This is a genomic window from Candidatus Methylomicrobium oryzae, assembly GCF_016745425.1.
Lineage (GTDB): Bacteria > Pseudomonadota > Gammaproteobacteria > Methylococcales > Methylomonadaceae > Methylomicrobium > Methylomicrobium oryzae.
Genome location: NZ_JAERVK010000005.1, coordinates 115,343 through 173,013 on the forward strand (window position 1 = coordinate 115,343; position 57,671 = coordinate 173,013).

A 57,671-nucleotide genomic window follows, 5' to 3' on the forward strand; every position below is an offset into this window, starting at 1 on the left:
ACCGGGGGCCTTTGGCGGTGCAGCGGCCGTTTTATCCGGGCGACGGGGTCTGCCATGTTTATCTGCTGCATCCGCCCGGCGGCATGGTGGCGGGCGACCGCCTGGAAATCGAGGCCATGCTGGCGGAAGGTTCCGAAGCTTTGCTGACCACGCCGGCCGCGGGCAAATGTTACCGCAGCGAAGCGCGGATCGCCGAACAGTCGGTCAGGTTGACGGTCGGCAATCGCGCCGCGCTCGAATGGCTGCCGCAGGAAACGATCGTCTATCGCGGCGCGAGGCTCCGTTCCGAAATGCGGATCGAACTCGACGATGCGGCCCGCTTCATCGGCTGGGACATGCTGGTATTCGGGCGGCCTTCGGCCGGGGAAAGTTTTGACGACGGCTTCGTGGAGGCGGGGTGGCGGCTGTTCAAAGCGGGCCGGCCGATCCATACCGAACGCGTGCTGCTGGATGCGGAGGCTGTGCAGGCGAATTGGGGCCTGCAGGGCCGCTCGTCGTGCGGAACCCTGTTCGCAACGCCCGCCTCGCGCAAAACGCTGGACATCGTGCGCGAGTTGATCGGCGAGGCGCCGGGCCGCGGTGTGACGCTGATCGACGAGGTATTGGTCTGCCGGGCCGTCGAGGCGCGCGCGGACCGGCTGCGCGGCTTTTTTCAGGCGGTCTGGGCGGCGCTCAGGCCGGAGGTTTTGCAGCGCGCGGATGTACCGCCGCGCATTTGGGCATATTGAACGACAGGAATCAAGGATGCAATTGACACCCCGCGAAAAAGACAAACTGCTGCTGTTCACCGCCGCGCTCTTGGCGGAGCGGCGCAAGGCACGAGGATTGAAGCTGAACTATCCGGAAGCGGTCGCCTTTATTTCGGCCGCGATCCTGGAAGGCGCCCGCGACGGCCGCACGGTCGCCGAATTGATGGCGTACGGCCGTACCCTGCTGAATCCGGAAGACGTGATGGAAGGCGTTGCAGAGATGCTGCACGACGTGCAAGTCGAAGCGACCTTTCCGGACGGCACCAAGCTGGTGACGGTGCATAATCCGATTGCATAAGCCGGAGGCAGGATGGGTACGATTACATTAAAAATATTGAAGTCAAAAACGTAGGATGTGCTGAACGAAGTGAAGCGCATCGCATCGCACATTCGCGATTGATGGGCTTCCTTCGTCAGCCCATCCTACGAATATGACATTAAAAGAATTGGAGTCGATTATGATCCCAGGCGAAATCATCACCGTGCCCGGCGACATCGAATTGAACGCCGACCGCGAGGCGATCCTGATCGAAGTCGCGAACACCGGCGACCGGCCGATCCAGGTCGGTTCGCATTACCATTTTTACGAAACCAATCCGGCGCTGGACTTCGACCGCAGCCGCGCACGCGGCTGCCGGCTGGACATTGCGGCCGGCACCGCGGTGCGCTTCGAGCCGGGGCAGATCCGCGAGGTGCGCCTGATCCCGTTTGGGGGGCTCCGGCAAGTGTACGGTTTCCGCCAGCAAGTGATGGGCGATTTGGAGAGTCATAATGAATAAAATCGGCCGCAGAGCCTATGCCGAGATGTTCGGCCCCACCACCGGCGACCGGGTGCGCCTGGCCGACAGCGAACTCTTCATCGAAGTCGAAGCCGACCATACGCTCTACGGCGAAGAGGTCAAATTCGGCGGCGGCAAGGTGATCCGCGACGGCATGGGGCAGGGCCAAATTGCATCGGAAGGCGCGATGGACGTGGTGATTACGAATGCGCTGATCGTCGACCACTGGGGCATCGTCAAGGCCGACGTCGGCATCAAGCACGGGCGAATTGCGGGGATCGGCAAGGCCGGCAATCCGGACATCCAGGACCGGGTCGATATCGTGATCGGGCCGGGCACCGAGATCATCGCCGGGGAAGGCCAGATATTGACCGCGGGCGGGATCGACGCGCACATCCATTTCATCTGTCCGCAGCAGATCGAGGAAGCCTTGTATTCGGGCGTTACCACGATGATCGGCGGCGGCACCGGGCCTGCGACCGGGACGAACGCGACGACCTGCACGCCGGGGCCTTGGAATCTGAAACAGATGCTCAAGGCGCTGGATGCGTTTCCGATGAATTTCGGCCTGCTCGGCAAGGGCAATGCCAGCCTGCCGGCTGCGCTCGAAGAGCAGATCCGCGCCGGCGCGATGGGGCTGAAACTGCACGAAGACTGGGGCACCACGCCGGCCGCGATCGACTGCTGCCTGGGTGTCGCCGACCGCTTCGACGTGCAGGTGGCGATCCACACCGATACCCTGAACGAATCCGGCTTCGTCGAAGACACGATCGCGGCGTTCAAGGGCCGGACGATCCATACTTACCATACCGAAGGGGCGGGCGGCGGCCACGCGCCCGACATCATCAAGGCCTGCGGGCTGCCGAACGTCTTGCCGTCGTCGACCAATCCGACCCGGCCGTACACGGTCAACACGATCGACGAACACCTCGACATGCTGATGGTCTGCCATCATCTCGATCCGGGCATCCCCGAAGACGTGGCGTTCGCCGAATCGCGAATCCGCCGCGAGACGATCGCCGCCGAGGACATCCTGCACGACCTCGGCGCGTTCTCGATGATTTCGTCCGATTCGCAGGCGATGGGCCGGGTCGGCGAAGTGATCACGCGCACCTGGCAGACCGCGCACAAGATGAAGGTGCAGCGCGGTTCGCTGGCGGAAGACACCAGCAGCAACGACAATTTCCGGGTCAAGCGCTACATCGCCAAATACACGATCAACCCGGCGCTCAGCCACGGGATCGCGCATGAAGTCGGCTCGATCGAAAAAGGCAAGCTGGCCGACCTGGTGCTCTGGCAGCCGGCGTTTTTCGGGATCAAGCCGAGCCTGATCCTCAAAGGCGGCTTTATCGCCGCCGCGCCGATGGGCGATCCGAACGCCTCGATCCCGACGCCGCAGCCGGTGCATTACCGGCCGATGTTCGGCAGTTACGGCCGGGCGGCGGCCGGGAGCTCGATGTTGTTCCTCTCGCGGGCGTCGATCGACGACGGCCTCCCCGGGCAGTTGCGGCTCGAAAAAATGATCGGCGCGGTGCGCGGCACGCGCACGCTCGGCAAGAGCGACTTGATCCACAACCGCTACCAGCCGGTGATTGAAGTCGATCCGCAAACCTATGCGGTCATTGCGGACGGGCAATTGCTGACCTGCGAGCCGGCCGCGGTACTGCCTTTTGCCCAACGCTATTTCCTGTTCTGACCATGCTGAAACTGACCGAGCTTTCATCTTCCGAACAAGCCGACGACAGTCTGACGCTGCCGTTCGACATCCGCCAGAAAAGCCGCTGCGCGGCCCGGACCGACAACGGTGTCGAGGTCGGCGTGTTCGCGATTCGCGGCCAGTGCCTGCGGCCGGGCAGCGTGCTGACCGGCAGCGAAGGCTATCGGGTTTTGGTCAAGGCCGCGCCCGAGGCGCTGTCGGTCGTGCGCTGCGCCGATCCTCTGCTGTTCGCCAGAGCCTGCTACCATCTCGGCAATCGGCACGTGCCGCTGCAGATCATGGACGGCGAGCTGCGCTATCTCTCCGATCATGTGCTCGACGACATGCTCGAACGGCTCGGTTTGACCGTGGAGCATGGGCAGCTGCCTTTTGAGCCCGAAGCCGGGGCTTACCATTCGCATGGCCACTGATCTGCCGTTGCTGCGGCTGCTGCAGTTGGCGAGCCCCGGCTTGCCGGTCGGAATGTACAGTTACTCGCAGGGGCTCGAAAAAGCGGTGGACGACGGTCTGGTCATCGATGCCGCGTCGGCCGGCGCGTGGATCGGCGCGGTGCTGCAAAGAAGCGTGGCAAACGTCGATTTGCCGGTCCTGGCCCGGCTTTACGCCGCGTGGGAACGGAACGACGGCCGTGCCGCCGATGACTGGAGCAGCCTGCTGCTCAGCTGCCGGGAGTCTGCTGAATTACGTGCAGAAGACCGGCAGACCGGGCTCGCCTTGCAGCGTCTGCTGGCTGCGCTTGGTATCGGCGAAGAGATCAAGCCGCCAGGCGGCACGGTCACCTGGGCGGGGTTGTTCGCGCTGGCCGCGCTGCGGCTCGGCGTAGCCCAACGCGAGGCGCTGCTCGGCTATGCCTGGAGCTGGCTCGAAAATCAGGTCCTCTGTGCCGTCAAGCTGGTGCCTCTGGGTCAGGTGGCGGGGCAGCAATTGTTGCTGAATCTAGCGGAGGAAATCCCGTCTGCGGTCGACTGTGCCTTGCGGATCGAAGACGAGCGGATCGGCGGCGGTGTTTTCGGTCTGGCGTTGGCCAGCAGCCGTCATGAGATGCAGTATTCGCGCCTGTTCCGGTCGTAGCATACGCTGTACGTGTCGAAGTGGCGGATGAAGCGGTAGGGTACGCTGTGCGTACCTTGTTTCGGGCGGAGCCGAAGGGTTTTTAAATGGTACGCGCAGCGTACCCTACGAAGTGATTGGAGAAAAAATGAGCGGCAAACCTGTATTGAGAGTCGGCGTCGGCGGGCCGGTCGGCTCCGGCAAGACTGCGCTGGTCGATGCGCTGTGCAAAAGCATGCGCGACCGCTACGAAATCGGCGTGGTGACCAACGACATCTATACCCGCGAGGATCAGCAATTCCTGATCCGCAGCCAGGCGCTGCCGGAAGAGCGGATTCTGGGCGTCGAAACCGGCGGTTGCCCGCATACCGCGATCCGCGAGGACGCTTCGATGAATCTGGCCGCGGTCGACGAGCTTTGCGAGCGCTTCGGCAATCTCGATTTCGTGATGGTCGAAAGCGGCGGCGACAACCTCAGCGCGACGTTCAGCCCGGAGCTGGCCGACCTGACGATCTATGTAATCGATGTGTCGGCCGGCGACAAAATCCCGCGCAAAGGCGGGCCGGGCATTACCCGCTCCGATCTTCTGGTGATCAACAAAACCGATTTGGCTCCTTACGTGGGCGCTTCACTCGATGTCATGAATCAGGACGCGAAAAAAATGCGCGGCGAACGCCCGTTCGTGTTTACGAACCTGAAAAAAGGCGAGGGGCTTAAACTGGTCGAAGAATTCATTATCAAGGCCGGGATACTGTAAAGCGCGTATTCGCGGCTTAAAACCGATAGTCGGTATATTGTTCCGAATTGGGGCATTTGCCCGATTCCGCGGCAAAGACCTGTGTCATATCACACAGTTCGCGGCGCCGCCGGTCGGGAGGGATCGCAAAGACGCGGAATTTGTTTATTTTTGACGGTCTGGTCCGGTTATTGCTTTCAAAATCTGTCAGCATGGGTCCATCGGAAGGCGCCGCCGAGCGCTTTTTCCTGTTTTAACCGGACAGTGCGATTCCGTTTAACTTTTCGAGGCAAACCGGCATGACCGAATTGAACCGTTACCGTATCCGCGGCAAAACTTATTTTTTCACCCTGGCATTGCCCGAATGGCGCTCGGGCGCCGCGATGCACCGGATCCGCGCGCTCTGCCTCGAACTGGTGAAGATCAAGCGGAAATACCCGTTCAATCTCGATGCGCTGGTGATTCTGCCGAAATATGTGCAGGGCATCATGACGCTGCCGGGCGACGCGGAGGCGGCCAGCTTGCTGTGGCAGCAGGTCAATGATGAATTCGCCGAACTGGCCGGCCTTTTCGAAGGCCTGCAAGGCGACGAGGACGGCGATTTCGAACGCAAGCGCTGCTTCGGCTATATGCTGCGCGACGACCAGGATTTTGCCCGGCATCTGAATTTTTTGCATTACAATCCGGTCAACCAGGGCTTGGTCAAGGGCGTCGCCGACTGGCCCTATTCGACTTTTTTTCCCTATGTGCAGCAAGGCGTCTATCCGTTGTCCTGGCAAATGGACATGGCATAAAGCCGCGGCGCTTCAGCCTCATCCTGCATCCGCGCATCAAGCCAAGGAGTCGCCGGCTTGAACAGCCGAAGCCGCAATTGCCGTACCCGGCAAAACACGTTTCGAATCAATAGCGCGGGGACAGCCGGATTTTTCAAGCGGGCAGTTATCTTTTAAGGTTGCGCTTAGCTTTTTTCGCGTAACCGGGCGCCACATAGTGGTTGATTTTCTTGCTTTCGCCGACGGCCAGGCAGGCGCCGATCCGATCCTCCAAAACACGGTCGCTGACCGAAACGCGTTCATGCTGGCGCAGGTGTTCAAGCCAGGATTCCACCATAAAGCATTCGATGTAACGGTCGGCTTTGGCCGTATCCTGGAAAAGTTCCCAAAAGTACGCGCCGTCGCGTTTGCGGATTTTCTTCAATTGATGGGAAAGTTCATAAAATTCATCAAGCCTGCCGCCTGCAACCGTGTATTCGATCGTTACCAGCACGGGGCCTTTATCGTGTTCCGGGGTTTGGTCGACCATCGGCAACGGCCAATGCATGGAAGGCGTGAAATCGATATCGTCGTGATCGCCGATGCGGTATCGCCAGGTGAGGAGAATGCTTACGATCAAGCCGGCGGCGGCGGTCAGAAAACTCGTTTCGATGCCGTAGCGCTTGGCCAGAAAACCCCAAAGCAAACTGCCGCCCGCCATGCCGCCCATGAATACCATCATGAACACGGACAAGCCGCGCGCTCTCACCCAATCCGGCAGGCTGCCCTGAGCCGCCACCTGCAGGGACGACATCACGCAGATCCAGGCCGCGCCCGCCAGCCCCATGGCCGGCAGCAAGACGTAAAGATCGTCCTGGGTGGCAAGAATGGCCGAAGCGCCCCCGTAAGCCAGAGTCGCCAGGCGCACCAGATTGTCGGAACGGATGCGCTGCCGGATGCGCGGCAGCGCGATCGCAATCGTAATCGCGCCCAAGCCGATGCCGGCCATCAACAGGCCGTAGACGGAAGAGCTGGCATGCAGGCGCTGCTTGACCAAGATCGGCAAGAGCGCCCACAAGGCGCTGGCGAACGGAAAGAAGCCGACGCCCCGGATCAATATGGCAGGCAGCAAGCTGGAATAACGCGCGTACCGCAAGCCCGACCGCATCGCGCCCAAACAGCGTTCGGCGGGCAAACCGCTTTCGTTCGGGGTTCTTTTCCAGCAGGCGATGACGGCAATGACGCCGAGGAAGGATAGGGTATTGGCCAGGAATACGCTGGGCACGCCGTAGAGGGCGATCAAATAACCCGCAACCGCAGGCCCGATCGCGCGGGAAATATTGACGCCCAGGCCGTTTAACGTGATGGCGGCATGCAGTTCCTTTTGGGCGACCAGTTCCGGCGTGACGGCCGACCACGCCGGCATGCTCATCGCCGTACCGCAGCCCAGCAAGAAAGTGAACACCACCAAAACCCAGCCCGTCGTCAACCCGGACAGGGTACAGAACAATAAACCCGACGCACTGGCAAACATCCAGATTTGCGTCGCCAGCAAATAACGGCGGCGGTCCACGATATCGGCCAATGCGCCCGCCGGGATTGCCAGGAGCATGATCGGCAGCGAGGTGGCGGTCTGGACCAAAGCGACCATCACCGGAGAAGCCGTCGTCGAAGCCATCAGCCACGCAGCTCCCAAGTCGTTCATCCAGGTACCGGTATTCGAAACCAGTGTCGCCGACCAGACGGCTAAAAACAGCTTGTTAGCCAGCGGCTGCCAGATCGATTGGCGCGGGGGTGTTTTATTTTGCGGCACCGGAGTCTTTTCCTTCATCGGGGATTAAAATCGATAACTGGTCATCAGCATCAGAAAATCGACATCATTGGCTTTTACGGAACGCAGCGTTCCGCCCGTAAACAAATGAACGTAAGCGAAATTCAACTGAATGTTGCGGTTGACCTGCCAGCCCGCATCCAACGTTAGCTCGCTGCCGATATAGCGTTCACGGCTTTGCTCAGTGCCGTCCAGCGGTTGAAACGGATTGACGTAAAACGCATCGTGGACGCTGTAGCGCCAGAGAAAATCCCAGCCCAGACTCAGCTCAATGCCTTCCCCGGCTTCGAAACTGATATAAGGGTACACATTCATTAAATTCGCCGGCACGACCAACGCGTTTTCGGAAAAATAGGCCAGTTTGGGAAACAAGGGATTGAAGGTTTTCAGGGTACGATCATGGGGATTGTCGTCGCCGCTGATGATGTCCATTTTCAAACCCAGCCGCGGTTTGAGAGCCACATGCTTCCAGCGGTAACCCGTATCCGACGCCGCGGTCCATGCCGAAATCGCATCCTTGCCGAAACGGCCGAACTGGTAGGCGAATTCGAAATTGTAATCCCACCCTCCGGACTTGCGCCATAACCGGCTGCCGAGGGTATGTCGATGCTCGTCGGCAATGCCTTGGGTGTAAACCGCATCGGCCCGGTCCAGGCCAAGGTAGTAAAAATCCATGCTGGGGGCATACCGGGCCGCCGGCCGGTTAAATACGGAATAAAGCCCCCAGAAGCGCTGGCCGTCGTCATCCCGGTCGTCCAATACGCCCTGCCTTAATTCCAGCGGCGCGGAATAGAAGGCGTCCACCGTAAAACCGCCGCCCTTGAAGCCGGCGCGCACCGCATCGAAACTGCGGCGAATGTTCGGATTGTTGCGAACCGAAACCAGCCGTTCGGAGCCGAAACTCATTTCCTGCCTGCCGCCGCGGATCGTCAGCGTATGGCCTCCCAAAGGCCATTGCCATTCCGCGAAACCTTGTTGCAGATCGAAATGGTCTTCTTCGACCGGGGATTTTTCGTTGGCCTTGCCGAATGCGTAATGGCTGCCGAATTGGACAAAGGCACGAAAATGGCTGCCCAAATGTAAATCGCCATGCAGCAAAACCCGCTGAAGGAGATAATCGTCGTCCTCGAATTCCGCCAGGCCGAATTGATAACCGTGAAGGTTCTGGTAGCGTTCCCGCAACTCGCCGCCCAGGCTTAAATAAGCGTCCGGAAGAAACGGCAGAGCGATATATTTGATGTCATCCCCCAAACCGTGCCGCCGCTTGGGATCTTTCATCGCTTGGTAATTTTCTTCGTAGCGAAGGGTTTTAAAGGCAGCCGGCGCAGGCTCGGCGCCGGATTCCCCCCAGGCATTAAAGCCTATCGCCAGATTCAGTAAAAACAGTAAAATCCAATAAGCCATGGACATCAAAAAAACTTAGGATTTCGTCAAAAATAACTTCCCCCTTTGAAAAAGGGGGATCGAGGGGGATTTATTTGAAAAATCTCCCCTAACCCCTCGGTAACTGCTCCCTGCGTTACTCTATCTCCTGCATCCATGCAGTCGTCGGCAATTGCTCCATGCATTGCCCTACCTCCTGCATCCATGCAGTCGTCTTTTTCAAAGAGGGGAGTGAAGTATCTGCTTTTCGAAACCATCAACATTCCGGAAGTTATTTCCTACCAGATCCTTACGCCCAACAACTGCAACCCAACACGCCCCAGAAACTTTTCAAATCGGCCGCCGGAACACGGCTTTGAAAAGCCCGGGCATGGGCGTGTCCGTGGATGCCGCAAGCCGTGCCGCAGGCGCAGGCCTGTGCCATGGCGTTGGCGTGAGGTGCGGCTGCATGATAGCCGCCGTAACGGATCACCGGCGACCAGGACGGGGAAACCGGCAATGCGGGCGGGTCGAATTCCCTAAACTCCTCATCGCCGTAGACGATCTCGCCGCCCACCACGGTCATGACGGCTTTCAGGTTTTTCAGCTCATCGTCCGCGATCGTCATCATGTCTTCGGGCAAGACGGCAAAATCGGCATATTGCCCGGCGACGATCGCGCCTTTCTTGCCGTTTTCGGTGGAGAACCACGACGAACCCTCGGTGTATAACCTCAAAGCCTCTTCGCGCGGCAGGCGGTTGGCGGGCGGATAAAGAGTCAATCCGCCCACGGTCTTGCCCGTCGCCAGCCAATAAATGCCGATCCAGGGGTTATAGCTGGCGACGCGCGTGGCATCCGTCCCCATGCCGATCGGAATCCCGGTGGCCAGCATCCGCTGGATCGGCGGCGTGGCTTCGGCCGCCTTGGCGCCGTAGCGCGCGACGAAATCCTCGCCCTGGTAAGCCATGCGGTGCTGGATGGCGATGCCGCCGCCCAATGCCTTGATGCGGTCCAGGTTGCGCTGCGTGACGGTTTCGGCATGGTCGATGAACCAGTTTAAGCCGTCCAGGGGAAATTCGGCGTTGACCCGTTCGAACACGTCCAGGAAGCGGGAAATTGATTCATCATAGGTGCCGTGAATGCGAAACGGCCAACGGTTTTCCGCCAGATGCCGCACGACGCGGTAAAGCTCGTCTTCCAGGCTTGCCGCCAAATCGGGCCTGGGCTCCTTGAAATCTTCGAAATCGGCGGCGGAAAACACCAGCATTTCGCCCGCACCGTTATGGCGGTACATGGGGGAACCTTGGCCTGGTTTAAGCAGTTGGGTCCAGGTCCGGAAATCCTCCAGTTCCTTGCCCGGCCTTTGGGTGAACAGGTTGTAGGCGATGCGGATGGTCAGTTGCTTGTCTCGGGCAAGCTGTTCGATCACCTGATAGTCTTCGGGATAATTCTGGAAACCGCCGCCCGCATCGATCACCGACGTTACGCCCAGCCGGTTCAGTTCGCGCATGAAGTGCCGGCTGGAAATCAGTTGATCTTCCGGCGCCAGTTTTGGCCCCTTGGCCAAGGCGGCGTACAGAATCATCGCATTCGGACGCGCAATCAGCAAACCGGTCGGATGGCCGCTTCTATCGCGTTGAATTTCGCCGCCCGGCGGATCGGGGGTATTTTTATCGTAGCCGCAAGCCTGCAACGCGGCGCGGTTCAGCAGGGCGCGGTCGTACAAGTGCAGAATGAACACGGGCGTATCGGGCGCAATCGCGTTGATTTCTTCCAGGGTGGGCAGGCGCTTTTCCGCGAACTGGTGCTCGGTAAAGCCGCCGACTACCCGCACCCATTGCGGCGGCGGGGTGATCGCCACCTGCTGTTTCAGCATCTCCAAAGCGGTGGCGACATCCGGCACGCCGTCCCAGCGCAATTCCAGCAAATAACTCAAGCCGCCGCGGATAAGGTGCAGATGGCTGTCGATAAAACCCGGTATGGCCCGCTTGCCTTTGAGGTCAACGACGTGGGTGGAAGCGGCGGCCTGCTTCATGATCGCCGCATCGTCGCCGACGCTCAGGAACACGCCGTCCTTGACGGCGACGGCGCCGGCTTCGGGATTTTTGCGGTCCAGGGTGGTAAAGCGGCCGTTTCTGAAAATCTTGTCCGGCGTATTGACGGTATTCATCGTAAGATCCTCCTCAATCGGTTTTCGGCAGCTTGCGCTATTTATTCTTCGCTTCCTGCAGCCTGGAATAGCTGGTCATCAAGTTGCGGTAATTAGGCAAATGATTCGACAGCAAAGTCGCCAATCCTTCCATATCGTTGCGCCAGTCCCGCTGCAATTCGCAAGCGACCGCAAACCAGTTAACCAACTGCGCTCCGGCCTGCGACATGCGGTTCCACGCACTCTGCTGAGTGGTTAGATTAAACGTACCGGAAGCATCGGTAACGACAAACACGTCATAGCCTTCTTCCAAGGCCGATAAGGTGGGGAAAGCCACGCACACGTCGGTCACGACCCCGGCAATAATCAGTTGCCTGCGTCCGGTCGCTTTGACCGCTTTCACAAAGTCTTCGTTGTCCCAGGCATTGATCTGCCCGGGGCGATGGATGAAAGGCGCATCGGGGAAGCGTTCGAGTATTTCCGGCACGATCGGCCCGTTGGGGCCTTCGTCGAAGCTGGTCGTCAATATCGTCGGCAACCGAAAGAATTTGCCGATGTCGGCCAGTGCGATCACGCTGTTTTTGAATTCGCCGGGGCTGAAATCCTGCACCAGCGAAATCAGCCCGGACTGGTGGTCGACCAGCAGCAAGGCGGCATCGTCTTTGTTCAGTTTTTTGTATTTCGCATTCATAGTGATCTCCGTTAAAGAAATAACTCGCCACATGCCTAAGGATCCGGTAGGAAATAACTTTCCCGAATGTTGGGTGTTACGAAAAGCAGATGATTCACTCCCCTCTTTGAAAAAGAGGGGCTGGGGGGAGATTTATTAAACAAATCCCCCTCGATCCCCATTTTTCAAAGGGGGAGGCGCTTTTGACGAAGTCCCTCTTTTTCAAAGGGGGAAGTATTTTTTGACGAAATCCTAAAAAAGATGAGTCATGCGGGAATTGAAAGTTCATGGTTTGGCCCATGATTCCGAATGGGCCAAACCACTCAACGTGCGCTCGGCACGGAAACCATCGTTTTTACACCAACTGCCCATCCCGATAATCCGCAAGCGCCTGCTCGATTTCATCGCGCGTGTTCATCACGAAGGGGCCGTACTGGACGACCGGCTCGCGCAGGGGTTTGGCCGCGAGCATCAGGAAAGAGGCGCCTTCCTTCCCGGCATGTACCTCCACGCGATTCCCTTCGGAAAGCACCCCGGCGGCATGGGGTGCCAAGGGTAGCCTTTCGGTCGTTGGGCCGACTTCGGCCGAGCCTTCGTAAAGATAAACGAAGGCATTGTGATCCTCTGCAACCGGGTGGTCAAAATGGCCGTTTGCCGGGAGATGGACATCCAGAAACAAAGGTTCGGTACTCAATCCTTGGACCGGTCCCGCTACAACCCGGCCTTCCGCTTGTGCGCTGCCGGCAATGACTTTTACCCGGCTTCCGTCCTGAAGGGCGAGCAGGGGAATAGCCTCCGGTTGAATATCCCGGTAGGCGGCCGGCTTCATTTTTTCTCGGGCCGGCAAATTTACCCACAGCTGGAAGCCGCGCATGCGGCCGCTTTCCTGCTGCGGCATTTCGGAATGGATGATGCCGCGGCCGGCAGTCATCCACTGCACCGAACCGCTCTTCAAATCGCCCCGGTTGCCGAGATGGTCCCGGTGCAGCATGTGCCCTTCCAGCATGTAAGTCACCGTCTCGAAACCCCGGTGCGGGTGGTCGGGAAAGCCGGCGCTATAGTCATCGGCATTGGCCGATGAAAACTCGTCCAGCATCAGGAAGGGATCGAGGCGCGCCGACTGGGATTGCCCCAGGCTGCGCAGCAGCTTGACGCCGCCGCCGTCGGTGGCGGGCAGGGCGTTGATGGTTTTTTTCAATGTTCGCGTAGACATGGTATTCCTCACGGAAAGTTGGAATGGCTTTCTCAAACCGCCAGCATGGCGAGCCGTTGTTGAGCTTCGGCCAGTGCGGCCTCCTTGCTCGCCTCGCCCATGTTGAGCCCTTCGGCATACACGAATTCGACATCGGCGATGCCTAGAAAGCCCAGAAAATCGCGCACATAACCGGTTTGGCTGTCGAGTGGCGTGCCGGCGTACAGCCCGCCCCGAGTTGCGAAGACATAGGCTTTCTTGCCGGCCAACAGACCTTCGGGGCCGTTCGCGGTGTAACGAAACGTTACTCCGGCCCGGGCGATTTGATCGAAATAGGCCTTGAGCGTCGACGGAATGCCGAAGTTGTACATCGGCAGGCCGATTACCAGGATCTCGGCCTGTTTGATCTCATCGATCAGGGCATCCGACTCGGCCGCGAAAGCCTGTTGTTCCGGAGTCCGCGCTTCGGGCGCCGTAAAAAAGGCCGTTACCCGCTGTGCGTCCAGATGCGGCAAGGGCGTCTGCGCCAGATCGCGAAAGACCACTCGGGCATCCCGATGATGGCTGCGCCATGCGGCGACAAAGTGGTCGGCCAGTTGGCTGGACTGGCCGCCGGAAGAGAAAATGCTGGAGTTGATTTGGAGCAGGGTTTTCATGAGTTATTCCTCCTTTATCGAAAGTGGCTCCATTAAACAACCAATTAATTCGATAAAAAAGTATAATATATTGCTAATACTTATCTAATAATTGGATTAATTATGAAGGCTCCCCATATTACCCTCGAACACTGGCGATCGCTGATCGTGGTGGTGGACGCCGGCGGTTACGCGCAGGCCGCGGAAATCCTGAATAAAAGCCAATCGGCGGTGACTTATGCGGTGCAGAAAATCGAATCGCTGCTGGGCGTGAAAGCGTTCGAGATCCAGGGGCGCAAAGCCACCCTGACGCCAACCGGCCGGATGCTGTACCGGCGCGCGTTGGCGTTGGTCGAGGAGGCCCGCGATCTGGAGCAGGCGGCGCACACGCTGTCGGCTGGCTGGGAGGCGGAGATTCGCATCGCGGCGGAAATCCTTTTTCCTTGCCGGCTGCTGCTGGACTGTCTGGACCGCTTCGGCCGGGAGAGCCCGCGCACGCGGGTGGAGTTGATCGAATCGGTGCTCGGCGGCACCGCCGAGGCGCTATTCAAGGGGGAAGCCGACCTGGTCATTTCCCCGGAACAGCCGCCCGGCTTCCTGGGCGAACCCTTGATGCGGGTGCGACTGATCGCGGTCGCGCAGGCCGATCATCCCCTGCATCGCTATGGCCGGGCGCTGACCCAGCGCGACCTGCGCGCCTATCGGCATGTGGTGGTCCGGGATTCGGGCGGCAGGCGCGACCGGCGCGCGGTCTCTGTCGAAGTGGATCAGCGCTGGACGGTGAGCCAGATTGCCACGTCGATCCAGGCCGTGGCCATGGGTTTCGGCTTTGCCTGGCTCCCGGAAGCGCATATTCGCGAGGAATTAAAGGCAGGATTGCTCAAACCGCTGCCTTTGCGGGAAGGGGGAACGCGCGAGGTCCCCTTGTACCTGATCTTTGCCAATCCGGATTTTGCGGGCCCCGGTGTGCAGCGTCTGGCCGAGATCATCCGGGAGTCAGTGAAAACCTGCGGCACAGTAACAGATGGAGAGGGTCTGTCACAGGAAAAATGAGGGTGCAGCGAGTCGCGCTGGTTTTTCAAGGCTTCCCAAGCGACAATAGCTGTTGGAAAGGACATTGCCGGCCAATGACCGATAGCGGCTTGCCGAATACGTTCATTAATAGAGCTTCCGTATCAATAAGATGAGAATGAAAGACAAGTTAAATCAGAGTAATAGAGAAGGCCAGCAAAAAGAACATACTCCGATGATGCAGCAGTATGTGGATATTGATTTATAATGATTTTTAATTTGATAGTTAAATTTGTTACGCCAAATACTACACTAAGAACTCACTTTAATTGATGGCTATTTGAGATAATCCCGGCTTATGCTATGTTCCATAGGAGTGGGCAATCAACTCCGCCTCGACGGCTAGGAAACGATACCAGGATTCTTGAAAATATCGCATCGCGTCTTGACTAGAAACCGGTATATCGCCACGACCTAGCGAGTGCTTGATCGCAATTTCCCAGACATAGCCCTGCTGACCCAAACGGTCGTCTTGGGTAATGCAATTGAATCACGCGCCTTTTGCGGTAATTTTGGGCTATCCGTGATGGCTATAGTGCAACGTGAGTATCCAGTAGCAGATTCAAGATTGCCCCTCACCCATGAACAACTGCGCCACTTCGTCGTTGTGCGCATCGATGCTGTCCGGCACCACGAATAAGCCTTTTGCTATACCAATGCGTTTCCCAGAGGGTACCGTATCCATCGGAACCAGTTTGGCAGCCGGGCGGCCATTCCGGGCAATCACAATTTCACGCTCGCGTCCTTGCTCGATCGCCTCTACCAAGCGGGACAGAGACGACTTGGCTTGCAATATATTTACGATATGCATGGTATTTTCCGCAAAAAACAAAGCTTCGAGAAAAGGTGGGTTCGGCGCGCGGAACACTTTGCTGAATTCGAAAGGTAAGGGCATAGCGCGCGGAGCCCGCCTTTTTTACAGTAATTGCATTTTTTAAAATCCGCAGGCTTGCCCGCGCGCAGTATAAGTTAAAATCCGGAATTTTCTTCTCCCATAGGACGAGAATATCACCAATCTTTTTCGCGTTTGCGGATGGTTTGATAAATGGCTTCCATCGCATCGATGAAAGAATGGTCGTTTGACCAAAAGGCCGGAAAGTCACCGCCTTTTTTGATTAACAGCGCCGGAATGGATGCCGGTACGGCCGGCGGTAAGTTCTCCGGTAGACGTTTGCGGCCGTGCCAGAAGTCGCCGGGCGTCATGCGGGGTGCAAGCGGTTGTGTTGTTGCGCGCGTGAAATAGCTGTCAACGCTGTCAAAGCCGGCGTCTTGTTCCCCGATGGCCGCCGCCAAAGCCTGGCCCAACGGCGTTTTTTGCAATTGTTTTTGCAACTCGTCGCGTTCGAGGCCGCGCAATTCGAACAATAAGAACGGGTCGCGGTCCAATTGTGCCGCGAGGAAATAATACAGGCCGGCGATGTGCTTGCATGGGTTGGCGTAATCCGGGCAGGAGCAGTTGGTTTTCAGGTCTTTGTGGCTGTAAGGAAGCAAGCTCAGCTTCAGTGTCCGAAACACGTCTTCGATGTTATCCGGCACTTCGTTCAACAACAGGCGGGAAATAAACGCGGCGCGGCTGCCGAGAAAAGGTATCAGTTGCTGCCACTGAATCGCATCGATCGACTGGAAGGCGATACTCGTTTTGTAGAGAGGTTCCTTGTAGACACCGTAATAAGGATTAATGTTGCCCCGGATCGTCGCACTGACCATGCCGCCTTGCCGCTGCCAACTGCGAATGCGGTCGTTATTGGCATAGGCGCGCCCCCGCGCCAGCCTTGCCGAATCGGTGAAGGACTCCAGGGCCTGGATAAAGCGTTGTCCCCACCAGGTGCGTAACGTTCTCATGGTTTACTCCAATACCGCTGCTTGATTGAGGCGAATGAGCTGCTTGAACGCGGCGTTATCGAGTTGCGTCAGCCAGGACTCGTCGTTGCCGACGATGGCGCCGGCGATTTTCTTTTTGGCGTCGATCATTTGATCGATGCGTTCCTCGAGCGTGCCCAGGGTGATGAATTTATGCACGAAGACATTTTTCGTCTGGCCGATGCGGAACGCGCGGTCGGTGGCCTGGTCTTCCACCGCGGGATTCCACCAGCGGTCGAAATGGAACACATGATTGGCGCGCGTCAGCGTGATGCCGACGCCGCCAGCCTTCAGCGACAAAATAAACACCGCCGGCGGCGTTTCCGGGTTTTGAAATTCGGCGATCATTTTCTCGCGCGTATTCCGGGCCGTGCCGCCGTGCAGATAATAAGTCTGGCAATCGAGACGGCTGCGGCAATAGCGCTCGAGGCGCGCGCCGATTTCGGTAAACTGCGTGAAAATCAGCACACTTTCGCCTTCGGCCAGGGCGTCGGCGAGCATATCGCCGAGCCGTTCCAGCTTATGCGAGCGTTCGGCGGTGAAGGCGCTGTCATCCTGAAGAAACTGCGCCGGATGGTTGCAGATTTGCTTGAGTTTCATCAAGGTCGACAACATCAGGCCCTGCCGCTGAATGCCTTCGCTGGCTTCCAGTTGCTGTTCGACATCGCGGACCACGGCTTCGTACAACGAGGCTTGCTCTTTGCTGAGATTGCAGTATTGTTTGTTCTCGACTTTGTCCGGCAAGTCGCGGATGATTGCCGGATCGGTCTTGACCCGGCGCAAAATGAACGGCTCTACCAGACGCTTTAACATGGCGGATTTCAGGGGATCGTTGTCGCGCTGAATCGGGGCCTCAAAGGCTTTACGGAAAGCGGCTTGCTTGCCGAGGTATCCCGGATTCAGGTAATTGAAGATCGACCATAAATCCAGCAGGCGGTTTTCCACCGGCGTGCCGGTCAGCGCCCAGCGATAGTCCGCGTTCAGCTTGAAAATCGCCTTGGTTTGCTTGGCCTCGGGGTTTTTGATATTTTGTGCTTCGTCCAATACGATGCGCCGCCATTTCAGGGCTTGAAACAATTTCGCGTCGCGCAGCGCTAGTGGATAGGACACGATCACGACATCCACGGCTTGTGCCGCCGACACGAATTCCTCTTCATCCTTGCTGCGCTCGCTGCCGTGATGCAGCCGCGTTTTGAGTTGCGGCGCGAAGCGCTCGATTTCCTTGCGCCAATTGCCGAGCACCGAAGTCGGCGCGATCAGCAGCGCGGGACCGCGACTGGCTTCGCCCTGCGCCATGACCAATCGGGCGATCACCTGCAAGGTCTTCCCAAGGCCCATGTCGTCGGCCAAACAACCGGAAAGGCCGAGTTGTTCCAAAAACACCAGCCAAGCGACGCCGCGTTTTTGATATTCACGCAGTTCGGCGTTCAGGCCGGGAATGTCCTCGATTGGCTGTAAGTGCTGTTGATGACGCAACTTATCCAGCATGTCTGCCAATGCACTTTCCGGGTCGACTTCGAAGAGGTCCGTCTCATCCGCGGTGCGCTTAAGCCAGTCGCGCATGTCTAGGTTTTCTTCCGCCTCGCCCTGGCGCCGCCAAAACTCCAGCATGTCTTTCATGCGCTCACTGTCCAGCACGACCCACTGGCCGCGGAATTGCACGAGCGATGTTTTAGTCTCGACCAGTTGCATCCATTCCTCCGCGCCGACCTTTTCACCGCCCAGCGTCAGTTCGTAACGGTATTCGAGCAATTGATCGAGACTCAAAAGGCTTGGCGTTGCAGAGCGTGCCGCTTTTTTCGAGGTTGCCGCCGGACGAATGCGCAATTTGGCGCGCCGCCGGCCTTGCGGCGTCCACCAGGCCGGCACACTGACCCAAAAGCCGGCGTCTTCCAATACCCAGGCGGTTTCGTTTAAAAAAGCGAATGCTTCTTCCAGCGACAGATCGATGCCGGACGGCTCTGCCGTTTCCATGCCCTTCCACAACGCGGGATAAACACGCGCGGCCTGTCCCAAATCGATCAATAAACGCTGTTCAAAATCGCCCCCAAAATCCTTTTCCCAGTGCCGCCGGGCAGTGCCGGAAAGTTGCCAATAGTCGGCCAGCGGCCGTTGCAGCGAAGGGTCGCGGCGCGATATCACACGGAATTCCAGGCGCCAGGAGTCGGGCTGTTCTATTGAGGCTTCCTGCAGTTGAAGGCCCAATTGGAAGCCGGTTTCGCCGGCCGCGCCGGAAAGCTGTTTTCGCCAAGTGGCCCACTGCTTGCCGAGCGTCAGATCCCCGGCGGTCAACCAGGGTTCTTGACGAGTCGGCCGACAGGCCGGCAGCAGCCACGAATCGGCCAGTGGTTTCTCCAGGGCTTGCGTCAGGCGCGCACTCCCGGTGGCCTGCCGCAGCAACACGTCGGCACAATGGCGCAACACGGTGGCGGCTTCAAAATTCGGTGCGGCGGCCGGCGGCAGGCGTTTAGCCGCTTCCTCTATCAGGCATTCGTAGTGCGGAGATAAAAACTCCCAACCGGTATAAACCTCGTAAGGGTGTTTGCCGGTTTGCCAGGCACGGTAACGCAACGCCGGGATATAGTGGTCTTTGAGCAGGATGCCGCGAAGCGATTGGGTGAAATAATACCAAAACAAAAAATCACTGCCGGCTTTAAAGTCTTCCCCCTGGAAGATCAACCGGAAATGAATCTCGTTGATCAGGTTGATGGCGCGGTTATTGAAACAAAAACAGCTGATGGGCCAGGTCTCGATTTCCGCCTCATTCCAAACATACGCCTCGGCATCCAGAGAGGTCGATAATTCGGGACAGGGCAGGGGGCTGCCTTGGGACGACGGGAGTGGCACGGGATAGGTTACAAAATCGGACTCGCGTGATGTGACACCGAGGGACGATTTCAACCAGTCTCGCAAGCGCTCGGCATCCAGGTGGTTGGGGTGAGATCGGGTTTTACGTTTCTTGGATTGATTTGCGGCTTGTGCCGCGGATTCCACCCACAGATAAAAGTGGCCGGCTTGAATGAAAGCCTCGGTGGTTTCAGGGGCCCAAAAAAGATGGACAACGTGGGTCATGGGGATAAGATCGCTCCGTTATACGGGGTTACCTTGAAAAATAACGTGCGATAAAGGCAATAATAGCGTATTGGAATCCATCGGCGATTTTTGAAAACCGTGTTCTTCGTAAAAATGGACGGATTGTTCCGAAAGTGCATGAACCACAAAGGCTTTGACACCCACGATTTCGGACACTTGAAGGGTACGGAGTATGGCGTCACGCAAAAGCGCTTTACCAATCCCTTGGCCTTGCCAGTTTACATCAACGGCGAGTCGCCCCAACACCATGACGGGAATGGGATCTGGCATGTTACGACGAATGCCTCCAGGCGCTAGCTCACAGGCAATTGATCCGGTAGCGAGACAATAATAGGCAACGATTGTTCCGGCACGAGGTTGGTCAACACACACGACATAAGTTCGTGAAGCGCCACGACCCTCGTTACGCAGTGCACGATTTTTTAGCCAATGATCAAGACTGATTTCGCCGCAAGTAAACGCTGTAAAGTCATGTTCTGTTTTCAGCGGTGAGGGCAGGCTCCATTTTACTGAACTGGCCAAACTAATCTTCCCAAGGGCCTTTGCTTGACATCAGTTCGCGTAGTTTGGGATTGGCAGTCGGCGGTGTATCCAGCAAGGCTTGAAATTGCTTGAATCTTTCCGCATCCAAATGGAAAATTCGTTGATCAAGTAACAGTTCTTCGGCCTCGCGGCACGCTGTTTCCAGCATGAAATCCGATCGAGTTTTGCCAAGCATCTCGGCGGCCTGGTCGATCAAGTCGCGTTGCGTTCTTTTGGCCCTGATGTTGATATTAATGTCGCGGGGGCTATTCGCTTTGGTTGATGACGGCTGCATTGATGAGGCCTCCATGGATTTTAGTCGTAAGTGCTATTTTTATCCAGTTGTGATCACAATGTCAATACGGATTATCCATTAATATGGGATATTGCAACATGCAAATTTGCTAGCTCAGTGCTGTCCTAATCGGTTTTTAGTTAACTGAGACTACTCGGTTTTCTGGTTCGCAGTTGTCGACGAAGAGGTGGGCTTAACTGTATCCATTTAGATTGGCGCCAAAGCGATTCTTTCTTAGAAAAGCCCCCAAACGGTCGTTTTTCCGACATATAGAAATTAGGAACACAAGGTAGACTCGCCTCATCACTACAAATGATGCTCATCTACCATGTTGCTTACTAATTTACAGATCCACCATCAGTCATCGGCTCAACATCTCTCTGAATCCCACAAGAGTCGGAGTTTTTGCCAAAAGAATTATGCTCTTGTGCTGCTTATATTTTGTTTAGGGCTCATTAGTTTCGGCCCAAGTTGCCAAGCGCAAGAAAAGGCGGCTTTGCTAAAAAGCTATATCACTACGGCCAGTTCAAAAATTTCAAACCCTTCTCCTTCCAAGCTGCACACCACACTTTGGTGGCAAATCGCCGAACAGCATCAGCTGGATCCCTACATTCTATATGCCGTTGCACTGGTTGAATCGGCCAAAGGGACTCCTTCAAATCATGTGACTCCATGGCCCTGGGCTATTAACAAGTCCGGCAAATCCATTATCCCCGGTTCTCAACAGGAAGCACGAGCTATCTTAAATAAGACCCTTATCGAGGGTGGCCGGAATATCGATGTCGGACTGATGCAAGTCAACCTCTACTGGCATGGGCATCGGGTCGGCAAACCTGAGCAACTGTTGAATCCTGTTACGAACTTGCAAATCGGTGCTTTAGTCTTGGCCGAAGCCATCCAATCAGCACCCCATGATCTGGTTTTAGGGATAGGGCGCTATCACAGCTGGCAAAATACCGAAGCCGCAGTGAGCTATGGACGCAGGGTGCTAGCTGTGGCGAATCAAATCAGGGCAGTGCTCTGATCGAGACCTTTATGGATGAAAATATCTACAACCTGAATCTGGATTACTTGATTCTGGCTCATGAGTTAATCCAGTCCGGCCGTAAACAACAAGCCATGGTCCGTCTCGGCTTAACACCGGAAGCAGTGTCCATTTTGGCCAAGATGCCAATTGATCAATTGAAAGTGCTGGCGCGAAGCGATGTGCTCAGTTTTGTTCCCCGTTTTTCCGTCCATTCCTGGCGGACATTCTTGCGTAACGAACCCACGGTGAGCGAACCTTTTGAACAACGCGCCCTCCGTCTGAGAATGTTTTTAAGCAAACCAGGAGGCCAGTCATGATAGCTGAAGGCTTGTCCTATGAAGATCAGTTGCAAAACTACCAATTAGCCTATCAACTGCTCAAACGAAAACTCCGAACATCTTATGTCAGCCAATTGATTAAAAGCATCAGTTTGCCGGAAATCCGGGATATTCATCGCTCGATTCACCAAGGAGAGAGCCCGAGTTCGGGATTGCTTCCTGCTATCGAAGCCATTCCCCAAGTACGAGAGTCTATGCTGTACATCTCTCTGTTTGCATCCCTTTATCGAGGTGCCAGCCAGATCGATATAAGGGCTGAAATGGATGTGTCCGCCATCATATTTGCCTGGGACTTTTTTTGCGAAACCTTCCCTAACCATATTCGTGAGCGCAGGCCTTACGGTAAGGTGCGTCCCGCCAATTTCAGCGAAGCCTGGGTCATCGCCCAGGCGCTCAAAATAGGATTGGCAGCCTTGCATTATTGTAAAAGCTGTCATGGTGATTATATCGTTATCTACAACAGCAAGTTTCCGCCAACCTGCCAAGTTTGTGTCATAGATCAATTGAGAAAAAGGGAAAACACTCCTGGCTTGAGGTAACGGCGGAATTTAAGTTTTTGTAAAACTCTCGGTTTGATCGGGCAGATTCATCCATCACTTTGGATTGAACCTGACACTGACAGTCTTTGTTCGGCCCAGACAGTGCCAAAACGTCGACCTTGATATAATCAGGTTCAGATTGTTGATGGAGTCAGCCGATGAAGCGTTTCATTGAAGGCGAATGCCGTACACAAACCATCTTACTGCCGGAAAGTATCGATGACTCTATGAACGATACCCATCCCGTGCGCATCGTGGATGTCTTTGTCGAGCAACTCGATCTGGGCAAACTCGGATTTGAAGGCGTAGAGCCCGCCATCACCGGACGTCCCGCTTATCACCCTGCGGTCCTGCTCAAGCTTTACATCGACGGCTACCTGAACCGCATTCAGTCCAGCCGGCGCCTGGAAAAAGAAGCGCAACGCAACGTCGAACTGATGTGGCTCGTAGGCCGGTTGACACCTGACTTCAAGACCATCGCACGTTTCCGTCGGGACAACGGTAAAGCCATACGCAACGTCTGCCGGCAGTTTATCGTGCTATGCCAGCATCTGGGGCTTTTCTCCGAAGCGCTGATGGCCATTGACGGCAGCAAATTCAAGGCGGTCAATCATCGGGAACGGAACTTCACCCATGCCAAACTGCAGCGGCGCATGGAAGAGATTGAAGCCAGCATTCAGCGCTACCTGACGGCCCTCGATACCGCCGACCGGCAAGAGCCTACGATAGCGCAAGCCAAAACGGAGCGACTGCAAGACAAGATTGCCGTCCTCAAGGAACAGATGAAATCGCTCCAGGACACCGAAGTCCAGCTCCATCAGATACCCGACAGACAGATTTCCCTGACGGATCCCGATGCTCGCTCGATGAAGACGAGAGGCGCAGGCATGGGGGGTATAACGTGCAGACCGCCGTCGAGACGAAGCATCACTTGATCGTGGCCCATGAGGTGACCAATGTCGGCATTGACGGGGACCAGTTGACGTCGATGGCCAGGCAGGCCCGCACCGCCATGGGTATTCAGGAGCTGACGGTGATTGCCGATCGAGGTTATTTCAAGAACGAAGAATTTCTAAAATGCCATGAAGCCGGTATCACGGTTATTATTCCTCGAATCGACACCTCAGAGGCCACGGCGAATGGACGCTCAAGAAAGCTGATATTATTTACGATGCCGAGGCCAACGAGTACCGGTGGTGCCCGGCGGGCCAACGTCTGATTTGGCGCTTGAGTACGGTTGAGCGTGGCCTGAAACTCCATCGCTACTGGAGCTCTTATTGTCCAGTGCCCTATCAAAACCTGCTGCACGCCTAGCGGACAGCGACGGGTTACACGTTGGGAACATGAAGACCTACTGGAAGCCATGCAAAGGCGTCTGGACCTGGCGCCCGACAGCATGCGCATCCGGCGCCAGACGGTGGAACATCAATTTGGCACGATCAAAGCCTGGATGGGTTCAACGCATTTTCTGACCCGGACACTGAAAAATGTCAGCACGGAAATGAGCATGCAGGTGCTGGCCTACAATATGAAGCGAGTCATCAATATCCTGGGCACTCCAGCCTTGCTTGAGGCTATCAGGGCCTGAAACCCTGCTTGTATCCTTACCTTAGCGGCTTTTATCCGCCTAGTTAGGTGGTACTGAAACAATTTTCGGAAATGCCCCCATTTTAGGCATTAAACCAAAATCCTGATGACTTCCCCCTGATGACTTTATCTTGCCCGGTTTGACAAGAAGGTTGAAAATTTTTAGGCGTTTTGACACGGTCTGGGCCATCAAGAGACAGACACAGATTTCCATTAAATGGCTGGTTAGCCTTTGATTGTGTTGAAAAAGTCGGTTTTTGCGAAAATTAGGCCGATTTGACCAATAGTGTTATCTGTAACTCTTTGTTTTTAAGGTAAACAAATTTAGCAGAAAACTGCTTTCTATCCAAAATAGACTTTTTCAACACAATCCCTTTAAAATCGGTCATTCAGATACCGCCAGTAATTGGTAGCCAAGCACCCACAGCGGACGGTCATATCGTTTTTTCTAATGTTTTATTGTTTTGGTGACGATGTAAGCCGCATAAAACGTAGTGTGTGGATTTTGAACATTAGACAGAAAAGTTTATTTTGTATAGTCACTGTAAGGAATCGTAATGAAAAACACACCTTACTGACATTGAGCGGGTCGGATTCTTTTAAATTACAAGAAAAAAGCAAACTTTACTGTTAAAATTGCCAATAAAAAATACATATTTTTAGGCAAAATATCACTGCATTTTAAAATCCTATAATTAAAGAGATAATGCAAGGAAAAAACATGATCTTGCCTTTTTTATAGTCGCTCAGTGTCAGAAATTAATGTTAATATAGAAATTTTAGGAGATATACGGAAACTGTAAAAAATGACATTTCGTGATTTGATCCTTTCCTATAAAGGTAAAAAATTTAGGCTTGAGTTATTTGAAGGTAGAGCCATTCTCAGGTTTGGCATACCCCAACTCAGTCCATATGAAGAAATTGTAGAAAAAGGCGATGATTTTATAATCATAGATTCGTCAGGGTGCTCAGATCCTATACTAAAACGTAGACATATTATTCCTTTGATATATTCAGATAGAACACAATTAAATAAGGAGTTTTTGCTGTAAAGCTTGTTTTTGGCATCCTAGCGCAAGTTAATTAAACATGTGTTTTTAATGCAAACGGAGATAGAAGATGAAAATAAAAGTTCCTTGTTTTAAGTGCGGCAAAACTGGATATGATGGCAGTTGGCCAGGTGCTAAATATTGTTCATCGTGCGGTATTCATTTGTGTTCATCGTGTGGAAGTTCATACACTCGGTGCCCAAAATGCAAAGGCTCACTGAAATAATTCTTCGTTCTAACGCAGGGGCGCATGTCTTTTACATAAGTATAAAAAACATTGAACAATTAATGGCATGATATTTTTACGATGCAATTTATTTTATTGGATTATTCAGACTTTTACATAAAGATGAGCGCAGGAAGATGAGTAACAACAAGAACTAAAAAATCTTCTAAGCCCATAAAAACAAAAGCAGTCATATGTCATTAACAATAGCGAGGTTTATATGGAAGATATCGTGAGATTGCTGATCCCTTTAGCTTTGCTGTTTGCTGTTATTAGTTACGGTTTTAGTATAATCTTGGGTAGGGATGCCTATAATCAGATGGTCGGCACACTGGCTGCAGACGTAGTCCGTGCCTTGTTTTTGTTGCCATTTAGGCTACTAGGCTGGTTTTTACGACTAATTAAATTAATACCTTAAATTATAAGAGGATACCATAATGCTAAATCCTGAATTTGCAATAAACCCCGAATCACGGTGCCCATGCGTCCTACTTTTAGATACATCAGGATCGATGGAAGGTTCTCCAATCAACGAATTAAATCAGGGGCTTCAAGAGTTTGCTAAAAGCTTAAAAGACGATTCGTTAGCGTCACTCAGAGTTGAGGTAGCAGTGGTAACGTTTGATAGTAATGTTACGATTGTTCAGGACTTTATCACTGCCAGTAACTTTCAAGCGCCAATTCTAACCGCACAAGGCGGTACAGACATGGCAGGAGGAATAAACAAAGCACTCGATCTTATTGAATTACGCAAGAAAGAATACAGGGGAAATGTAACTTATTATCGGCCTTGGGTATTTATGATTACAGACGGAGCTCCCAACCCTGGATGGGAACCTTCAGCACAACGAATAAAGAATGAAGAAAAAAACAAACAGGTAACCTTTTTCGCTGTAGGTGTTGAGGGTGCTGATATGGGAAAACTTAAAGATATTATTGTGCGCCCTCCCTTTCAATTACGTGGACTAAATTTTCAAGGACTCTTCGTATGGCTTTCAAGTAGCTTAGCAAGAGTTTCTCAGTCGCGTGTGGGAGAGCAAGTTGGGCTACAAGCACCTGGCAGCGATATTCTTGTTTAACTCTAAAAAAAGTTTTAGCAATCTTTTTGACGACTCAGTCAATGCTTTGGATTGCTAAATTAAATTATCTGTAAACGGTTGTTTGATATGACAGAGCTAGATGATAAAAACGGAGACCTTTGGCGAATAGTGGCTGCATCGTGTTGTGGAGTGAGCCACGAAAAACTAGATATACCGTGCCAAGATGCGAATTGTTGGGAGGTTAATCCCTCAGGTGTCTTAGTGTTCGCTGTTGCTGATGGAGCCGGCTCAGCCTCTCTCGCTGAAATCGGATCGGCTATCGCTACGCGCACCTCGGTTGAAATTGTGCGTTCTGAGCTAGACAGAATATTCCCAACTGATGATAAAGATTATGAAATGATCCTTGAAAAAGGTCTTGTATCGGCGCAAATAGCGATAGAGACTGAAGCTAAAATCCGGAGTGTCAATATTCAGGACATGGCGACTACGTTAATCTTAGTTATTGCTCTGTCTAATGTCATTGCGGCGATACAGATTGGAGATGGTGCAGTAGTTGCTGGTGATCAGTTGAATAATATTATTCCGATTACCTCCCCTAAACTTGGCGAATACATTAACGAAACTACCTTCATTACATCAGCTGGCGCTATAGAAACAGCGCAGTTTTCAGTCTGGCGAGGCGAAGTTGCTTATCTCGCAGCGTTCTCTGATGGTCTTCAGATGTTAGCTTTGGAAATGCCAGAAGGAATTCCTCATAGTCCCTTTTTTTCTCCCATATTTAGTTTCTTATCCGAAATGGATGATGTCGTAACTGGACAAAAAGAACTAGAGACATTTTTAAGCTCTGCTAGGGTTAGGGAGCGAACGGATGATGATCTGACCTTGTTGCTTGCAAAGCTCACAAATTAGGTTTATGAAACTGAGATGTCGATTAAATAAAACATTCGTTATTCTGGGTTCTAAACTAGGAGGCGGAGGAGAAGCGAATGTTTATGAGTTAGTTAATCGCCATGAACCGTTAGTCGCTAAGATTTATCATAAGTTTCCTAATAAGGAGCTAGTAGACAAACTTTTGGCTATGCTTGTCACTCCGCCTGATGATCCAATGTCTGGCAAAGGACATGCATCTATTGCTTGGCCAGTAGATTTATTGGAAGATCCGGGAACCGGTCAAGTTATGGGTTTTCTCATGCCGCGAGTGAGAGATATGCATCGCATCGTCGATTTCTATAATCCGACACTTCGTCTTCAACAATGTCCGTTATTTGACTATGGTTACTTACATCACACTGCTAGAAATCTAGCGTCTGCTGTGCGCGCTCTGCACGCCCGTAGTTACGTAATTGGAGATGTGAATGAGTCTAATATTCTGGCATCAAAAACTACGTTAATAACACTTATAGATACAGACTCATTTCAGGTTCACGATCCAGGAAGTAGAACTCTTTACCGTTGCAGAGTTGGTACGCCAGAGTACACACCACCTGAGCTACAAGGAAAGTCATTCGCACAAATTGATCGATCTTTTGAACATGATTTTTTCGGCTTGGGAGTGGTGATATTCAGACTTCTAATGCAAGGAGTACATCCGTTTGTAGGTGTTTATATCGGTAATAACAGTGACCCTTCGACGACTACTGAGGCGCTCATAAAAGCAGGTCACTTTCCATATTCAACGGGCCGCTTCGTTCCTTATAAGCCTGGATTTAATGCACCATCTTTTGATGTTTTGCATCCGAGACTCCAGCAACTTTTTATAAGATGTTTCGAGGACGGTCACTCTACGCCTTCGATGCGCCCAGACGCTAAAGCTTGGCAGGATGCCTTGGAAGAAGCAGAACAATCTTTAATTACTTGTTCTCTTAATAAACAGCACAAGCATGGAAAACACTTAACCAAGTGTCCATGGTGTGAGCGTGCGCGGGCACTAAACGGACATGATCTTTTCCCGTCCGAACAAGTTGTAAAAGCAGGTCAGCACCTAAAGTCGGCTAATGTTAAACAAACACCGTTGAAACCTCCAGGGCAACCATTTGGAAATGTCCCCCATGTAATCCAACCAAATCCAGGTTACGCAAATCCCGTTAGACAACCCAGACTAGGGGGGCAATCACAATCAAAACCAATATATTGGCTACCAGTATTGCTATTATTAGTGTATTTCGTTTTTCATTTAGAAGTTGATCAGAAATCTAACCCCGTTGAATCTACAACAAAAGCGCAATCTCAGTATTTAACTAACAATCAGATAGATTTTTTTGATAGGAATTCAAATAAATCAGAAAGATCATATATATCAGTGACGCCGCAACCTCAACAATTGAAAACATTGTCAGAATCCGAAAAAAGGCAAGTTATTGCTGATAAAGTTCATCATAATCAGCAGTCTGGTCTGGTAGACGATATCATCACTAAAGAAACCATTGCATTATCTGGCAGCTTGACAAGCGTGGATGCAAAAACGGTGGGTTCTGGTGGCTTCTGGGGGTTCAGTTTTGAGGCGGTGGACGACAAGGCGCACTATGGTTTCGGATGCAATGACTACAATGAACTATATTTTCGTATTGATGGTAACGATGTGAATTGGACAACCGGTACTAAGGCGATGAGAACGCATCCGAATCGCGTCACATTGTATTTTCGTTCGCAGGATTGGGACTTTGTTCAAAGGTGCTCCAGAGGGTCTCGCTGCGATGGAAGCGCTTGCCCACTTGCGATAGTTGTTGAACCCTATACGAATGCACAAAACACTGTACCAAACTCTCCATTAGCTGATGTTTTTGGGAGCCGGAGCTTAAACGTTGAACCTAAAGTGGCGTCGAAGGGAGTTACACGTACCTCACCAACCATAGCTAAGAGAGAAGAGTGGAAACCTAAAACGAGTATTTTTGCGCCACCGTCCCGAGATGATCTATAAACTCGAGAAACCAATGTTATTAAACAAAAACGCTTTCTATATATTATTAATTATTACTATAGTTACATCTGGTTGTACTTGGAATATTCCTCTTGTGGTTGATCCAACTAAGGATATGTATCAATCTCAGCTTGGTAGAAAAAAAATGCCTATTAAGGTTGGTATGTACTTAAGTGATGACCTTAAACAATACGTTTACAAACAACAAAAAATGGGTATGACCTTTCAAATGCGAGCAGGAGAGTATTTGCCTCTAATCAGCATGAAAATGGCTTCTACCATGTTTGACGGTGTTATATTGGTTAACTCACTCCCACCATATAATGATAGCTATAGACCAGATGTTGAAGCGGTAATTAGACCAGAAATCCTTTTTTGCTATGGCAATGCCATAGGAACTTTTTCAGGGTATATAGAGGCAAAAGTGAAATTGCGCATTACTGCCTATGACTTAGATGGCAACACTGTATGGCAAGATGAAGCAACAGCGGAAAGTAGAAGTAATGATATGTTTTTCGCAAACAGTTATGAAGAAATAGGTACAGCAGGATATCAGGCTGGTTTTTCTGCCACTACTAATATTGTAAATAATTTCTATGCCAAGCCACCACAAGAGCTTTTTTCACTCCTTGAAATTAAAAAGGCAGAAAATTTAAGAAATCAGGGGACTTTGCCTGATTTTGAACTTTTTAAAGAACTCTATGAAAAGGGGCTGTTTCAATACGATAAAAAAAACTATCATCAGTCGTTATATTTATTCGAAAAGGCATCAATCATAGACCCTGATGAACCAGCGGCATTATTTCCTATGGGAGCAAGTTATATTCACATAGGTGAGAAGGATAGGGCTTTAAAAAAGTTTGAAGATGTCATTGCGAAGAAACCTTCCAAACAAGAAGTCAATGATTCTAAGAAATATATTCAATTGTTAAATGCCCCTTTAAAGATTGGTATTATTAGTGGTAATAAATCTAATAAGTCTACATTAAATGATGTGCTAATTCATGATGCCTTAATACATAGTGGGATGTATGAAATTATAGATATCGCTGAGTTAGTGCCGACAAATAACCTTATGACACCGCAATTCTTTGCTAGGTGTTATAAAAAAGGTGTCAAAATAATTATTTTGCACGATGTTGATAGTTTTTCTCAGAAAGCTCAATCAAGTAACTATAGCGGTGGAGACGTTGCAACAGATCATATTGTTAAAATTTCGGCAAAAATCTATTCAACAAAGAAAATGAATTTAAAAACTGAAGTACAGATAAACGAAAGAACAAGCACTATCCAAGGACAAACAGTGGAAGAGGAAATGAATACAAGACAACAGCTATTGCAAAATGGTGCTAAAAAACTGGTCTTGCAGTTATTAAAGAACGATATTTTGTAATCAAAAATAACTTTTGTTGTTTGTGTACTTTTAGTCGCTGATTGACATTAGGACTTTACTTTTTATGCTCATTGCTCATAGAAAAAGGTGCAGGGTAAGCCTTTACTTTTTCCATTTGATTTTTTTCCCAACGGCTACTTTTGGACGACGGATCTACTTGGCACCCAAGAATCGACTGTCCGCTTTGAGTGGGTCTGTTATTGCCATTTTCGGAAATCTGGCTTGACTGAGCGCTGAGGATCGAACTCTGCCTGACAATGTTAAATTTCAAGCCAATTTTTGAAGTCGCCAGTTCAAATCCAGAGTTTTACAGCTTTTTACAGGTATTGGCAACTGAGTTTAAACGATGTACCATAGGCAGCATTGAGTTCTATTGGAGGCCCATCATGCCCTCATTCTCATCTCATTCAAGCCATACCAGACTATCCCCCCGTCCTCAACCAGCTGACTCGGTAAAAGCTAACTTTGCCGGCCAGCATAGCACTGTTAATTGCCAGACATGTAACCGGACCATGGTACCTCGGGTGATCAGTTATTATGGCCAGCCGTTACGGTCCATTTGTCCTTTCTGTGGCACGACCTTCAGCAAGTTTCCTAGCGGGCTACAGCGATTGATGCACCGGTTTCAAACACGCCGCTTGTCGTTTACCCTTTTTAAAGGGATGACACTTCTCGCGTTATGCTTTGGCATGCTTTGGTGGGTCAGTGATTGGGCAAAGCTACCCGTAAACTTAAGTCTTTTCATGGTATTCGGAGCCATTGGTTTTGGTCTGTTGGCCTTGGCTGAACTGTTTGTGCAAGGCGTGGAACACCTCGCAGCCAGACTGTCTCACGAGAGCAATTATTATTGGGCGGCATTCGTCCTAATCATCATGGTCATCGCTCATCAACGCGATGATTTGATTCAGTATCTGTTGCTTTTTTCCATTCTCCTTTTGGTACGCTGGGTGATTGTAGGTACTGTAAGGGCCCTAAGTGGATGCAAGTCGCATTAAATTAGGGGTTAATCGCTCACCCGTCCGCGTGCCCGGTTGAAGTTATCAATCTGATCGATCAGATCGTTTCGATTCTGCCCAGCCGCACTGCGTAGCAACTTCGCGATGTTGTTGCCATCGATGTCGCCTTCTTCCTCAAGCAGTTTTTGTTTTGCCTGCCCTAAGCTGCCATTGTCTTCACCGCCGACGGCAATTCCGGCAAAAGCCTCGAACATGGCGGCGCGATAATAGGCTTGTTGGGTCGGAGTGAGTCTGTCGGCCACTTCATTGACTCGGTGATCGGCCCAGGTTTTCGATGCCTCGGAGAATCCAGGATACGATTGCGATGCGGCAAATTTAAGTGCCTCCCAATGATCTTCACCATTCGAAAGCGCCTCTTGAAAACTGCCGGTAAATTGTTTGATGGCCTTGCTTCCCACCGAACCAACGGCTTCAATATTTTTTGCAGTATTATAAACACTGCCACCCAACATATTGTAAGACCACTCCGCAGCAGATGGCGTATTGTTGGCAGCGGTTGCAATCGCGGTTCTGAAATGTTCGGCTTTGCGTTGCCTCATCTCGGCAACCCCCGCACTCGTCTGTTGATCCAAACGCTCGAGGTTCTGCTGATGATCGGCCGTAATCGATTTCTGGCCCGTCGCCATCCGGCCATGTGTCCCGTGGATCTGGCTCTGTGCCTGGTGGGTAGCGGCTTCAGCTTCGGGTCGAGGATCGGCAAGGTCTGCGTGCTCAACCCGCGTTTGGGCGGCCCCCATGACGGGGGCCTGGGGTTTCAGGTTCTCGTTTTTCCCTGGATTCCAGTCAGCCTCCGATGTTGGCGCATGAAACGCATCGCCCAGTAACTGGTAACCCGCGATTTCCGCGCTCCGCGACTGCTGACTATCCAGGGTTCGATAGCTGGGGGAGGAAAAACCGGTTAACAAGGACATGCCTGCCGCAGCATAGGCCTGATCGCTATTGGACAGCCAACCGGCCGCTTTCCATTGCGAAGCCAATCGTTGCGCATCACCGCGGAGGCCATACTGATCCAGCGTTTGATCCAGTCGTTCCATCAATGCACCGTCACTGGCCAGTCGCAAACCGGTCTCCGCAGCGCCAAAGCTGGCCAAGGCTCCGAAGCGTTGCCCGGCCGAGACCGTTCGTTGATAGGTTTCCGACGCGGAAACGGCATCGGTTGCACTGTGTTGTAGCGACGATAATGATTGATTTTGCAAGCCCATCGAGGCCACGTTACGGGTGCCGGATTGTGCGTCCAGGGCTAAACTTTTCGCAAGCCCGGCCTGATAACCCTGGCTGTCCGTCACCGTTTGCGCTATGTCCGCGGCGATCGAATCGGATTTGTCCTGGCCGACTTTAAAATCGTTCTGTAACCGCCCTGAAATGGCGGCGCCCAAGGCCTCTTCGGACAATTTGGTACCGGCATTCGCGCTGCCGGCCACCAATGCCGAGAAGTGATCCGCTGAAATGCCCGTATCGCTATGCTTCTTGGCAAACGATTCACCGTACTGCCGGTTATAGGCATCGGTATGGCTGGAACTGCTAACGATCTGCTGTCCCAGGGAATGGCTGTCAAACGCATCGCTGGTGATACTGTGGGTTTTTGAAGCCGTCGCAGACACATTGTGCATGAAGCTGCTCGTGGCTTGTTCGGATGCCTGGGAGGCGGACGCCACGGCCGCGTTCAGGTCTCGTCCGGCGGAAAAGGTCGGCAAGACTTTGTCGCTTCCGCTCATAGTGACCGCCGACAGGGGGCTGTACTGATGCAGGGGTTGTGCGTTCAATAGCGGCCCAGGACTGACTACATCCGGGGAGGCGATTTTCTCATTGACGTAATCTCCGCCGTCCATCCGTCCCAGAAAATGCGTGGCGGTCACTGCGCCGCGGTAAATCAGCATCAAGGTGATCGCCGGTGTCGAGGCCGCCAACATCCCGCCGATCGACAGCCATTGCTGTAATTCCATATCGAGCTGGTAAATGCCCATCATCGACGGCAGATTGTAGTTGGCTGAGGTCAACGCCGCCATTTTGCCGGCTGCCGACATATTGATGAACAAATTCACCACCGCAAGAATCGGCATCCATAACTGGATCCAGAGCAGCATGGAAAAGTAACCGATGTTCATCCGCAATCCCACGCTGCCGAATAGCACCACGAACGCCATGATCGGCGCAATCGCATAGCTCAGGCCTTCGATAAACGCCATCATCGGCCGGACAATCCGGGAAAACAAGGTCTGTTCCGCTGCCCACTGGGTATTGCGTTGCTGGATGGCCTGCTCGATCATTGAGGCTTTGGTCCAGTGCATCGCATCCTCATGTCGGCCGATGACGCCTTTTTCGAACATCGGCATAATCGCCGACATCAACATATAATCGGCCGCATTAATGACACCGGGGCCGGCCAGGGCATCAAAGGCCTCCTGAATTTTCGGCACGGTATCGCTCGCTGCGGCGACGCCCAAGGTTTGCTGCAACAGATTTTCCAGGGAGGTAGGGAAGGCGCCATTCGCGACCACGCCCAAATCCGTCCAGGCATCGGTACAGGTTTTGGTTTGCGGCTGGCCACCGACATAGATTTCGGTCATGTAAATGTCGGAGTCGAACCGAAGCGCATTGAGGGGATCGGCATCGCGTAAAATGGCATCGACCGATTTCAGATTCAAATCCACGCCGGTCAGGGTGCATTCCCGGACGTAATTGGCAAAGGAGGTTTCCATGTCGCTGCCGGCATTGGGAGCGTTGGCGGCGCCCAAGCCGACCCGGGAGAGCAGGTTCCTGCGAACCGCGGTCAGGGTTTGCAAACTATCGGCAAAACCATGGCCGGTCATCGAGGGCAGGGCAAAGGCCTGTTCGAACAGGCGAGTCGACCGATAACCCATATTCGACATCACGCTGCCGACGACGGCCGGTCCCAACGGTACATGATCGACCACGACCACACTGCCGGTATAGGCATCTTCAATCGCGACCTTGACGGAGGGCGCGTACAGCATCAGCCACAAGACATACGCCAAAAATAGGTCCTGATAGCGAACACCTCGACCATCCCATTGCAGTAAAGCTCGCAGCATGATGATGATTACGCCGATCAAGCCACCCACACCGGCGGCGGTGCGGTAATCCCCGGTGCCGGAAATCATCGCGACCGCATTCAACACGGCTTGCAGGTAGGCTGAATCGCCGACGGAGAAGATTTCGAACATAGAGACCTGATTGGAAAGGGCTGATGAACGGGAATGGCTAAGGATTCGGCCACGCCGGCGCGGAAGCCGGAAGCTGAGCCACACTGCCGTATTGGCGCGGTTTGACGGTATTCATCAGTTGCTGGTAAAACGCCATCAGGGTTTGCGGGTTACCATAACGACCGGCGATGGTGACATATTCGTCCTGGATCTGTTCGCGGGCGTCCTTCATGGCATCCATCAGCAGCTTGGCATAGGCATGATCGTTGATCTGGGCGGCCGCCTGCACCGCAGTCAGTAAATCGTTGACGATCAACTGCGCCAGTTCCAAGGCGATCACCGGCGCGGCTTCTTCGGCCCAGAGCTTGGCTATGCCGGCATCTTCACGGGCCAGATTGTGGATCATGCCGCCGATGGCATCCGGCACGGTCTGCATGAAAGCCTGTTCGGCGGCGGTGATTTGGCCCTGGTTGGTCGAGAATTTAACGATCAGGCCATTGCCGTTACTGGCCGAGCCCAGCAGGATCTCCATCACCCGTTGTTTGAGGCCGACCAGATTGACGCTTTGAACCACCGGTTTCAGGCACTGATCGGCGCCATGGCCATCCGAGCAGCTATACAATTTGACGGTTTGATAACTGTTGCCGGCATCGCTGCCGTAGATCAGGTCCTTGATGCGAAGAAGGGGCGGCGGCGCACTCACCGGCGTGTTTTCGCCCTTGCCGTCGGGAGCGGCTTGGGGAGCATCAACAATGACGGTGCCGGAAATGCTCATCGCCGCCTCCAACAGGCTATTGCCGCCAAAGCGGAACCAGGCGCCGGCATTCTGATTGATCAATGCGCGCCAGACCAGATTGCCCTGGATTTTTTGCGCCATGTCATTGGGCGCGTTTTGTTTGACCTGCTGTACCGGATCGCCCAGCGTACTGGTATTGGTCCAACTGGAAAAGACATCGCTGATGCCCTGGGTGAATGAGACATTGGACAGATTGGTTTTGCTCTGCAGATCGAACGCCTTGACGGTATCGTTGACCATGCCCTGCGCCAGGCGACAGGAGTTGCTGAACATCTGGTTCAGCTCCTGGATTTTCTTTTGCAGATCGGTCATCACCGAAGCGCACCACGGACACATGGCCCCGATCGCCAGTTGAAATGCATAGCCGGCGGCATTGGCGGCGATATTCCGCAGCAGTTGCACGAACTGGTTGTAATTGATGAAGCTAAAGCTGCCGGCGAACAGATCGATTCCCCCACAGCCGGCGCTGAACGAAGGCGGCACGAAAGACACCAGATTGGTGTTGGTAATGCCGTTACGAGCCACCAGACTGCCGCCGGTAATCACGCCCCGGCGTTGCCCGAGATGCGCCGTCGGCGCGGTGTAATTGGTCATCGTGCCGAACATGCTGTCCATTTCCTGCTGCAAATCGGCATCAGCGGGCACCGAACTCAGTGTCAGCAGAAGAAACAATAGGGCGCGTTTATCCATCGGGCTGATCATGGGGCTCTCCCGTCTTGAGCACTGTGTTGCAGCGCTTGAATCAATGACAGCGGGTCTTGCAGGGTAGCTGAGCTGATGCTTTCCGAAGTAGGTAGTAGCCGTGGTGTGGAACGGATACCCTGAATGGTTTCGTACTGTGTCGCATCCAGCCAACCCGATTCCTTGGCTGCCAGCAGGATGCGGCTGGTCAGTTCCTCCAATGACAACGCGCCCTGCGAGAGCGGCACGATTTGCCGTGGTGGCTTCATCAGGAAGAGGGCAGGCGTTTGTTCAACGCCGAGCATGGCGGCTTGGCCATGGTCGAGCTTGAAACTTCCGAACAGGCCATTCGGCATCGGCCGGCCATCCAGTGAGACCGGATAGATTTTAAAGCCGTAAGCCTTTTCCAGCATGTTCAGAACCGGTGCCTGCACATGGCAATAAGGGCAATCGGAACGAAAGAAAAATAAAATCCCGGCTTGGTCTGCGATGGCTTTCAAAGCGCGATCCGCCATGACACTGGCCTGATGATTGGCTTCATTGGCGGCATAGGTCGCAACCGGACGCCGGACGGTTTCATCCAGCTGGGGATTGGACATCACCACATAGCGGGCCGTGTTGGTAAACCGTTCGGCTTTGTCCATCATCACCCGTTGCAGGTAATAAAACGCCGCGACGTTTTCATGCGTCGGCTCATCGATTGCCTTGTTGAGATAAGTTTCCATGTTTTTGCGCAGCCAGGCCGAGGTGAAGGGTTCTGGTTCCGCCGGGGTATTCGGCTTTGACGGTGGCTCAGCGGTCATAGCGGGCAAACTCGGAGCCGGTTGGGGCGGTTCGGGTTTGCGTTTTAACACCGGTTCCGGCTGGACTTCGTACCAGAACCAGCCGCGCTGTTTGTCCGTGAAATACGAAACGCCGGGCTCATCGATATCGGTGCCCCAGGCAGCATACACCTGGGACAGCAGGGTCAACACGATCAATAAGACAGAGTTTCGGTTCATAGCCGAATTTTCTATCAGGCTACTCCCAACCAACCTGCAAAAGATTCCTGAAAGCGTCATGTTTTGCAGTGGAAAGGTGGACAACATGAACGGGGCTTCCGTAAAAGATCGCATCCTGATTGATTTATTGCGGAGAGCTGATTGGAACCTCTCCTAAAATCACGATTTAGACCTGGCGTCTCTACTGGGGATGGCGAGGTTAAATTCCTATGAAATGAGGGATTGCGATGCCAATAATTCATGCCGAATGGATGGCCAGATTCCAAATAGGGATGGGTGACCGAATAGGTCTCATAGGGATTACCCGATCAATAATTCGCTTTTTTGACCCTCAAAATCCCTAATGGCATAGGGATTAGATCTTCACAAAACCGATAGACATGAAAGTCGTTTGGGTTGTTGGATGAACGCCGGAAACGACATCGTTGGGCCCTTCAATCCCCTAGGGATTTCAGGCCTAAATTCCTGTAGTTAAGTATTTGGGATCTTGAATGAGTAACGAACAAGCCAATATGAACCCATCCGTGCTGTCGGAAGAAGACGTGCTCGGCTGGATCGAGGCGAAAGTGGATCAGCTTTACGCAGAGGCCAAGGTGTTGGTCGATGATTATTGGCGGCGCTTGAAAGCGGAGCAAAACCGGCATGCGAGATCGGAAAAGGCCCGAATCGGGGTGCGTATTCGCCGGCGGGAAACTTGCCTGTCTTTCAGTATCGAGTGGTTTCGGATGGCGATGATTCGCCAGCAGGGCCAAACCAAACCCATCGCCCACTATCTCAAAAAAGGGCCGGGTTATCATTACCCCATGGGTCGTCTCCTGCAAGGGGAACCCGAATGGGAGGCGGTGCTGATTGAAGAGCTGGAAACCGAATTTGCCGACATTCGTAAGCAGATCGATTTGCTGGGGAAGATTCGGGATGCGCTACAGGGCTATCGCAAGGCCATACGATGAGGCTTCGATAGGCCTACGGATAAAATCCTTGATCGAAAATACCCTGGCTCTCCTAAACCTAAACGTTACTTTCCCTACCTTCCGGATGCCTACACCAACGCAACCTGTAGCCCTGCACGGCTAGCTCAGATCCCGGCTTCGCGTGCTTCCAGAATCATACGACTGACGGAAACGCCATCCAAGACCAGGGGTTGCGCCTTGCGCCGCTTCCAGGAAGGCAAATCGGGTACGACCGGAACGATGTCGGCGATGGGTTTCCCGTTGCGCAGCACGCGCACCGTTTCGCCCGACTCGACAAGATCAAAATACTGCTTGGCGTGGTTACGCACGTCTGTAAGCGTAGCTTGTTTCATAGCCATCTCAGGATGTGCAAAATGAAGTACATCCTATAGGTGCATTATCGCTGCCGTCAAACGGAATAGCTTAACCCATAGTCACCCGGCCGCGTCTATTTCTTGTCTGACATGCCGGGAGTGGCCCGTATGGGCCTGTCCACTCTATAGGTTCCTCTTGACTCTCAATCTGCCGTCACTTCTTGAGCTGGGAGAGCGCCGCGGAGGTCGTGCCGTCGATCCGATGGGAAAACCGTACAGAGTTATCCACAGCCGTTCTGCCTTATTATTTAGATTAAATAAAGATTATAAAAAGATTAGCATGAGAGTTTTGGGCGTCTTCAAAATGTCTGTAAGCCACGCCAGGCAGGGGCTGCAGAGATTTTCAAAAATGGGATTGGCGTCGGTCAAATGCCGTGTCAGACGTCAGTCGAATGCCGTGCTTTGTGTCGGCCCAATGCCGTGGGGTGTCAGCCGAATGCCGTTATCCCGTCAGCCGAATGCCGTGCCTCTATCAGTCGAATGCCGTGTCAGCGTCGGTCTAATGCCGTGTCCTCCGGTCATAGACTGGCTCAAAAGTGCGTCAGTCGTATGCCGTGCTTTTTCATCCCTGCTGTTTGCTGATGAGGTGGCGTTGCTGGCTCGGAGTCGGGTTCTTTTTGATCTTGACCGCATCCTCGACAATCGAAAAACTTTCGATCGCGCCAATGACGACCAGGGCTTCCAGGGCTTTACGCAATCTCAGCTTGAAGTCCCGAAGGTGGGTTGTGCTGCTGCCGCTCAAACGATGGAGCGTGTCGATCTTCAGCGGATAAGGCGCAGCATGGGAAGACAAAAATCCGTGCAGCCACAGTGCTAGCGGCTGTTTACGCAATTTGTGCCGCTGCTCGAATTGAATGTGGGTATAGCCGTCTTCAAACAGGCGCAGCATGGATTCGGTCAGTTCGACAATGTAGCGTTGAGTCGTCTCGTCCCGGTAATACCGTAGAAAGCCTTTTTCGCCGAAACTATCGCGGCCCTGGAAGGTGATCTCGACAAAAGCTCCGCCCAAGCGGGCCATCGATTCTTTCAGCCACTCGTGCTGACTTTTGCCGGTGCCTTTGCCGAGTGCGGTCAGCAGGGCATGGGCACTGAAGGTGACGCTGAATCCCGGCAACTGCTGGCGGGACAGATGCACGATTTGCATCCAGACATCCAGATCCGACTGGATCAGCTGTATGCCCAGAAACCGGACTTCGATACCGTCAACCGACGCCAGCAAGGTACGTTTTTTATAGGCAATGCGTTCTTTGCCCTGGATGCCGGCAAACAAGGCACTGCGTAAACAGGCATTGGGGGTGCCTCGCATCGTTGTCGGCCAACTGGGAATCGCCGTCAACGGTTCGACAACGCGCAGCTGAGCATTTTTGCGCTTGACCAATTGTTCGAAGCGGGCGGAAAGATCGTTGGGGTTGATGGGGGCCGAGTGTTGACCGTTCGTTTCTGATGGGCTTGCGGGGATACAACTGTTTTCCATGATCGCCTCACTTCAACAGGCTCTTAGGGTTACAGCCTTGTTTCAGAATAGTCTTAGGAACCGGTGTGAGGTCGATGAGGGCGTGGTCTTCCGCTGTCATGTCGAGTTGGTGATGACAATACTTCTGCCAGGCGCGCTCGATGGCTTCGTTGTCATTTGGGTTTGAAAGCGTAACGGCTTTATTGTCGCTGCCATGTTTAAATGACGATAAGTCTGAGCCGGATGACGAAACCGAAATGGGGTTATCGACCTGCCGGACCACATGTTCGATCGACGCCGACCGTAATGCCGCGCCACCCAGTTCACCGCCTTGCCAGGCATGATCGAGGCGCCAGGGCAGTTCAGATGGATCATTGGGTAACAGCGACGCGATCACAGCCTCGCTCACCTCTGCCGATGGGGCATGATGAGCGCAACCCGTGCTCAATAGTGAGTTTATGAGGAGGAAGGAGGGCAGGGATTTCGATTTCATGGTGGCTCCGGGGTGATTTAAAAAGTCACCACCGTAGAAGTAATCAACAGTTGCGATAACGTAAAAGATTGGGCTTTTCGGCATCTTTTGTCAGGCACGCGGCCCTGATGTTTGCCACGATGAATCGTTATGGGAAAAATTAACACTGACTTCATCAGCCGCCTGGGGAACCGTCTGTTTGGCCAACGTCCGGCGTTATCCACCGTTCAGACGCCACCGCCCGAAGAGGAGATTCCACGCTACCCGCCGTTCATGAAAGGGCTGCCGGCGGCGCCGGTCGAGCGCATCCTGTCAAGCCAGGTCGAATTGATCAAAGCGATCGAACATGCGCTATCCTTGCCGGATGATCTGTATCAGACCATCGCCGAACCCGTCATTGCGCGTTATGCGGCCTTCAGCCATCTGTTGCCGGCTTCAGAGTCGCACCATCATCGGGGCGCCGGTGGTCTGTTCCGGCATGGCTTGGAGGTGGCGCATTGGGCAACGCAGGCAGCGCAAGGCTGTTTGTTTGCCACCCAGGCCACGCCGCGCGAACGCAAAGAGCAAGAGCTGCGTTGGCGCCTGGCGGTGTGTTTTGCGGGCTTGCTGCATGACATCGGTAAACCGGTTTCCGATATCGCGGTCGTCGACAGAGAGGGCGAGCATCTCTGGAATCCCTGCGAGGAAAATCTGACCGACTGGGCATCCCAACATGGTATCGACCGTTATTTTTTGCGTTGGCGGGAAAACCGTCATAAGCGCCATGAACAGTTCTCCGCCCTGGTGATCGAGCGGGTGCTCACCCGGGCTTCGAGGACTTATCTGTTGGCGCCAGGCCCCGACATCATGCAGGCGATGCTGGAAGCCATTCACGGCCTGGACCGCGGTGCGAAATTATATGAACTGGTCATGGCGGCGGATCGGAAGAGCGTCGAGCGTGACCTGAAAGTGCATTACCACACCGTCGATTCGGCGATGGGGATGCCGGTTGAAAAATACCTGTTCGATGCCATGCGGCGCTTGATCAAGTCGGGACACTGGCTCGCCAATGAAAAGGGCGCGCGCCTCTGGCGGTTTAAGGAGGGCATTCATATTGTCTGGCGGACAGGCGCTCAGGACATCGTCGAACTGCTCGCCAAAGACAAAGTCCCCGGCATTCCGCGCGACGAAGACACCTTGGCCGATATTTTAATCGAGCGGGGCCTTGCAGTACCAAAAACCTTGCCTGATGGCCGGCATTACCGGTACTGGCGCATGCAGCCTCAGGGACTGGATGTGGTCTTGTATATGTTGCGTCTGGCTTCAACGGAATTGATTTATAGCAATGAGCCGCCGGTTGCCATCGAAGGGATCGAGGTCGAGGAAGACCTCCAGGCAACCGTTAAAGCCGAGTCGGGACAAGACAAAACAGGAGGGCAGGAGGTTCAGCCGAATGCACCGATGACCCCATCTTTGGTGACTGATGGCACGCTGGCCACGTCGGCTATGGGGATCAATCAAGCGCAGAATGACATGATTGTCAGCAGCCAGGAAGCTGCAACGGTGCCTGATCAACGGATCCTTCCGGAATTCCAAGATCAGTTGAATAAGGATGAAATGAGTGACACGCCGTTAAATCCGCCTGCCGGGGCTGAATCGATAAACACTGCCATGGCCATGTCTCAACCTGCCGTACAACCCATCGAAAAGGCCGGCACATCGAAAAAATTAAAACGTTCTATCACTCCACTCAGTCTCGAGGCAAGCAACGAACAACCAGTGATCCCTCCGTCCAAAATCGACAGTGTCGATGCAGCCAGAAATTGGCTACATACTCATGGTTTGGCTGGAGAATGGCTCATTCAACTGGCTGATAAAATTAACCAGGGAGATTTACAGTTAGGTATCGATCTATTGGAGGCTCAGAACAAGTGGTTATTGCCGTTTCCGGACACGGCGCAAAAACTCCATGTCGAGCAAAACCTTTTTATCAAGACCCTGAATGAGAAAGGCTGGCTGGTGACCGATGTTCTTTCTCCCATGCGTAAGGTACAGGTGATCAATCAGGTTCGGGGGGTACTGTTGGCCCAGGAACCCAGTGGCTTTCTGAAACAGCTCATTCAGGTACCCGGTTCGCTAGCCGTTGCCATGGAACAAGCTCCGAGAATTGCTGAACAAACACCTGTTAAGGACAAAAAGGTTAAACCTTTGCCAATCAGGTCTGAAAAGCCCGGGAAGCGGCTTGACCCCAATAAAGCTTCGATTGCAGATAATCCGGTGCCTGCAGAAACTCGGGCGTCCAAAGTGCACCCCGTAAAACCGGCGCCAACCAAAGCCGAGGAATTTTCCCAGCCCAAACAGCAATCTGATCCTGAGTCATCCATTACCCAAAAGCCATCGAAACCAAAGTCCGCTGTCGATACCGTTTCGACCAAGCCCTTCGTGACGAAGGTGGCCCACAGTACGCCATCTGGCAGTCAAGCGGTCATGGCCTTGATCGACCAATTGAGAAAAACCAGGCAGGTTTCAAATGCAGGTCCTGTTAACAAAGATTGGTGCCTTGTTGAGGAGTCTGACCTCGTTCAATGTCTGCAACAGCATCCCGGACTCAAGCGCAGCACCTTGTTACGCGAAATGGCCAGCCACCCGGATTGTCGAATCGAGGATGGTGGCATCAAAGTCAGAGTCGGTCCATGAAGTCCGATTACGATTATCAGTTTCCCTGGCGGCCTCTCTTCGAAGTCATTTCGATTGCCGGCTGGCTCGGCGGTGCCATCATGGCCTTTTGGGTCAACCGTTGGTCGGGATTGCCGCGTGAGCCTTTCGACTGGCTGATGGGGGTGTGCGGCGTCATGATGTTGTGGCGATCGCCGCCCGCCATGAGTCTCTGGGTTCGCAAAAGACGCCTTCGACAATTCCGGTTTCAGTATCTGGAAGCCGACAAGCTCAAGCGGTTTGTGAAACGCCATCCGGATGAGTTATGGTTCGGCTGGGGTTTTGATTGGGTGCAAAGCCATGCCCAGCTCGCTTACGAAATTCTCAAACGCGATGTATCCACGCTCATTCCGACCGATCATCAACGCATGGGCTCCGCCTGGATTCATGGGCTTGAAATATCGGAAACGGATGTCCGCCAACCGCTTCCACATACGGCCGGCCATACCTTGATCGTCGGCACCACCGGCGCCGGTAAGACGCGGGCGTTTGATCTACTGGTGACCCAGGCGGTGCTGCGCGGTGAAGCGGTGATCATCATCGATCCCAAAGGCGACAAGGATCTGATGGCATCGGCCAAACGGGCCTGTCAATTGGCACGGCGTCCCGATCGCTTCGTCTATTTCCATCCGGCCTTCCCGGAAGACAGCGTGCGCCTGGATCCTCTGCACAATTTCAACCGCCCTTCGGAAATTGCCAGCCGCATTACCGCCATTTCCCCAGGCGAGACGACCAATGACCCTTTCAAGGCATTTGGCCAGAAGTCCCTGGATAACGTGATCCAAGGGCTCATGGTGATCGAGGAAAGACCGACCTTAGCAAAGCTGCGCCGTTATCTGGAAGGCGGTCCCTCCACCCTGGTCATTCAGGCGTTGGAACGCTATTACGACACCTGTTTAGGCGATTGGCGGCGGGAGGCCAGACCCTATTTGAAAGCAGCCAAAGACATCGACTCCAAAGCCGCCGGCCTGGTGCGCTTTTATCGGGAGGTTGTACAGCATCAGGCGGCCAATCTGGATCTGGAAGGCTTGTTATCGTTATTCGAACACGATCGCACCCATTTCAGCAAGATGGTAGCCTCCTTGATCCCGATCATGAATATGCTGACGTCGGGTCCCTTGGGACCTTTACTTTCGCCCAATCCGAATGATGTGGATGATCTTCGTCCCATCACCAATACCGGCCATATCATCGAAAAAGCCCAAGTCGCCTATATCGGTCTGGATTCGCTGTCGGATGGTTTGGTCGGCAGCACGATCGGTTCGATTCTGCTGGCCGATCTTGCCGCGGTTGCAGGCGATCGCTATAACTACGGCGTCTCAGAAAGACCTGTGAATGTGTTTGTCGATGAAGCCGCCGAAGTCATCAACGATCCGTTCATTCAAGTCTTGAACAAAGGCCGCGGTGCCAAGATACGGCTGTTCATTGCCACCCAGACGTTTGCCGACTTTGCGGCGCGTACGGGATCCCAGGATAAAGCCCGGCAGGTCCTCGGCAACGTCAATAACCTGATTGCCCTACGTATCATGGATAGCGAAACCCAGCAGTATATTACCGACAATCTGCCCAAAACCCGGTTGAAGTACATCATGCGCACCCAGGGCGTCGCCACCAGCGCGACCAATCCCAGCGTATTTTCCGGCAATGTCGGCGAACGTTTGATGGAAGAGGAGGGCGATTTGTTTGCGCCGCAGTTGTTGGGGCAACTCCCTGATCTGCATTACATCGCTAAATTATCCGGCGGACGGATCGTTAAAGGCCGACTGCCGGTGCTGCGTTCAGCCCTTGATATCGGCAAGGATTGAACGTGCAGCGTAATTTACTGCTCAGTTTGATGATCTGGCTACTGGAAATCATTCTGGTGGCCTGCCTGGTCTCGGATCGTTGGACCAGGGAGATTCAAACGGCCGAGGACCAAATGCTGATCGCCTATATCGGCGTCGAGAAAGAGGCGGAAATCCGCTGGACCAGCCAACAAGGGTTTGATCGGTTATTTGTTAGAACCGGAATTCGGGAGACTGTCTACCGCTACTTCATTCCGACCGAGCGCGAACGGCAGCTATCGAAAGGCTTTGAAGATGTCGGCCGCCGGGATTTCTTTCCCTTTATCCAAAGCCGGCTGGATGTGCTTTGGGAGACGGTGTATCAGATGATCAAACGGTTGATCATGGCGTGGGTGTGGTGGCCGTTATTGGCAGTCACCCTCGTGCCCTTTGCGATCGACGGTCTAATTCGCCGAAAAATCAGCCAGACTAATTTCGATTATCCCAGTCCCATGGCGCATCGCTACAGTCTTTATGGAATGCTGGGCGCTGTCTATCTGTTGTTCATGGGCTTAACACTGCCGTTTCCGGTGCCACCGCAAACAGTCCCGGTCGGCATCTTTATCGTGGCGGCTGCCTTGAATGTGTTTCTGGCTAATACCCAGAAGCGGGTTTAACGATTTTTTCCATAGCATTACAACGCAGTGAGCCAGGAAAACATGGAGATTAGGATGACATTCGATTCAAGCGCTTTAGCTTTACCTCCAGAAATCTTGAATTTCACTGCAACGTTCTTCAACGAGACAAATGAGTTAAAAAATACTTCCTATAACTCATAAGTTTACTTATGATGAGTTATAAGAAGAGGGTGTATAACTCATGATCTGGAACTGGCAACAATCCGATTGGCCTCATTTTAGCTACGACAAATCCCGGATTGAGGAAAGCGAAAGGCGTTTGCTGCTGGGCGCCGGCCTAAGGTTCGGCGCTTTTATACACCTTGGCGAAGAGGACAAGCGGCAATTAACCATTGAGCTGATCAGCAATGAAGCGCTGAAAACCTCCGAGATTGAAGGGGAAACTCTTAACCGCGACAGCCTTCAGTCCTCTATTCGCCGCCAATTTGGATTGCTGTCCGATCATCGCAAAATCTCCCCGGCCGAACAAGGCATAGCGGAATTGATGGTTTCTTTGTATCGGGGGTTTGCTGCGTCTCTTTCCCATACCATGCTATTCGAATGGCATCAAATGCTGGCGAATGGTCGCCGTGCCCTACATGACATCGGTCGCTACCGGACTCACCCGGAGCCGATGCAAATCTTGTCCGGCGCTGTGTATGCGCCAAAAGTGCATTTTGAAGCCCCTCCATCCTCTGAAATGCTGCCGCAGATGGATCGGTTCATTGCCTGGTTTAACGATACAGCACCTGAGGGAAAAAGCCCGTTGCCGGCTTTATTGCGCGCCGGCATGGCCCATCTCTACTTTGTCTGCATTCATCCCTTCGAGGATGGCAATGGCCGGATCGGACGGGCGCTTGCCGAAAAAGCGCTGGCCCAATGTTTGGGTCAACCGACCCTGATTGCCCTTGCCTGCACCATCGAACGCAACAAAAAGGCCTATTACGAAGCGCTTGAGCGCGCCAATCGACACAACGAAATTACCGGTTGGCTGATCTATTTCGCGGATCGGGTGCTTACCGCCCAAGCCTATACCCAAAGCTGGATCGAGTTTTTGATCAAAAAAACCAAATTGTATGATCGGCTACGGGGCCAATTGAATGCGCGTCAGGAAAAAGCGTTGGCCAGGATGTTCCGAGAAGGACCGGAAGGCTTCACGGGTGGGCTCAGTGCCGAAAAATACATCAACATCACCGGTGCAACCAGAGCCACCGCGACACGAGATTTGCAGGACTTGGTCGGCAAGGGCGCGTTGTCAAGGACGGGGGAAAGGAAGCATACTCGCTATCATCTCTACCTTGACGCCGTCGTTTAAATCTTGATCAATTCGCAATCCCCATAGACCTAAGCAATCATTAAAATTGCTCGAAAGCAGCCGGTGCAATTATCCTCAGTAAGGCGTTCCGTCCTTGTGGGTGAAGTGCCATTTCCCGTCCTTGAGATCTGCTTGAATATCATCGTCCGGGTACGCACCCTGATCTCCGGGAGTTCTATCGCCGATCTCGAGGTAGACGACGACTTCGGAAGTGTCGTTTATCAAGTGGTGTGCATTATCCGTTCCGGCCTTAAAGCCAGCGCACATGCCCGGAGCGAGTTGAGTATTGCCCTCGTTAGTTCGCAGCGTCGGATAGCCGCTGAGGATGTAGATGAACTCGTCCTGTTTGGTGTGACTATGGCGAAGGGCAGAGACCGCTTGCGGGGCGAGACGGGTTAAATTGACGCCAAAGTTAGTTAGACCGAAGAGATCGCCAAGTTGCCGCTTTTCTCTCCCCTTCATTCGCGAGGCAAATGGTTCAGGATAATTCGAGGGCTTGGTGCGAGGCGGCACTTCGGCCGCCTGCACCGCGATGGGGGGCTTAGGATTGTTCATGGGCTGTACTTTGTGGGGAGGGGGAGGTTCATGGCTCGTAGTGCGCCTGAGCGCGGAAGACCAGGCCGGCTTCATTGAAGTGGAAAACCTCGGCCACACGTTTGCCGGTGGCGCCCACGTAGTGAATCACGACGCTGTTGACTCCAATCCGGTGATTGTCAATATAGTAGTCGCGACTGCCTGCTTGCCTTGAAGCCGACCTTCCGGATTGCCGGTCACTTGGATGATAACCGGCGAGGACATTTCGAAGTCATCGGTGTAGTGAGACAGGATGCGCGGTAGGTCATGCGCATTCCAGGCATCGAGCCAGTTCTTGGTAAAGTGTTCTGCGAGTTCTCTGTTCATTGGATAGGGGGCTTGTTGTGGTCTGTACTTGGCGTTCGCGTTAACCGGCGAACAAAAAGTGGCGCACACGCCCCCTTTTTGCAAGTCAGCGTTGAACGCGTTATTTTGCATCCAAAAAATCTCTGCGCGGCGGAGTGAATATATCCAATACTTCTCCTGCCTCCAATATTTCAATGTTGTGCGGCACGTTGGCGGGGATAGTGTACGAATCTCCCGGACCAATTTCTTGGTCATACCCAGAAAATTTTATTCGGTATTTCCCAGCCAGAACGAATCCACTCTGTTCATTTGGGTGATCGTGTAGGGGCACCCTATCGCCAAGCTTGTAAACCATTTTGGTAATCATGGAGTCATGGCCATGTGACAAAACCAAGAAGGAAACTCCGTAGTTTGTTTTCCTTACTCCATCTTTAGTACTGACAATCATATTTTCCTTCTTGGTGAACATGCCGTTCGCCAGTTGCTATAAGTATGTTGTAATGGGGTTGTGATATTGTCTAAATTCACGAGATTCCACTCGCCGCCATTGCGGTACAAGCGCTTTCTTTTGTTTGGATAATTACAAATTCGGTTTGCCTCCATGCGCATTTGAAGTAACGTTTAACCCGACAATCAAAAACTCGACTTCGTGTTCAGCTTTTGGGCAATGTTCGACACCTTTAGGCACAATGAACATGTCATCCTCGTAGAGTTCGATATTACGATCTCTCAACTGGATTGTCAGATGTCCCTTGTAGAGTATGAATAGCTCATCTTGGTCGTCGTGCTTATGCCACTTGGTTTCACCAATACCTTTTGCAACCTTAAATACCTGACCGTTTGCTTCGCCGATAATTGTTTGCGACCAGTGTTCAGTCACTGATACCAGCACCTGACGAATATTGACTTTATCCACCGTACTAAACTCCCGTGATGAAACTGGGTTGTGATACATAACGTTCGCCATAACCGGCAGTGTAAAGCGGCGCATGTTTTTCGCGCCGCTTTACACTGTCCGAGTTGATGGCATTGTTGGACGAAGCCGCTAACGCGGAGAAAGCGGGCTTAGTCGAAGCCAAAAGAGTGTAGCCATAATTATGATTGTAACAGCACAAACGAATTGACTCGATTCAAGCATTAATTTGCATCTTGTTTAAACCAGGGCTGCGAGGTACACTTCATTACATGGAAATCACACACAAATGCCAAATATACAACATGTTGATTTTCTTACAAAGTCATCTCAAAAAAGATATTTTCTAATTATCTCAAATACCATAGGCTGTCAAGCCTTATTTTTAGTCCATACATTCCAGTTTTTTTACCATCGCTTAGTAGGGCCGGGCTTGTCCAACAAACGGTTCAGATTGTGGTTCGCTTCGCTCACTCAATCTAACGTTATTCGTTAGGCGATTTGTTTTGTGCTTTCACGTTGCTAACACTCGCCTTCGATATGTTGCCATTGCCATTAACAGCATACACGCCGCAGCAACGACAGCAGGAAACAAAACTGTTGTAACCGAGTAATTCTCAAGCGCCACAATGACGATGAGATTGCGGGCGGCGAACAGAGCGAAGAACAGCAAAGATTCGGAATGCGGGAAACTATAGACCTTCCTGACCGTTGGCCCGAACCCAAGAACATCGACGGTCGTAAGAATGACAACAGCCCACAATGGGTCAGACGTGAGATACCAAAGCGGCAAAGAAGACAGTGCCGAGGCGAAAAACAACCAATCTGTTTTTGTGATTGTAATGTCAGCACGCTTTACGTAAGCCAAAAATGCAACAAACAGCGTAATGCTTCCCGAAACCCCGATGGGCCACGCACCCACACCACCTTTACCTTCGAGCTGTGCAAGAAAAACCACGAAAGTGGTTGCGCCCCAAATGACCCAGGAAAACACATGGGGCTTGGTTGTGCCGGTAACGATTGCGCGGATATAGGGAACAAATGCCGCAAAAGTGAGAGCAATGGCAATGACGCTCAGGATTTCTTTGTAAGGCACGGTTCCCATGCTCTGTTCGCCTAACGTTACAGTAAGGGGCGCGCCGCTAACGAAAGCAAAACGAAGCCGCCGAACCTTGATAAAAAAACAAACTTCAAAACCGCCAACGGGCGGCGCGTCCCTTTGACCGACTTGTTAGGCTTGGCAACACCCGCCAAAGCCAAATTGCTACCTGAAAAATGGCTGATTAAAAACATAAGATTATGCATTAACTCTCTGTATTTCTTTTACCATTTTGACCAATTCAAAAGACTCTCCATTTGATAAGCGCTGTTTAAATCTCCCAAATTCAGAAAAACCACCTTTTTTGTAAAATGGCTCACCAGAAAGTGTGGCTGTCAGATACAAAGCCTGAATGCCTCTCTGTAAACATTTATTTTCGCATGTGGCCAAGAGGAGCGTGGCAACACCTCTTCGGGCAAAATCTGGATGCACGAAAAAGCCCCTTATTTCTGCTTTTTGGGGTTCAGAAACATCAATTGCCCAACCTCCGCAACCGATGATTTTCTTTTCGTACTCGGCGACAAGAAAACTGCCGGCGGCAATCAATTCTTCTATGCCGCTTACTAACTCCAACGCCGTTTCAATTTCTGCTTGTTTATAGTATTGCGACTGAAGTATTCGGGCAGATTTGGAAATTAGTGATCGAATATGAGCAAAATTTTCCAAATTAGCTTCATGGATGCGTGGATTCATAAACTCTTGTTAGGCCAAAATACTGTGTTGGCTATTGCTAGCAAAATGAGCGAGTAGTTGCGGAAGCTGCGACATGTCGTAAAATGGAGTTCCGCCTTGGTATGACACGGTTTCACCATTTGGCACATACTGGAATGCTTTCATTCCAGCAGCTTTGGCAGCTTCAATCCCCACGTCACTATCTTCTACAACTACGCATTGGCTGGGCATAAACCCCATTGCACTTGCTGCGTATTGGAATAGGCCTGGCTCCGGCTTCCAAGAGCCAACCTCATACGAGCTGAAGATGTCATCTCCAAAGTAAGGCGCGAGGCCGCTAACTTGCAATGCCTGACGAATTTTCAAAGGCGGCCCACTTGAGGCAATGCACTTGGGGAAGTTCGTGGCTTCGAGCATTTCAAGAACGCCGGACATAGGTTTTAGCTCACGAGAGAAGAGTTCCGCAACACGCTGGCGATAATGCTGTTCAAACGTGTCTGGTAGAGACTGGCAAAGCCGACTTTCAATATCAACAAGAATTGAGGCTAGCTTTTTGCCGCGATACCGCTGGATCAATGACTCTACAGTATCATTCAATTGTGGAAGCAGATCGAGAAACGCTTGATTGCAAAGTCCCTCACTGTCAACGAGCGTACCGTCCAAATCAAAGATTATACAGATATTAGCCATTTATCGAGAAGTCTAACAAGTTATTATCCAGGTCTGGCAAACATACGTCTTTTTTCAGTTCACTGTCAAGAATGAGCTTTAGTACCAGATTTTCTAAACGGCTTATCATGCATTTTATGCATGATAAATAGACCGGCATAATTCCAAAGCTAAACTTTGAATGTCTGAAATATCGTTTTGAAAGGCTATTTAAAAAACATTACGCATAGGCCCATTAGGGTCGGTTTTACTCATTTAGGGCCTATCGATCACAACCTCAAGCAGCCATAAAACTGAGATGCTGAACGGGAGATCGGCATTAGTACACTGCCTGATGTTTAGGATTTTTCCGCTTCCACTTCAAGTCGTACCATCGGAACATGAACACGGCCATCTGCATCCGGAGGTTTTTTCTCAAGGTATTTTGTGGCGATTAATTCAATAAATTGCTCTCTTTCACCTTCGGGCACGCGTTCGGTATAGGGTAGCCATGTCGTCCTGATCCAGCCCTTGAATTTTTCCTTATTCGCATGAAGGGCATCTTTGGCAATCAGTTCCACGCGTTGGATTTGGAAACCAGCTGCCAACAGCATGACTTCATACTCCTCTACACCCATAAATCCATAAGGAAATTCAAAATTTTGAAAATATGACTTCCATTCAGGTAATAACATAATTTGATCCAGAACAGATAGATACAAACTGACACCGTCCTTCGCTCCCATTTGCAGCAGTATTTTTCCCTTCGGTTTGAGGCTTTTAAACAGCCCCTCTACAACAAGTCTATGGTCTTTAATCCAGTGCAATACGGCATTGGAGAACACTACGTCAAATTGGTTTTCAAAGCCTAACTCGCGAGCATCCATCAGCTCAAAGGTGAGGTTCGGATAGCGTCTGGCGGGATATTGCTGGCGGGCGAGCGCAATCATTGAACTTGAATTGTCAATTCCAATGACGGTTCCATTGGGCAGCCGATCAGCTATTTCAGCGGTTACCTTGCCGTCGCCGCAGCCCAGGTCAAGAACATCTTCTGACCCGGACAGCGCTAATTTTGCGATCAACTCGCACGCCCATTGCTGTTGGGCTGCGGAGTTTTGCTGATAATCCTCGGCATTCCAGTTATAGCTACTCATCATGAACTCCTAAATTTAGGGATGGAAAGCTATTGTTTATCCATAATTTAACTGGTACAAGACAACACTTTATAATGGTATAAAAACAACCATGACCGAATCCAATCCGCGCCGTATCCTCGGTTCCTTTATCCGCGCCCACCGCGAGCATATGCCTGTATCCACCAAAGCGATGGGGCGGCGTCGAACCCCAGGGTGGCGGCGCGAAGAATTGGCCGATGCGGCAAGCGTGAGTGTCACCTGGATAACCTGGTTGGAACAAGGACGGAACGTAACGGCTTCAGCAGCAGCGCTGACACGTCTTGCTGAGGCGTTAAACCTAACGCCGGCCGAACGTGCTTCGTTGTTCGATCTCGCCGGTAAACGCGATCCAGCCGGTTCTGCCGAACCGCAGACGGAACTATTGCCGGAGCTTCTAAATTTGCCCTCGCTGTTTATGGGGCCGGCCTATCTTATCGATCATAGCTGGACGGCTAGGGCCTGGAATAATGATGCGGCCAGATTGTTCAGCGGTTGGTTGGACGCCGCATCGACGGAACGCAATTTACTGAAATTTGTATTTCTTAATCCTGCTGCGCAGCGCTTGATAGACGACTGGTCAGAGCGTGCTCGGCGGTTAGTTGCCGAATTCCGTGCCGACTATAACCGACGTTCACAAGATTCAGATATGCAAGCACTGATTGACGAGCTATTAGCTAAAAGTCCAACATTTTCATACTATTGGCGAGAACAAGCTGTGCTAAACCGGGAAGGCGGGGAGCGTTGTTTTAATCATCCATTACGGGGGGAGCTGATTTATTTGCAGACCACATTGATTGTCGCCTTGCAACCGGATTGCAAACTGGTCTGTTTAACGCCTTTGAAAAGAGAAATCACGATTAGATAGTGCTAATTTAATCAGGGTGTTGCGTCGACTAGTTGAACCCACCAGTCATTGTTTTTACATAGCCGATCAGCATCTACGGGTTGATCTTGCTCTTTCATACTCGATAGAGCGCTACTAGCCATAACACGCCGGTCGGGGTAACTATCCAATTACAATAGCTAAGGTATCCTGTGACCCAGCCGACTGTCCGGTATTCGGCGAGCAAATTGTCATTATCACTGCCGCACTCCGGCCACAAGGGAGCCTCCAAGTTATAGGTGTCAGCGGCAGGAGTTGATTCGTTATCTGCTGTCTATTTTAAGCTATGGATGCTTGATGCAAGACCTGGTACCGATTTCCCTTTAGAGATATTTTGTATGGCCGGATTTTGTTGAAATCGTAAGTTTCTGATCAAATGCTCCCGCTTGTACTGATAGTAAAAAGACTTTATTGAATCCCTAGCTCAGCTAACCTATCAATGGCATCTTTATGTCCTTGCTCAGCAGCTTTACGAAACCAGTAGATTGCATCAGCAATATTCTCTTGACCCACTACACCGACTAAATTAAGTTAAACAAAATCTGATCTTGCCCCTATTCCACAGGCAATTCACTAAGCGACAAATTTAAGTTCAAAGACTTTGGGTGACCTTCAATCCGGGTTATTGCTCGCTGACCATCTGCCCCAATTTGACCAACGCCTGATTGACCCGCTCGTCCCAATCCACTGCGCAATTCAGGCGGATGAAATTGCGGTATTTTTGTGTTGCCGAGAACATCTGGCCGGGCGCGATGCTGATACCTTGCATCAACGCTCGCTGGGCCAGGGTCGTCGCATCGACAGTTTCCGGCAGCTCCACCCATATCACGAAGCCGCCCTCCGGCTGGGTAACGCGAATGCCAGTCGGAAAATAAGCGCCGATGGCCGCCGTCATTTTTTCCACCGATTGCCGGTATTGGTTGCGCGCCTGGCGCAGATGACGTTCGTAGCCGCCCTTGGCCAGCATTTCCACGACTGTCAATTGCGCGTGAGTCGGCGTCGCCAGATTGCCAACGTATTTCAGGTATTCGGTTTGTTCCAGGTACGGCCCGGCCACCAGCCAACCCACCCGTAAACCGGGACACAGGGATTTTGAAAACGACGAGCAATATAACACCCGTCCCTCGCTGTCCCAGCTTTTCGCTATCGACGGGCGCTGAACGCCGAATCCCAGTTCGCCGTAAATGTCGTCCTCAATCAACGCGATCCGGTAGCGGGTGGCCAGTTCAACCAGCGCGCGCTTGCGCGTATCGCTCATGCAATAACCCAAGGGATTGCTGTAGTTGGGAACCACGATACAACCCTTGATCTGCCATTGCTCGCAGGCCAGTTGCAGCGCGTCCAGCGCGATGCCGTCGCGCGGATGGGTCGGAATTTCGATCGCGCGTAGCGACAACGATTCGATGATTTGCAACAGCCCGTAAAAGGTCGGCGATTCGACGGCGACGATGTCGCCCGGCCGGGTAACCGCTTTCAACGCCAGCGTCATCGCTTCCTGGCAGCCGTTGGTGATCAGGATGTCGTTGGGATCGACCGGGCAGCCCTGTTCCGACATGCGGCGGGCGATTTGCCGCCGCAATTCCGGCACGCCGGGCGGAAACTCGTAATTGGCAATGCGTTGGCTGTAACGACGGGCGACGTTGGCCAACAGCTGGGCCATTTTTTGCGTCGGCAAAAACGACGCTGCCGGCACCGCCGCGCCCAATTGCACGATTCTCGGATCGTTGGCGGCCTTGACCAAACGCAACACCAATTCCTGACCCGTCACCAGCGACGGTTCGCGCGACGGCGCCGAAATCGCTGGTTCCTGTAGCGAACAGCGCGGACGCGGCCTGACGTAATAGCCCGAGCGCTGGCGAGCTTCGAGGTGGCCCTGGTCCTCCAGCAACCGCAATGCGCTGACCGCTGTAGCGGTACTGACCTGATGTTGTTGGCTGAGTTGGCGCACGCTGGGCAGGCGTTCTCCCGGTCGGTACAGATTCTGCGCGATGGCGTTGAGCAAATGTTCGGCGAGGTTTTCGTAGCGTAGATTCATGGGGTTGCAATACAGTTTCGGCGTTTGGCTATAGATACAATTCATTTTTAGTCAAAATTGTATCGATATAATTTACGGATTTTACATCTGTATTGATTGCCTGATCATAGTCTAAACTGGCGCCTCCGATCAAGCAGAGCAAGACCATGAAATTCCGTTTGTTGAACCGCGCCACGTTTGCCGTTGGCGATCGAAACCATACGATTCCTCCCCAGCCCTCCGAACTCAAGCGCGGTTATTGGTTTGGTTCCGCCGGTATCCTCGGTTTCAGCCTGACCTTGCCGGCAACCCGGCTGGCGGTGGCGGAACTCGATCCGATATTCGTTGGCTTGGGACGAGCGGTCGCCGCTTCGCTGCTGGCGGCATTGGCGTTGTGGTGGGGCGGCGGCCGCTTGCCCAAAGGCAGTCAATGGTTCAGGCTGGCCGCAACCGCCGGCGGCGTTGTGATCGGCTTTCCGCTGTTGTCGGCATTGGCATTGCAACAGGTGTCGGCCGTGCATGGTTCGGTGGTGGTCGGCTTGACACCGTTGTTGACCGCCGGTTTCGGCGTACTGTTATCGGGCGAACGGCCGTCATGGCGATTCTGGCTGGCAACGGCATTGGGTAGCGCGGCTATCCTGGTCTTCGTCTATCTGTCCGGTTCGGCGGGGCTGCAGCAAGCGGATCTGTATTTGCTGGCGGCGATTGCCTGCGCGGCTTACGGTTATGCCGAAGGCGCGCGGCTGGCGAAACAGCTAGGCGCTTGGCAAACCATCAGCTGGGCATTGTTGATGACCGCACCGCTGTTATTGCCATGGGTAGTGGAAGCCGCGCCGCCCCGCTTCGAGCTGGTCCGCTGGCCTAGCCTGTTGGGCTTTGCCTACGTCAGCGTGGTCAGCATGTATCTGGCATTTTTTGCCTGGTATCGCGGATTGGCATTGGGCGGCACTGCGCGGATCGGCCAACTGCAATTGCTGCAGCCGTTTCTCAGTATGGCGGCCGGTTCGGCCTTGATCGGCGAAAGCGTCGAGATTGAACAATTGGCAACCGCCTCACTGGTCGTCGCTTGCGTCTTGGCCGGCAGAAAATCCTAAAACCGACACTAAATTTTCAGGAGAATTTGATGAGTACCCATTCGATAACGTGGTTGAATGGCCAACTGTTGTCCACCGATCAAGCGGTTGTCCCGGTCAACGACCACGGTTTGCTGTATGGCGACGGCGTGTTCGAAGGCATACGCTTTTACCGGCGCCGCGCTTTTCGGGTGCAACGGCATTTGCAGCGGCTGCAGCTGTCGGCGCGGGCGATTGCGCTGGAAATACCGCTCTCTACCGACGAATTAACGTCCGTCATCGAGCGGTTGATCGATGCATTTCCCGATGACGACGGCTATATCCGTCTGATGGTGACGCGCGGTGCCGGACCGCTGGGCTTGAATCCCAAAAGTTGTTCGCAGCCCAATGTTATCGCCATCGCCGACCAATTGACGATGATATACATCGGTCAACAACAGGCCGGTGCGCGCTTGATGGTGTCGTCGGTGCGCCGCTTGTCGGCCGACGGCCTGGATCCGCGCATCAAAAGCCTGAATTATTTGAACCACATTCTGGCGAAAATCGAGGCCAACCATGCCGGCGTCGACGAGGCGATACTGCTCAACGCGCAAGGCCGGGTGGCCGAAGGCACCTCCGATAATGTGTTCATCGTCCGCAATGGCCGCTTATTGACGCCATCCTGCTGCGAAGGCGCGCTGGAAGGCATCACCCGCGCTTTGGTGTTGGAATTGGCGCAAGCCGACGGCATTGAAACCTGCGAGCAGCCTTTGGGCGTTTACGATTTGTACGCCGCCGACGAATGTTTTTTGACCGGCACCGGCGCGGAACTTATTCCGGTGGCCAGTATCGACTGCCGACTATTGCCTAGTTGCCCCGGACCAGTGTTCCTCCGGTTGCAACTGGCTTTTCAGCGGACTATAGCCATAGAGTGTGGAGGTGAAAGATGAATTTTCTGGAAAATTTGCTGTTGCAGGCACGTTACAGTCAATGGGTGAACCAGCGTTTGTATGGTACTTGCGACACATTGGCGGACGACGAACGCAAACGGGATCGCGGAGTATTTTTTGGTTCCATCCATGGTACCTTGAACCATTTGCTGTTGGGTGATCGCGTCTGGCTGGCCCGATTGCAAGGGCGGCCCGCGCCTTACCAGCGCTTGGACTTGGAGCTTTACGCCGATTTCGACGAATTGCGGGCGGCGCAAGCCAATTGCGACCAAGCCTTGCTGGATTGGATTCAAGACTTGCAAGCCGACGATTTGCAACGGCGCATCGCGTTTCGCAGCCTGTCCACCGGGCAGGACAAGGATTTGAGTGTCGGGATCATGTTGACCACCTTGTTGCTACATAAAACCCATCATCGCGGACAGATCACCGCGCTGTTGAGCCAGTGCGGTTG

The 57,671-nt window shown here is 52.9% G+C and carries 53 protein-coding genes and 1 pseudogene (2 of these 54 running past the window's edge); 27 read left to right on the top strand and 27 right to left on the bottom strand.

Going from position 1 to position 57,671, the window contains the following annotated elements:
- From JJL52_RS07100 to JJL52_RS07135, 8 genes are all read left to right on the top strand, one after another.
- Positions 1-728: the 3' portion of an urease accessory protein UreD gene (locus JJL52_RS07100; RefSeq protein WP_202051708.1), read on the top strand. Its footprint begins 136 nt before the window's first position; the window shows 728 of its 864 coding nt (coding positions 137-864); its start codon lies beyond the left edge, outside the window; the stop codon is at positions 726-728.
- Positions 729-744: 16 nt separating this feature from the next.
- Entirely contained in the window at positions 745-1,047 is a 303-nt protein-coding gene (gene ureA / locus JJL52_RS07105) for an urease subunit gamma (RefSeq protein WP_202051709.1), read from the top strand.
- A 160-nt stretch (positions 1,048-1,207) separates the two neighbouring features.
- The gene (locus JJL52_RS07110) at positions 1,208-1,528 is read left to right on the top strand and encodes an urease subunit beta (RefSeq protein ID WP_202051855.1); all 321 of its coding nucleotides are present in this window, start codon (positions 1,208-1,210) and stop codon (positions 1,526-1,528) included.
- Complete coding sequence (gene ureC, locus JJL52_RS07115; protein WP_202051710.1) at positions 1,521-3,224, top strand: urease subunit alpha; 1,704 nt, start codon at positions 1,521-1,523, stop codon at positions 3,222-3,224. Before JJL52_RS07110 ends, ureC begins: the two co-directional genes overlap by 8 nt.
- Positions 3,225-3,226: 2 nt before the next feature.
- A complete protein-coding gene (ureE, locus tag JJL52_RS07120; RefSeq protein ID WP_202051711.1) occupies positions 3,227-3,655 on the top strand; it encodes an urease accessory protein UreE in 429 nt (142 codons plus the stop codon).
- Complete coding sequence (locus JJL52_RS07125; protein ID WP_202051712.1) at positions 3,645-4,316, top strand: urease accessory protein UreF; 672 nt, start codon at positions 3,645-3,647, stop codon at positions 4,314-4,316. Before ureE ends, JJL52_RS07125 begins: the two co-directional genes overlap by 11 nt.
- A 127-nt stretch (positions 4,317-4,443) precedes the next feature.
- Positions 4,444-5,052: an urease accessory protein UreG gene (gene ureG / locus JJL52_RS07130; RefSeq protein ID WP_202051713.1), complete on the top strand. Its 609-nt coding sequence runs from the start codon at positions 4,444-4,446 to the stop codon at positions 5,050-5,052.
- Positions 5,053-5,330: 278 nt separating this feature from the next.
- The gene (locus JJL52_RS07135; RefSeq protein WP_202051714.1) at positions 5,331-5,825 is read left to right on the top strand and encodes an REP-associated tyrosine transposase; all 495 of its coding nucleotides are present in this window, start codon (positions 5,331-5,333) and stop codon (positions 5,823-5,825) included.
- 145 nt (positions 5,826-5,970) lie between these two features.
- Here JJL52_RS07135 and JJL52_RS07140 read toward each other — a convergent pair whose 3' ends face one another.
- From JJL52_RS07140 to JJL52_RS07165, 6 genes are all read right to left on the bottom strand, one after another.
- Positions 5,971-7,614: an MFS transporter gene (locus tag JJL52_RS07140; protein WP_236994112.1), complete on the bottom strand. Its 1,644-nt coding sequence runs from the start codon at positions 7,612-7,614 to the stop codon at positions 5,971-5,973.
- A gap of 6 nt (positions 7,615-7,620) precedes the next feature.
- Positions 7,621-9,024, bottom strand: coding sequence for an alginate export family protein (locus tag JJL52_RS07145; RefSeq protein WP_236994113.1), 1,404 nt, complete (start codon positions 9,022-9,024; stop codon positions 7,621-7,623).
- A gap of 262 nt (positions 9,025-9,286) precedes the next feature.
- Positions 9,287-11,146 (bottom strand): amidohydrolase, encoded by a 1,860-nt coding sequence (locus JJL52_RS07150; protein WP_202051715.1) that lies wholly within the window; start codon positions 11,144-11,146, stop codon positions 9,287-9,289.
- Positions 11,147-11,183: 37 nt separating this feature from the next.
- The gene (gene ycaC / locus JJL52_RS07155; protein WP_202051716.1) at positions 11,184-11,816 is read right to left on the bottom strand and encodes an isochorismate family cysteine hydrolase YcaC; all 633 of its coding nucleotides are present in this window, start codon (positions 11,814-11,816) and stop codon (positions 11,184-11,186) included.
- 334 nt (positions 11,817-12,150) lie between these two features.
- Entirely contained in the window at positions 12,151-13,008 is an 858-nt protein-coding gene (locus JJL52_RS07160) for a pirin family protein (protein WP_202051717.1), read from the bottom strand.
- A gap of 32 nt (positions 13,009-13,040) precedes the next feature.
- Positions 13,041-13,643, bottom strand: coding sequence for an FMN-dependent NADH-azoreductase (locus JJL52_RS07165; protein ID WP_202051718.1), 603 nt, complete (start codon positions 13,641-13,643; stop codon positions 13,041-13,043).
- A gap of 102 nt (positions 13,644-13,745) precedes the next feature.
- On the opposite strand from JJL52_RS07165, the gene JJL52_RS07170 reads away from it, so the two are divergent.
- Positions 13,746-14,675 carry a LysR family transcriptional regulator gene (locus tag JJL52_RS07170; protein ID WP_202051719.1) on the top strand — a complete coding sequence of 310 codons (930 nt, stop codon included), beginning with the start codon at positions 13,746-13,748 and terminating at the stop codon, positions 14,673-14,675.
- Positions 14,676-15,255: 580 nt separating this feature from the next.
- On the opposite strand, the gene JJL52_RS07175 is transcribed toward JJL52_RS07170, so the two are convergent.
- From JJL52_RS07175 to JJL52_RS07195, 5 genes are all read right to left on the bottom strand, one after another.
- A complete protein-coding gene (locus tag JJL52_RS07175) occupies positions 15,256-15,588 on the bottom strand; it encodes a type II toxin-antitoxin system Phd/YefM family antitoxin (RefSeq protein WP_236994114.1) in 333 nt (110 codons plus the stop codon).
- A gap of 113 nt (positions 15,589-15,701) precedes the next feature.
- Positions 15,702-16,535, bottom strand: coding sequence for an SWIM zinc finger family protein (locus JJL52_RS07180; protein ID WP_202051720.1), 834 nt, complete (start codon positions 16,533-16,535; stop codon positions 15,702-15,704).
- A gap of 3 nt (positions 16,536-16,538) precedes the next feature.
- Positions 16,539-19,625 (bottom strand): DEAD/DEAH box helicase, encoded by a 3,087-nt coding sequence (locus JJL52_RS07185; protein ID WP_202051721.1) that lies wholly within the window; start codon positions 19,623-19,625, stop codon positions 16,539-16,541.
- A gap of 18 nt (positions 19,626-19,643) precedes the next feature.
- Positions 19,644-20,168 carry a GNAT family N-acetyltransferase gene (locus JJL52_RS07190; RefSeq protein ID WP_202051722.1) on the bottom strand — a complete coding sequence of 175 codons (525 nt, stop codon included), beginning with the start codon at positions 20,166-20,168 and terminating at the stop codon, positions 19,644-19,646.
- A gap of 1 nt (position 20,169) precedes the next feature.
- Positions 20,170-20,463, bottom strand: a complete 294-nt coding sequence (locus JJL52_RS07195; RefSeq protein WP_005369443.1) for a type II toxin-antitoxin system TacA family antitoxin — start codon at positions 20,461-20,463, stop codon at positions 20,170-20,172.
- A 328-nt stretch (positions 20,464-20,791) separates the two neighbouring features.
- On the opposite strand from JJL52_RS07195, the gene JJL52_RS07200 reads away from it, so the two are divergent.
- The 9 genes and pseudogenes from JJL52_RS07200 to JJL52_RS21290 all read left to right on the top strand — a co-directional run bounded on the left by JJL52_RS07200 (position 20,792) and on the right by JJL52_RS21290 (position 31,574).
- Positions 20,792-21,487, top strand: a complete 696-nt coding sequence (locus JJL52_RS07200) for a transglycosylase SLT domain-containing protein (RefSeq protein WP_202051723.1) — start codon at positions 20,792-20,794, stop codon at positions 21,485-21,487.
- Positions 21,488-21,498: 11 nt separating this feature from the next.
- Positions 21,499-21,807 carry a flagellar transcriptional regulator FlhD gene (locus JJL52_RS07205; protein ID WP_202051724.1) on the top strand — a complete coding sequence of 103 codons (309 nt, stop codon included), beginning with the start codon at positions 21,499-21,501 and terminating at the stop codon, positions 21,805-21,807.
- Entirely contained in the window at positions 21,804-22,367 is a 564-nt protein-coding gene (locus JJL52_RS07210; RefSeq protein WP_202051725.1) for a FlhC family transcriptional regulator, read from the top strand. Before JJL52_RS07205 ends, JJL52_RS07210 begins: the two co-directional genes overlap by 4 nt.
- A gap of 158 nt (positions 22,368-22,525) precedes the next feature.
- Positions 22,526-23,955: pseudogene (locus tag JJL52_RS07215) on the top strand (IS1182 family transposase).
- 1,711 nt (positions 23,956-25,666) lie between these two features.
- Positions 25,667-26,308 carry a vWA domain-containing protein gene (locus tag JJL52_RS07220; RefSeq protein ID WP_202051726.1) on the top strand — a complete coding sequence of 214 codons (642 nt, stop codon included), beginning with the start codon at positions 25,667-25,669 and terminating at the stop codon, positions 26,306-26,308.
- Between the two features lie 87 nt (positions 26,309-26,395).
- Positions 26,396-27,178: a PP2C family serine/threonine-protein phosphatase gene (locus tag JJL52_RS07225; protein ID WP_202051727.1), complete on the top strand. Its 783-nt coding sequence runs from the start codon at positions 26,396-26,398 to the stop codon at positions 27,176-27,178.
- Positions 27,179-27,182: 4 nt separating this feature from the next.
- Positions 27,183-29,186: a helix-hairpin-helix domain-containing protein gene (locus JJL52_RS07230; RefSeq protein ID WP_202051728.1), complete on the top strand. Its 2,004-nt coding sequence runs from the start codon at positions 27,183-27,185 to the stop codon at positions 29,184-29,186.
- A 13-nt stretch (positions 29,187-29,199) separates the two neighbouring features.
- Complete coding sequence (locus tag JJL52_RS07235; RefSeq protein WP_202051729.1) at positions 29,200-30,579, top strand: tetratricopeptide repeat protein; 1,380 nt, start codon at positions 29,200-29,202, stop codon at positions 30,577-30,579.
- Between the two features lie 662 nt (positions 30,580-31,241).
- Complete coding sequence (locus JJL52_RS21290; RefSeq protein WP_236994115.1) at positions 31,242-31,574, top strand: hypothetical protein; 333 nt, start codon at positions 31,242-31,244, stop codon at positions 31,572-31,574.
- An 8-nt stretch (positions 31,575-31,582) separates the two neighbouring features.
- Here JJL52_RS21290 and JJL52_RS07245 read toward each other — a convergent pair whose 3' ends face one another.
- The 3 genes from JJL52_RS07245 to JJL52_RS07255 are packed head-to-tail and all read right to left on the bottom strand — an operon-like array spanning position 31,583 to position 37,324.
- Positions 31,583-34,780, bottom strand: a complete 3,198-nt coding sequence (locus tag JJL52_RS07245; protein WP_202051730.1) for a conjugal transfer protein TraG N-terminal domain-containing protein — start codon at positions 34,778-34,780, stop codon at positions 31,583-31,585.
- A 37-nt stretch (positions 34,781-34,817) separates the two neighbouring features.
- Positions 34,818-36,257, bottom strand: a complete 1,440-nt coding sequence (locus JJL52_RS07250) for a conjugal transfer protein TraH (protein ID WP_202051731.1) — start codon at positions 36,255-36,257, stop codon at positions 34,818-34,820.
- Positions 36,254-37,324 (bottom strand): conjugal transfer protein TraF, encoded by a 1,071-nt coding sequence (locus tag JJL52_RS07255; RefSeq protein ID WP_236994116.1) that lies wholly within the window; start codon positions 37,322-37,324, stop codon positions 36,254-36,256. Before JJL52_RS07255 ends, JJL52_RS07250 begins: the two co-directional genes overlap by 4 nt.
- A gap of 404 nt (positions 37,325-37,728) precedes the next feature.
- Here JJL52_RS07255 and mobI point away from each other — a divergent pair, with 404 nt between their 5' ends.
- Positions 37,729-38,187, top strand: a complete 459-nt coding sequence (gene mobI, locus JJL52_RS07260) for a conjugative transfer protein MobI(A/C) (RefSeq protein WP_202051732.1) — start codon at positions 37,729-37,731, stop codon at positions 38,185-38,187.
- Positions 38,188-38,312: 125 nt separating this feature from the next.
- Here mobI and JJL52_RS07265 read toward each other — a convergent pair whose 3' ends face one another.
- From JJL52_RS07265 to JJL52_RS07275, 3 genes are all read right to left on the bottom strand, one after another.
- The gene (locus JJL52_RS07265) at positions 38,313-38,540 is read right to left on the bottom strand and encodes a type II toxin-antitoxin system Phd/YefM family antitoxin (protein WP_202051733.1); all 228 of its coding nucleotides are present in this window, start codon (positions 38,538-38,540) and stop codon (positions 38,313-38,315) included.
- A gap of 583 nt (positions 38,541-39,123) precedes the next feature.
- Positions 39,124-40,035 carry a plasmid replication initiator TrfA gene (gene trfA / locus JJL52_RS07270; protein ID WP_236994117.1) on the bottom strand — a complete coding sequence of 304 codons (912 nt, stop codon included), beginning with the start codon at positions 40,033-40,035 and terminating at the stop codon, positions 39,124-39,126.
- A 7-nt stretch (positions 40,036-40,042) separates the two neighbouring features.
- Entirely contained in the window at positions 40,043-40,507 is a 465-nt protein-coding gene (locus JJL52_RS07275; RefSeq protein ID WP_202051734.1) for a hypothetical protein, read from the bottom strand.
- Between the two features lie 129 nt (positions 40,508-40,636).
- On the opposite strand from JJL52_RS07275, the gene mobH reads away from it, so the two are divergent.
- The 4 genes from mobH to JJL52_RS07295 all read left to right on the top strand — a co-directional run bounded on the left by mobH (position 40,637) and on the right by JJL52_RS07295 (position 46,935).
- Positions 40,637-43,162: a MobH family relaxase gene (gene mobH / locus JJL52_RS07280; protein WP_202051735.1), complete on the top strand. Its 2,526-nt coding sequence runs from the start codon at positions 40,637-40,639 to the stop codon at positions 43,160-43,162.
- Complete coding sequence (gene traD / locus JJL52_RS07285; RefSeq protein ID WP_202051736.1) at positions 43,159-44,985, top strand: conjugative transfer system coupling protein TraD; 1,827 nt, start codon at positions 43,159-43,161, stop codon at positions 44,983-44,985. The genes mobH and traD overlap by 4 nt, the downstream gene beginning before the upstream one ends.
- Before the next feature lie 2 nt (positions 44,986-44,987).
- Positions 44,988-45,620, top strand: coding sequence for an IncC plasmid conjugative DNA transfer DtrJ family protein (locus tag JJL52_RS07290; RefSeq protein ID WP_202051737.1), 633 nt, complete (start codon positions 44,988-44,990; stop codon positions 45,618-45,620).
- Between the two features lie 202 nt (positions 45,621-45,822).
- Positions 45,823-46,935, top strand: coding sequence for a Fic family protein (locus JJL52_RS07295; protein WP_202051738.1), 1,113 nt, complete (start codon positions 45,823-45,825; stop codon positions 46,933-46,935).
- A gap of 75 nt (positions 46,936-47,010) precedes the next feature.
- Here the strand turns inward: JJL52_RS07295 and JJL52_RS07300 are convergent, their stop codons facing one another.
- The 9 genes from JJL52_RS07300 to JJL52_RS07340 all read right to left on the bottom strand — a co-directional run bounded on the left by JJL52_RS07300 (position 47,011) and on the right by JJL52_RS07340 (position 52,300).
- Positions 47,011-47,490 carry a cupin domain-containing protein gene (locus JJL52_RS07300; RefSeq protein WP_202051739.1) on the bottom strand — a complete coding sequence of 160 codons (480 nt, stop codon included), beginning with the start codon at positions 47,488-47,490 and terminating at the stop codon, positions 47,011-47,013.
- Between the two features lie 126 nt (positions 47,491-47,616).
- Positions 47,617-47,835: a nuclear transport factor 2 family protein gene (locus JJL52_RS07305; RefSeq protein WP_202051740.1), complete on the bottom strand. Its 219-nt coding sequence runs from the start codon at positions 47,833-47,835 to the stop codon at positions 47,617-47,619.
- A 100-nt stretch (positions 47,836-47,935) separates the two neighbouring features.
- A complete protein-coding gene (locus JJL52_RS07310) occupies positions 47,936-48,283 on the bottom strand; it encodes a cupin domain-containing protein (protein ID WP_202051741.1) in 348 nt (115 codons plus the stop codon).
- Positions 48,284-48,394: 111 nt separating this feature from the next.
- The gene (locus tag JJL52_RS07315) at positions 48,395-48,805 is read right to left on the bottom strand and encodes a cupin domain-containing protein (RefSeq protein ID WP_202051742.1); all 411 of its coding nucleotides are present in this window, start codon (positions 48,803-48,805) and stop codon (positions 48,395-48,397) included.
- A gap of 436 nt (positions 48,806-49,241) precedes the next feature.
- Entirely contained in the window at positions 49,242-49,832 is a 591-nt protein-coding gene (locus JJL52_RS07320; RefSeq protein ID WP_202051743.1) for a hypothetical protein, read from the bottom strand.
- A 17-nt stretch (positions 49,833-49,849) separates the two neighbouring features.
- Complete coding sequence (locus tag JJL52_RS07325) at positions 49,850-50,032, bottom strand: hypothetical protein (protein WP_202051744.1); 183 nt, start codon at positions 50,030-50,032, stop codon at positions 49,850-49,852.
- Positions 50,025-50,519, bottom strand: coding sequence for a GNAT family N-acetyltransferase (locus JJL52_RS07330; RefSeq protein ID WP_202051745.1), 495 nt, complete (start codon positions 50,517-50,519; stop codon positions 50,025-50,027). Before JJL52_RS07330 ends, JJL52_RS07325 begins: the two co-directional genes overlap by 8 nt.
- 9 nt (positions 50,520-50,528) lie before the next feature.
- A complete protein-coding gene (locus JJL52_RS07335) occupies positions 50,529-51,188 on the bottom strand; it encodes an HAD-IA family hydrolase (RefSeq protein ID WP_202051746.1) in 660 nt (219 codons plus the stop codon).
- A gap of 317 nt (positions 51,189-51,505) precedes the next feature.
- A complete protein-coding gene (locus JJL52_RS07340) occupies positions 51,506-52,300 on the bottom strand; it encodes a class I SAM-dependent methyltransferase (protein WP_202051747.1) in 795 nt (264 codons plus the stop codon).
- Between the two features lie 91 nt (positions 52,301-52,391).
- Between JJL52_RS07340 and JJL52_RS07345 the strand changes: the two genes are divergently transcribed.
- Positions 52,392-53,186 (top strand): helix-turn-helix transcriptional regulator, encoded by a 795-nt coding sequence (locus JJL52_RS07345; RefSeq protein WP_202051748.1) that lies wholly within the window; start codon positions 52,392-52,394, stop codon positions 53,184-53,186.
- Between the two features lie 640 nt (positions 53,187-53,826).
- On the opposite strand, the gene JJL52_RS07350 is transcribed toward JJL52_RS07345, so the two are convergent.
- Entirely contained in the window at positions 53,827-55,284 is a 1,458-nt protein-coding gene (locus tag JJL52_RS07350) for an aminotransferase-like domain-containing protein (protein ID WP_236994118.1), read from the bottom strand.
- 101 nt (positions 55,285-55,385) lie between these two features.
- Between JJL52_RS07350 and JJL52_RS07355 the strand changes: the two genes are divergently transcribed.
- The 3 genes in view from JJL52_RS07355 to JJL52_RS07365 are tightly spaced (at most 29 nt apart) and all read left to right on the top strand, a layout consistent with a single transcriptional unit that may run on beyond the window.
- Positions 55,386-56,312, top strand: coding sequence for a DMT family transporter (locus JJL52_RS07355; RefSeq protein WP_202051749.1), 927 nt, complete (start codon positions 55,386-55,388; stop codon positions 56,310-56,312).
- Positions 56,313-56,341: 29 nt separating this feature from the next.
- A complete protein-coding gene (gene ilvE, locus JJL52_RS07360; protein ID WP_202051750.1) occupies positions 56,342-57,220 on the top strand; it encodes a branched-chain-amino-acid transaminase in 879 nt (292 codons plus the stop codon).
- On the top strand, positions 57,217-57,671 hold the 5' portion of the coding sequence (locus tag JJL52_RS07365) for a DinB family protein (RefSeq protein WP_202051751.1). The gene runs 46 nt beyond the window's last position; only the first 455 of its 501 coding nucleotides appear in the window; the start codon lies at positions 57,217-57,219; the stop codon falls past the right edge of the window. Before ilvE ends, JJL52_RS07365 begins: the two co-directional genes overlap by 4 nt.

Excerpts from the sequence above, each read along its gene's own strand:
- JJL52_RS07320 (WP_202051743.1), bottom strand. The coding sequence starts at position 49,832 with ATGGGAACCGTGCCTTACAAAGAAATCCTGAGCGTCATTGCCATTGCT.
- JJL52_RS07170 (WP_202051719.1), top strand. The coding sequence starts at position 13,746 with ATGAAGGCTCCCCATATTACCCTCGAACACTGGCGATCGCTGATCGTG.
- JJL52_RS07110 (WP_202051855.1), top strand. The coding sequence starts at position 1,208 with ATGATCCCAGGCGAAATCATCACCGTGCCCGGCGACATCGAATTGAAC.
- JJL52_RS07355 (WP_202051749.1), top strand. The coding sequence starts at position 55,386 with ATGAAATTCCGTTTGTTGAACCGCGCCACGTTTGCCGTTGGCGATCGA.
- ureC (WP_202051710.1), top strand. The coding sequence starts at position 1,521 with ATGAATAAAATCGGCCGCAGAGCCTATGCCGAGATGTTCGGCCCCACC.
- JJL52_RS07340 (WP_202051747.1), bottom strand. The coding sequence starts at position 52,300 with ATGAGTAGCTATAACTGGAATGCCGAGGATTATCAGCAAAACTCCGCA.
- JJL52_RS07140 (WP_236994112.1), bottom strand. The coding sequence starts at position 7,614 with ATGAAGGAAAAGACTCCGGTGCCGCAAAATAAAACACCCCCGCGCCAA.
- JJL52_RS07345 (WP_202051748.1), top strand. The coding sequence starts at position 52,392 with ATGACCGAATCCAATCCGCGCCGTATCCTCGGTTCCTTTATCCGCGCC.
- JJL52_RS07165 (WP_202051718.1), bottom strand. The coding sequence starts at position 13,643 with ATGAAAACCCTGCTCCAAATCAACTCCAGCATTTTCTCTTCCGGCGGC.
- ureE (WP_202051711.1), top strand. The coding sequence starts at position 3,227 with ATGCTGAAACTGACCGAGCTTTCATCTTCCGAACAAGCCGACGACAGT.
- JJL52_RS07150 (WP_202051715.1), bottom strand. The coding sequence starts at position 11,146 with ATGAATACCGTCAATACGCCGGACAAGATTTTCAGAAACGGCCGCTTT.
- JJL52_RS07230 (WP_202051728.1), top strand. The coding sequence starts at position 27,183 with ATGAAACTGAGATGTCGATTAAATAAAACATTCGTTATTCTGGGTTCT.
- JJL52_RS07220 (WP_202051726.1), top strand. The coding sequence starts at position 25,667 with ATGCTAAATCCTGAATTTGCAATAAACCCCGAATCACGGTGCCCATGC.
- traD (WP_202051736.1), top strand. The coding sequence starts at position 43,159 with ATGAAGTCCGATTACGATTATCAGTTTCCCTGGCGGCCTCTCTTCGAA.
- JJL52_RS07300 (WP_202051739.1), bottom strand. The coding sequence starts at position 47,490 with ATGAACAATCCTAAGCCCCCCATCGCGGTGCAGGCGGCCGAAGTGCCG.
- JJL52_RS07275 (WP_202051734.1), bottom strand. The coding sequence starts at position 40,507 with ATGAAATCGAAATCCCTGCCCTCCTTCCTCCTCATAAACTCACTATTG.
- mobH (WP_202051735.1), top strand. The coding sequence starts at position 40,637 with ATGGGAAAAATTAACACTGACTTCATCAGCCGCCTGGGGAACCGTCTG.
- ilvE (WP_202051750.1), top strand. The coding sequence starts at position 56,342 with ATGAGTACCCATTCGATAACGTGGTTGAATGGCCAACTGTTGTCCACC.
- JJL52_RS07175 (WP_236994114.1), bottom strand. The coding sequence starts at position 15,588 with ATGCCCTTACCTTTCGAATTCAGCAAAGTGTTCCGCGCGCCGAACCCA.
- JJL52_RS07235 (WP_202051729.1), top strand. The coding sequence starts at position 29,200 with ATGTTATTAAACAAAAACGCTTTCTATATATTATTAATTATTACTATA.
- JJL52_RS07245 (WP_202051730.1), bottom strand. The coding sequence starts at position 34,780 with ATGTTCGAAATCTTCTCCGTCGGCGATTCAGCCTACCTGCAAGCCGTG.
- trfA (WP_236994117.1), bottom strand. The coding sequence starts at position 40,035 with ATGGAAAACAGTTGTATCCCCGCAAGCCCATCAGAAACGAACGGTCAA.
- mobI (WP_202051732.1), top strand. The coding sequence starts at position 37,729 with ATGAGTAACGAACAAGCCAATATGAACCCATCCGTGCTGTCGGAAGAA.
- JJL52_RS07185 (WP_202051721.1), bottom strand. The coding sequence starts at position 19,625 with ATGACCCACGTTGTCCATCTTTTTTGGGCCCCTGAAACCACCGAGGCT.
- JJL52_RS07225 (WP_202051727.1), top strand. The coding sequence starts at position 26,396 with ATGACAGAGCTAGATGATAAAAACGGAGACCTTTGGCGAATAGTGGCT.
- JJL52_RS07325 (WP_202051744.1), bottom strand. The coding sequence starts at position 50,032 with ATGCATAATCTTATGTTTTTAATCAGCCATTTTTCAGGTAGCAATTTG.
- JJL52_RS07305 (WP_202051740.1), bottom strand. The coding sequence starts at position 47,835 with ATGAACAGAGAACTCGCAGAACACTTTACCAAGAACTGGCTCGATGCC.
- JJL52_RS21290 (WP_236994115.1), top strand. The coding sequence starts at position 31,242 with ATGACACTTCTCGCGTTATGCTTTGGCATGCTTTGGTGGGTCAGTGAT.
- JJL52_RS07210 (WP_202051725.1), top strand. The coding sequence starts at position 21,804 with ATGATAGCTGAAGGCTTGTCCTATGAAGATCAGTTGCAAAACTACCAA.
- ureA (WP_202051709.1), top strand. The coding sequence starts at position 745 with ATGCAATTGACACCCCGCGAAAAAGACAAACTGCTGCTGTTCACCGCC.
- JJL52_RS07255 (WP_236994116.1), bottom strand. The coding sequence starts at position 37,324 with ATGTTGTCCACCTTTCCACTGCAAAACATGACGCTTTCAGGAATCTTT.
- JJL52_RS07135 (WP_202051714.1), top strand. The coding sequence starts at position 5,331 with ATGACCGAATTGAACCGTTACCGTATCCGCGGCAAAACTTATTTTTTC.
- ycaC (WP_202051716.1), bottom strand. The coding sequence starts at position 11,816 with ATGAATGCGAAATACAAAAAACTGAACAAAGACGATGCCGCCTTGCTG.
- JJL52_RS07145 (WP_236994113.1), bottom strand. The coding sequence starts at position 9,024 with ATGTCCATGGCTTATTGGATTTTACTGTTTTTACTGAATCTGGCGATA.
- JJL52_RS07200 (WP_202051723.1), top strand. The coding sequence starts at position 20,792 with ATGTTGCTTACTAATTTACAGATCCACCATCAGTCATCGGCTCAACAT.
- JJL52_RS07315 (WP_202051742.1), bottom strand. The coding sequence starts at position 48,805 with ATGCGCCGCTTTACACTGCCGGTTATGGCGAACGTTATGTATCACAAC.
- JJL52_RS07335 (WP_202051746.1), bottom strand. The coding sequence starts at position 51,188 with ATGGCTAATATCTGTATAATCTTTGATTTGGACGGTACGCTCGTTGAC.
- JJL52_RS07250 (WP_202051731.1), bottom strand. The coding sequence starts at position 36,257 with ATGATCAGCCCGATGGATAAACGCGCCCTATTGTTTCTTCTGCTGACA.
- JJL52_RS07195 (WP_005369443.1), bottom strand. The coding sequence starts at position 20,463 with ATGCAGCCGTCATCAACCAAAGCGAATAGCCCCCGCGACATTAATATC.
- JJL52_RS07125 (WP_202051712.1), top strand. The coding sequence starts at position 3,645 with ATGGCCACTGATCTGCCGTTGCTGCGGCTGCTGCAGTTGGCGAGCCCC.
- JJL52_RS07310 (WP_202051741.1), bottom strand. The coding sequence starts at position 48,283 with ATGTTCACCAAGAAGGAAAATATGATTGTCAGTACTAAAGATGGAGTA.
- JJL52_RS07160 (WP_202051717.1), bottom strand. The coding sequence starts at position 13,008 with ATGTCTACGCGAACATTGAAAAAAACCATCAACGCCCTGCCCGCCACC.
- JJL52_RS07350 (WP_236994118.1), bottom strand. The coding sequence starts at position 55,284 with ATGAATTGTATCTATAGCCAAACGCCGAAACTGTATTGCAACCCCATG.
- JJL52_RS07295 (WP_202051738.1), top strand. The coding sequence starts at position 45,823 with ATGATCTGGAACTGGCAACAATCCGATTGGCCTCATTTTAGCTACGAC.
- JJL52_RS07330 (WP_202051745.1), bottom strand. The coding sequence starts at position 50,519 with ATGAATCCACGCATCCATGAAGCTAATTTGGAAAATTTTGCTCATATT.
- JJL52_RS07180 (WP_202051720.1), bottom strand. The coding sequence starts at position 16,535 with ATGAGAACGTTACGCACCTGGTGGGGACAACGCTTTATCCAGGCCCTG.
- ureG (WP_202051713.1), top strand. The coding sequence starts at position 4,444 with ATGAGCGGCAAACCTGTATTGAGAGTCGGCGTCGGCGGGCCGGTCGGC.
- JJL52_RS07205 (WP_202051724.1), top strand. The coding sequence starts at position 21,499 with ATGGATGAAAATATCTACAACCTGAATCTGGATTACTTGATTCTGGCT.
- JJL52_RS07265 (WP_202051733.1), bottom strand. The coding sequence starts at position 38,540 with ATGAAACAAGCTACGCTTACAGACGTGCGTAACCACGCCAAGCAGTAT.